A 57,671-nucleotide genomic window follows, 5' to 3' on the forward strand; every position below is an offset into this window, starting at 1 on the left:
GGCCTGCGCCACCCGACGGTGACGGCCGCCGCCGACCGGCGGACTTCTCAGGCGATGGTGGGGCTGCGCCGTTCCAACAGAATGACGTCGCGCCAGCGTCCGTGGTGGCGACCAACCCGCTCCCGGACGCCGATGACCCGGAATCCGGCCCGCTGGTGCAGCGCCAGGCTGGCGGTGTTCTCCGGAAAGACCCCGGACTGGATCGTCCAGACGCCGTCGGCCTCGGTGGAGGTGATCAACGCGTCCAGCAGCAGTCGCGCGATGCCACGGCCCTGGGCGGCCGGGTCGACGTACACGGAGTGCTCCACCACACCGGCGTACACCGCGCGGGTCGAGGTCGGCGAGACGGCGACCCAGCCAAGCACCGTTCCACCCGGGTCGACGGCCACGAACCGGTGCCCGCCCAGCCGGGCGGCGCTGAACGCCGCCCAGCCCGGCGCGGTGACCTCGAAACTGGCGTCACCGGTGTCCAGGCCGGCCTGGTAGATCGCCAGGACCCGGTCGGCGTCGGCGTCGGTCATGGACCGCACGGTGATGTCGGCCATCAGCACGTTCCTTCCCTGGCAGGCGATCACCCCCGAACGGGCCACTTCCTTGATCAGGTGTTCAAAAGCAGCTGTCGAGGTCGTCTCCAAGCTACTTCTCATCACCTGATCAACGGAAGCGCATGGACCGAGGTCGTTAGAAGTCGTCGTCGAAGGCGACGGTGCCGGTCACCCCGACCTGGTACGCCGACACCCGCCGCTCGAAGAAGTTGGACAGCTCCTGCACGTCCTGCAACTCCATGAAGCCGAACGGGTTGCTCGACCCGTAGTGCGGCGCGATGCCGAGCTGGGCGAGGCGGCGGTCGGCGACGTGCTGGAGGTACTCCCGCATGTCGGCCAATGTCAGACCGGGCACGCCGTGGCCCACCAGGTCCTCGGCGAACTGCACCTCACACTCGACCGCCTCGGTGAGCATCCGGCGAACCTGGTCGGCGAGGTCGTCGTCGAACAGGTCCGGCTCCTCGGCGCGAACGGTGTCGACGACGTCGAACGCGAACGCCATGTGCATGGACTCGTCGCGGAACACCCAGTTGGTGCCCGAGGCGAGGCCGTGCAGCAGGCCACGGGAACGCAGGAAGTAGACGTAGGCGAACGCGCCGTAGAAGAACAACCCCTCGATGCAGGCGGCGAAGCAGATGAGGTTGAGCAGGAACGTGCGCCGGTCCTCGCGGGACCGCAGCTCCCGCAGGTCGCTGAGAGAGTCGATCCACCGGAAGCAGAACTCGGCCTTACGCCGGATCGAGGGGATGTTCTCGATGGCCGCGAAGGCCTCGAAGCGCTCCGTCTCGTCGGGCACGTACGTGTCGAGCAGGTTGAGATAGAACTGGACGTGCACGGCCTCCTCGAACAGTTGGCGGGACAGGTAGAGGCGACCCTCCGGGCTGTTGACGTGCTGGTAGAGGTTGAGCACCAGGTTGTTGGCGACGATCGTGTCACCGGTGGCGAAGAACGCCACCAGGCGGCTGACCAGGTGCCGTTCGGCCGGAGACAACTTGTCCAGGTCGGCGAGGTCGGCATGCAGGTCGACCTCCTCGACGGTCCAGGTGTTGCGGATCGCGTCGCGGAACCGGTCGAAGAAGTGCGGGTAGCGCATCGGGCGGAGGGTGAGGTTCATCCCGGGGTCGAGCAGCATGTGCGTGGTCCTCGTGTCGGTGGTGCTGGCGTCGGTCGTGGCGGCTTCGGGAAGAGTCACTGGCAGGCCTCGCACGACTCGGGGTTCTCCAGCGAGCAGGCCAGCGCGTCGGCGTCGACGACGGGTGCGACGGCGCTGACGGTGGCCTGCTGGATCCGCGTCGCGGGGCGCGAGCGCAGGTAGTAGGTGGTCTTCAGCCCGGCCTTCCAGGCGTAGAGGTACATCGAGGAGAGCTTGCCGATGGTCGGCGCGGCCAGGAACAGGTTCAGCGACTGGGACTGGTCGATGAACGGGGCGCGGGCGGCGGCCAGGTCGATCAGCGCCCGCTGCGGCAGCTCCCACGCGGTGCGGAACAGTTCCCGTACGCCGGCCGGCAACTCGGCGATGTCCTGCACCGACCCCTCCGCCCGCTTGATCGCCGAACGGATCCGCTCGGTCCACAGACCGCGGGCCTTGAGCTCGCGCACCAGAGCGGTGTTGACCTGGAGGAACTCCCCCGACAGGGTCTCGCGCTTGAACAGGTTGGACACCTGCGGCTCGATGCACTCGTAGCACCCGGCGATCGAGGCGATGGTGGCGGTCGGCGCGACCGCCACCAGCAGCGAGTTGCGCAGCCCGTACGCCTCGACCCGCTCGCGCAGCGCGTCCCACCGCGCGGTCTGCGTACCCTCGACACCCCACAGGTCGGGCTGGAGCTGGCCCCGCGCGGCCCGGGTCTGCGGGTACGCCGGATGCTTGCCGAAGTCGCGCGCCAGGTCGGCGGAGGTTTCCAGCGCGGTCAGGTACAGCTCCTCGCTGATCCGGGTGGACAGCTCGCGGGCGGCCGGCGAGTCGAACGGCAGCCGCAGCGCGAAGAAGGCGTCCTGAAGGCCCATCAGCCCGAGCCCGACTGGCCGCCAGCGGGGGTTGCTCGCCGCCGCCTGCGCGGTCGGGTAGTAGTTGATGTCGATGACCCGGTCGAGGAAGGTCACCGCGGTCCGCACCGTGGCGCGCAGCCGCTCCCAGTCGATGCCGTCGGCGGTGAGGTGGGCGGCGAGGTTCACCGAGCCGAGGTTGCACACGGCGGTCTCGGCGTCACTGGACACCTCGACGATCTCGGTGCAGAGGTTGGACAGGTGCACCACGTTGCCCGGTTCGGCGGTCTGGTTGCAGAGCCGGTTCGACGCGTCCTTGAAGGTCATCCAGCCGTTGCCGGTCTGGGCGAGGGTCCGCATCATCTTCCCGTACAGCTCCCGGGCCGGGACCTGCCGCACGTAGCGGCCCTGCGCCTCGGCCTGCCGGTACGCGGCGTCGAACCGCTCCCCCCACAGGTCGGGCAGCTCGGGCACCTCGTGCGGGTCGAACAGCGACCACAGCTCGTCGGCCTCGACCCGACGCATGAACTCGTCCGGCACCCAGTTGGCCAGGTTCAGGTTGTGGGTGCGGCGGGCGTCCTCGCCGGTGTTGTCCCGCAGTTGCAGGAACTCCTCGATGTCCGGGTGCCACGGCTCCAGGTAGACGCAGGCAGCGCCCTTGCGTCGGCCACCCTGGTTGACCGCGGCGACGCTCGCGTCCAGCGTGCGCAGCCACGGCACGATCCCGTTGGACTGCCCGTTCGTGCCCCGGATCAGCGCGCCCCGGGAGCGGACCCGGGAGTACGCGATGCCGATGCCCCCGGCGAACTTGGACAGGTTGGCGACCTGGGCGTACCGGGCGTAGATCGAGTCCAGCTCGTCGAGCGGGGAGTCGACCAGGTAGCAGGAGGACATCTGGGTGTGCCGGGTGCCGGAGTTGAACAAGGTCGGCGAGCTGGGCAGGTAGGCCAGGCTGGACATCAGCCGGTAGAAGTCGACCGCCTCGTCCGGCGTCCGGGACAGGCCGCAGGCCACCCGCAGCAGCCAGTACTGCGGGGTCTCCAGCACCAGTCGGCTGGTGGGGTGGCGCAACAGGTAGCGGTCGTACACCGTGCGCAGGCCGAAATACTCGAACCGGCGGTCGCCGTCCGGGTCGACGGCGTGGTCGAGCGTCGCGGCGTGTGCGGCGACGAACGCGGCGGTGTCGTCACCGATCAGGCCCTCGGCGTGGCCGACCCGGATCGCCGCGCTGAACGAGGTGATGCCCTGTCGCCGCACCTCCTTGTCGACGTAGCCGGCCAGCAGCCGCGCGGCCAGACGCGAGTACTGCGGCTCCTCACCGATCATCTCGGCGGCGGTCTGGATGGACAGCCGGTCGAGTTCGGCAGTGGTCGCGCCGTCGTAGAGGCCGCTGATGGTGCGGGTAGCCACCCGCAACGGGTCGACGTCGGTCAGGTCGTCGGCCCACCGCTCGACCGCCCGGACGATCTTGTTCACGTCCACGGGTTCGGTGCCGCCGTCGCGCTTGCGGACCTGCATCGGCGTCCGCCGCACTGTCGCGTCGCCTCTGGCCGGGACTACCTCGGTGACTGTCACCACTCGCTCCTCGGAGTTCGAGACCTGGTGGCCCGGACGCGAGGAGACAGACACCGACGGACGCCACGCCGGCACCGGCGTGGGTCAGGTGGCGTCAGCCGTCCCACGCGGCCTCGGACCGCCGCCCACCCGGGTGCGGGTACGCGGCGCGCTGGCAGGTCTTCGGACTCGCGGGCACGACCGGGCTCGCCGGTCTCCTACTGGCCGTCGCTTCCCAGGCCGAATGGTGGCCCAGTGCTGATGACGGCTGTCGTTCCCACTCACCGCTGCGGGACAGTCCCGGATTTCCACCGGGTTCCCTGTTGCCTCGACCGCACTGGATGAGCGGCCGAACCAGCTGCGCTCGACACCATATATAGGGACGCAGTCGTTGTCACACCCCACATGTCGGTCTCGGGCGTGTCGACGGCGATGCGGTGACCACCGTCACCAACCCCCCGGGAGCACGCTGCGGCCGACCGACGCCGGGCACCGGAGACGAGGCTCTGCGCACGGGTGTCGACATTCGACAAAGATTTGACGTATCGAGGCCACAGCATTGGGGACCAAGCCCATACGTCGCCGTCGATACCTCGCGGCGAGCCGGAACATCCGATCTTCAGGGTCCGCCGCGCGCGGCACCTTCGCCCGCCAACCGGCATGATCGGAGTCAAGGCGGCTCGACCCGAGAGGGCAAACATCATATGTCTGCACGTCCGAGGTGATCGACAACGTTGACGCGCTGGAGCAGCCCTCCGTATACTCCCAGTGATCATCTGATCTTTAGCCTAGCCGGGCGAGGAGCGCATGCCGCAGATCACTGCCGTCACCGTCGAAGACGTCCGCTTCCCCACCTCCCTGACCGCTGACGGGTCAGACGCCATGAACAAGGACGGCGACTACTCGGCGGCCTACGTCGTCCTGCACACCGACGGCGTCGACGGCGTGGGCGCGCCACTCGCGGGGCACGGCCTGACCTTCACCATCGGCCGAGGCAACGACATCGTCGCGGCGGCGGCAGTCCACCAGGCACAGCTCCTCGTGGGCCAGGACGTGGCAACGATGGCAGCGGACATGGGCGCGGTCTACCGCCTGCTCACCTCCGACTCGCAACTGCGGTGGCTCGGCCCCGAGAAGGGCGTCGTCCACCTGTCCCTCGCCGCCGTGTTGAACGCGTCATGGGACCTGATCGCCCGGGTCGCCGACAAGCCGCTGTGGCGGCTGCTCGTCGACATGACCCCCGAGCAACTCGTCGACATCGCTGACCTGCGCTACCTGTCCGACGCGCTGACCCGCGACGAGGCACTGGCCATCCTGCGGGCCAAGGAGAGCACGAAGGCCGCCCGCCTCGCCGAGCTCGACCGGACCGGCTACCCCGCCTACACCACCTCGGCGGGCTGGCTCGGCTACGGCGACGACAAGCTGCGCCGACTGTGCCAGGAGGCGGTCGACACCGGCTACGGCTACGTCAAGCTCAAGGTGGGCGCCAACCTCGACGACGACATCCGCCGATGCGCGATCGCGCGGGAGATCCTCGGCCCGGATCGCAACCTGATGATCGACGCCAACCAGGTGTGGGACGTCGGTCAGGCCATCGAGTGGGTCACCGCCCTCGCCCGCTTCACGCCACTGTGGATCGAGGAGCCGACCAGCCCCGACGACATCCTGGGCCACGCGGCCGTCCGCCGCGCCGTCGCTCCGATCGGCGTCGCCACCGGCGAACACTGCCACAACCGGGTGATGTTCAAGCAGCTCTTCCAGGCCGAGGCCATCGACTTCTGCCAGCTCGACACCGGCAGGTTGGCCAGCATCAACGAGATCGTCGCCGTGCTGCTGCTCGCCGCGAAGTTCAACGTCCCGGTGTGCCCGCACGCCGGTGGTGTCGGGCTGTGCGAGATGGTCCAACACGTGTCGGTGCTCGACTACGTCGCGATCTCGGGAGACCTCACCAACCGGGTCACCGAGTTCGTCGACCACCTGCACGAGCACTTCACCGATCCCTGCATCATCCGCGACACCGGTTCCGGCAGCGGATACGTCCTGCCCAGCCAGCCCGGCTACTCCACCCGGATGCGTCAGGAGTCGGTGGCGCTCTACCGGTTCCCCGACGGCCACTACTGGGCGGCGACAGACCCGACTACCGTGTCATCTCCGGAGGCGGCGTACGTGATCGCGGGTGGGAAGGCCACCCCCGCCGGCCGTTAGGGGGGGTCATGTCTCGCACCGACGAAGTGGTCAACGGCATCAAACGGATGATCCTCGAAGGGCAGTTCCGGCCCGGGGACCGGTTGCCCATCGAGAAGGACCTCGCCGAGCAGCTCGGCGTCTCGCGAGGTTCCCTGCGCGAGGGGATGTCGGCCCTGTCGATCCTGGGGATCGTCAACATCCGTCAGGGCGACGGCACCTACGTCACCAACCTCGACGCGCCACAGCTGCTGGCCCCGATGAATTTCGTGGTCGACTTCCAGGGCCAGGGCGACCCCCGGCACATCCACACCGTCCGCCGGCTGCTGGAGTGCGAGGCCGCCTGCCTGGCGGCGACCAGGATCACCGACGAGGCCCTGGCCCAGGCGGGTGACCTGCTCGAAGAGGCGGCCCGGTTGGTCGGCCAGGCACCGCCGGACCACGAGCGGATCATGGAGATCGACATCGCCTTTCACCGGATCATCGCGGTGCACGCCGAGAATCCGGTGCTCGTCGGTCTGATCGAAGCCTTCGCCGGGCGCACCATCCGTGGCCGGCTCTGGCGGAGTCTGCACGAGGAGGGCGCGGACCTGCGCACCCATGACGAGCACGTGGCGATCCTGAAGGCCCTCGTGGCACGCGACCCGGAACGGGCACGCACCCGGATGGCCAACCACCTGATCGGTGTGGAGGAGTCGTTGCAGGGGTTACCCGACGACGCTGACGCCAGCATCGAGACGGCCCGGTCGTGACCGACCCTCACGGCTGTACGTCGAGCAGCCCCTCGTCGTACAACGCCGTCCAGAGTTGATCCGGGACGTCGACACCGGACCGACGGAGGGTCTCGGTCACCTGGACGTCGTCCCGCATGCCGACAACGGTCGAGACCACTGCCGGGTGACGACGGACGAACGCCAACGCCGCCTGGGGCAAGGTGACGCCGTACGTCTGACAGACCCGCGCTATCCGGCGGGCGTGGTCGATCACCTCTGCCTGCGCCTGCTGGTAGTCGTAGACGGCGTCGGTCGGCGGCATGTCCCGGGCCAGCAGCCCGGAGTTGTAGACACCGGCGACCACCACACCGACGTGGCGGGCCTGCGCGACGGGCAGCAGGTCGGTCAGCGCGCCCTGTTCCAACAGGGTGTACCGGCCGGCGCACATCACCACGTCCACGTCGGTCTCCGCCACGAAGCGGGCCAGCATCGCCGACTGGTTCATTCCCGCCCCGACGGCACCGATCACGCCCTGCTCCCGCAGCTCCACCAGGGCCGGGATCGCCTCGTTGGCGGCCTGCTGCCAGTGCTCGTCGGGGTCATGCAGATACACCACGTCGATCCGGTCCAGGCCGGTGCGCCGAAGGCTCGCCTCCAGCGAACGGCGGACGCCGTCGCGGCTGAAGTCCCAGACCCGGCGGTGATCGGCGGGAACGTCGAACCCCTCCGGATCCCGCTGGTGCGCCGTCTCCGGTGACGGCACGAGCAGCCGGCCGACCTTCGTCGACACCACGTACTCGCCGCGGGGGCGGGAGCGCAGGGCCGCGCCCAGGCGTCGTTCGGACAGGCCCAGCCCGTAGTGCGGTGCGGTGTCGAAGTATCGGATGCCGCCTGCCCACGCGGTGTCCACGGCGGCGGCGAACTGCTCGTCGGACGTCGCCCGGTAGAGATTGCCGCCCTGGGAGGCGCCGAAGCCCAGTGGGCTCAGCCGCAGCGGCGGTGCAGCGCCGCCGCGGCTCGTCGGACCCGCGGGACCGCGGGCGCCTCCCTGGACGGCGGCCCTCACCGCTCGTCCCGACCCACGCTGGTGCTGCCGGTCATCGCGGCGACCAGATCGTCGGTGGTGGCCTCGTCGGCGCGGAGCTGGGCCGCGCGCCGGCCGAGGCGCAGCACCTCGACGCGGTCGGCGATCTCGAGGACCTGCGGCATGTTGTGGCTCACCAGCACCACCGACATGCCGGCGTCGCGGGCCCGCCGGACGACGTCGAGCACCCGCCCGGTCTGGACCACACCCAGGGCCGCGGTGGGCTCGTCGAGGATGACCACGTTGGTCGCCCAGATGATGGCCCGGGCCACCGCCACGCACTGCCGCTGCCCACCGGACAGCATCGCGATGGGGGTGGTGACCCGGGGGATCCGTACGCCCAGTTCGTCCAGGGCGGCGGCGGCGCCGTGGCGCATGGCGCGCTTGTCCAGCAGCCCGAGCCGGCCGAGTGGTCCAGAGCGAAGGATCTCCCGGCCGAGATACAGGTTGGCGGCGACGCTGAGGTCGTCGGCGACGGCGAGGTCCTGGTAGACGGTCTCCACCCCTGCCCGCCGGGCGTCGACGGGGGTGGAGAACTGGACCGGACGGCCGCCGACCCGGATCTCGCCCTCGTCCGGCGGGTGCACACCGGACAGGGTCTTGATCAGGGTGCTCTTGCCGGCGCCGTTGTCGCCGATCAGCGCGACGACCTCACCGCGGCGGACCGTGAAGTCGGCGCCGCGCAACGCCTCGACGTGCCCGAACCGCTTGACGATGCCGCGGGCTTCGAGGACCGGCGGCTCCGCGTCGGTGGGTTGCTGGTCGCTGGTCGTGGTGGCCGTGGGGTTCACACCCATCACTGCACCGGCGGGTTGGCGCAGCTGGGCTCGAGCACCGCCTTGATCTCCGCCGAGTCGATGTTCTCCTTGGTGACGAAGGTGACGCCGGTGTCGGCCGACGCCAGCGGCGCCTTGTCCCGAAGGTGCTTGACCATCTTGTCGACGCCGAAGTAGCCCATCTTGAACGGGTTCTGCACGACCAGCGCCGAGATCTGGCCGTTGCGTACCCCGGCGATCTCGTCCGGGGCGGCGTCCCACCCGATGATGACCACCTTGCCGGACTTGCCGGCGGCCTGGATGGCCTGCGCGGCACCGAGCACGCTCGGCTCGTTGGCCGCGAAGACACCCTTCAGGTTGGGGTTGGCGGTGAGGATGTTCTCGGTGACCCGTCGGGCCTCGTTGACGTCGCTCTTGCTCGGCTGTTGGCCGACCAGCTTCAGGTTGGGGTACTGGGCGAGGCCGGCCTTGAAGCCGTCGACCCGCTCGGTGTTGGTCTGCGATCCGGGCTGGAACTCGACGAGCGCCACCTCGTGGTTGCCGGGGCCGAGTTCGGTGGCGAGCAGCTTGGCCGCCTCGGTCGCCGACGCACGGTTGTCGGTGGCGAAGAGGGGCACGTTCGACGGCTGCGGGCTGGTGCCAGAGTCGATCATGGCGACCGGGATGTTGGCGCTGAGCGCCTTGTCGGTCGCCGGTGCCAGCGCGCTGGAGTCGGTCGCTGCGTAGACGATGCCGTCGACCTTCTTGGTGACGAAGTTCTGGATCAGGTTGACCTGGCCCTCGACGTCGGTCTCGGCGGTCACCCCGTCCCACTGGACGGTGACGTCCCCCGCGCGCTGCGCGGCGCACTCGGCGCCCGCCTTGACGGTGTTCCAGTAGTCGGCGCCGACCGCCTTGGGTACGACGGCGAGCTTCAACGGGCCGCTCGCGTCCTTGGTCGCGCTGTCGCCGCCGCCGTCACGGACCTCGACGCCGCCGCAGGCGCTGATCAGGGCGGTCGCCGCGGCCGCGGCCAGGATCGCCTGCACGCGCAGGAGTCGTCCTCGCGTCCGCCGGCTGGTGGTGGTGTGTGCCATGGTGTGTGTCCTTCCTCGTTCGGACTCTCGGAATGGCATGTCAACCCCGTGATTCCAGCCGCCGGCGGCGGTACTGGTCGAAGTAGACGGCGGCCCAGATGATCACGCCGACGATCACCTGCTGGTAGTGGATGCTGATGTCGAGCAGGACGGCGCCGTTGCGGACCAGGGCGATGAGGAACGCGCCGATGATGGTCCCGACGATCCGGCCCTGCCCGCCGAACAGGCTGGCTCCGCCGATGACGGCGGCGGCGATGACGTCGAGTTCCAGTGAGATCCCGTAGTTGGGCTGGCCGGAGTTGACCCGGGAGGCGGCGATCATGCCGCCCAGCCCGACCAGCACGCCGGCCAGCACGTACACCCCGGTCAGGTGCCGCCCGACCCGGATACCGGAGCGGCGGGCCGCCTCCAAATTGGAGCCCATGGCGTAGGTGTACTGACCGAAGCGGGTCTGGGAGAGCAGGAAGGCGACCCCGACGGCGACCAGGACGGTGATCACCACGGCGAACGGAATGCCGAGGATCTGCCCGTTGCCGAGCAGTTGGAAGGACCGGGGAAGACCGTAGACGCCGACCGCGCCGGTGATGATGAAGACCAGGCCTCGGCCCACGGACATGGTCCCCAACGTCGCGATGAACGGCGGAATCCGGGCCACCGTCACCAGCAGCCCGTTCAACAGCCCGGCCAGCGCGCCCACGCCGATCGCGACCGCCGTCGCCGCCCAGAGCGAGAAGCCGAGGTCGCGCACGACCATCGCGCCCAACACGCCGGCGAGCGCGGCGACCGACCCCACGGACAGGTCGATGCCCTTCGTGATGATGACCATCGTCTGGGCGGTGGCGATGATGGCGATCACCGCCGTCTGGGCCCCGATGTTGAAGAGGTTGTCCGCAGTCAGGAAGTAGGGACTCGCGAAGGTCAAGGCGATGAACAGGACGACCAACGCGGTCGCGGCGGTGAACTCGGAGACGGCGTGGGAGATCCGTTCCCGGAACCAGTCGCTGAGTTCGCCGCGCTGTGTGCCGGCGGTTGCCTCGGCGCTACTCATCGTCGGACCTGACCTCCTCAAGCGTGGCGCCGGCGTCCGACGGGGACCCGCCGACGAGCCGAACGTCTGTGAGCGACCGACCCCGCTCGGCCGGCGGTGCGGCGAGGTGCCCGCACAACCTTGGAGATAGGTCGGATGTTTCCCGCGATCAGGCGTTACCTTGCCACGCATTCACGTATGTTGCCAAGGTCTTGCGGGCATGTTTTGCCATCGTTACCTGTGCCATCGAAGCCATACGTCCGACCAAATCGACACCGACTGCCACCGCCAGCATGTTATCGATAACATGCTATGTCCCCAGGCCGAAAGGCGCTGCAGTCTCAGGACGGGGCCAACTGGTAGACACGGCCGGCGGTCCGGCGCCAGATCGCGGCCCGCTCGTCGTCGGACAGCGGGTCCAGCAGGTCACCGAGGACGGCGACCCAGCGGGTGTACGAAGTGGCGAGCAGGCACACCGGCCAGTCCGAGCCGAACATCAGCCGATCCGGCCCGAACACGTCGAGGGCGTGCTCGACCGCGGGCCGCAGGTCGGCCGCGGTCCAGGACCCACCGTCCACTTCGGTCACCAGGCCGGAGAGCTTCGCCGTGGTGTTGGACTCGGCCGCGAGCGCCCGCAGGTCGCGCTGCCAGTCGCCGAGATCGGCGCGTCCGAGCGGGGGCTTGCCGAGGTGGTCCAGGACGAACCGCACCTGGGGCAGGTCGCGGACGAGCCGGACGGCCGCCGGCAGCTGACGGTGGCGCACCAGGAGGTCGAAGGCGAGACCCGCGGCACCGACCGCGGCGATGCCGCGCCGCACCTCGGGGCGATCGAGATAGGTCGGGTCGGGTTCGGACTGGACCAGGTGCCGGATCCCGACCAGCCGTTCGCCGCCGCGCGCCCCGCGTAGTCGGGCGAGGCGACGGTCGACATCGGCCGCGGTGAGGTCGACCCAGCCGACGACCCCGGCGACGAGCGGGTCGTCGGCCGCGATGCCGAGCAACTCGGGCGTCTCCGACCGAACGGCGACGGACTGGACGACCACGGTCTGGGTGACCCCGGCGGCCCGGGTCGCCGGGGCGAGCTCGACCGGTGTGAAGTCGTCGTCGATCGCGGCCATGGTGTGCGGATCGATCCAGGGCTGTGGGTGCCGCGCCCGGACCCAGAGGTGATGGTGCGCGTCGACGATGCCCGCTCGTCGCGCGACCTCGCCGGTCGTCACCGGACCCGTCCCTGGCGCGTTCTCGTCCACAGCACACCCCGCCCCGCCGCTGATCGAACCCTCCGGGTCAACCCGGAGCCACGGAGCCGATCTGGCAGATTGACCATGTTAGCGGTAACAGCCTGTTGTCGAGTCCCGAACGCGCACCACGACCGGCCTCCGGCAGTGTCGCCTTTTGGTCTGACGAATCCACCCGGCACCTGCGGCTGGTCCGCCTCGTCGACGCGCCGGTGCACTGACGCGTCCGGGGCACGGGTCCGGGTTGACCGCCTGAGGCGGCACCGATACCGTCGACGCACTATCTGCGGCGACGCGAGGGAAGCCGGTGTGAATCCGGCGCGGTCGCGCCACTGTGAGCGGTTCCCCAATCACCATCGGGGTCCGCGAGCCAGGACGCTCGGTCGTCCGCAGCCTTGCGATGGGGACGCGTCATCCCTGGGGAGGTTCGTGTATTCATGTCTAGCTCCGCTACCAGCCAGCCGGTGGTGCACCCCGCTGGCAGTGCCCGTCTCTTGTGGACTGCTCTGGCGACCGTTGCCGCGCTCGCCCTGCTGACGTATCTCGTCGCCTTCGACCAGGGGGCGGTGTCGCGCAGTGGGATGTACCTGCACGAGCTGATGCACGACGGCCGGCACCTGCTGGGCGTCCCGTGCCACTGACCACCACCAGCACTCCCCCGTTCCTCGCCGTCCTCGTCCGCGGGCTGCTGGCCGGCCTGCTCGCCGGCCTGCTCGCCGGGGCGTTCGCGTACGTCGCCGGCGAACCGCACGTCGAGGCGGCCATCGCCATCGAGGAGGCGGCGACGCACGCCGAGCCTGCCGTTGGTGCGCACGATCACGAGGACGCCCTGGTCAGCCGGACGGGTCAGCGGGGCGGCCTCTTCCTGGCCACCGCCCTGTTCGGGGCCGCGATGGGTGGCCTGCTGGCCACGGCGTACGTCCTGCTGGCCCGGCGGCGGCGCGGCGACGACGACGGGCGGTGGGGTCTGCTGCTGGCCGGCGCGGCGCTGGTCGGTGCGGTGATCGTGCCGTTCCTCAAGTACCCGGCGAACCCACCGGCGGTCGGCGACCCGGCCACCATCAACCAACGGACCGTCACCTACCTGTTGATGGTGGTGCTCGGGCTGGTGGCCGTGTGGGCCGGCTCGCTGGGCTACCGGTCGGTCGGTGCCCACGCGCCGACGTGGCTTCGCGCCGCCGCGGCCGTGGGCGGCTTTCTCCTGGTCACGGCAGTGTCGTACGTGGTGATGCCGTCCTTCCAGGAGGTTCCGGCGGACTTCCCGGCGACCCTGTTGTGGAGTTTCCGGTTGGCCTCGCTCGGCACCCAGGTCGTGCTCTGGACCGGCATCGGCCTGCTGTTCGCGGCCCTGATGCACCACGAGCGGCGTCGCCGGGCCGGCACCGCGCTGCCGAGCACGTGACCGGCACCAGCCTTCGGCTGGTCGCCCACGCTCACACCGCCGCGCTGCGCCGGGCCCGCTTCGGCGGTGCCGGCGACGGCCTGGACGAGGGTGGCCTGCGTGCCGCGCTCGCCCAGGCCCACGCGGGTGCGGACCGGCGTTGGCCCCTCGGGGAGAACGCCACCTGCCTGTCCAGCCCCGCGGTGGCCGCCCGACAGACCGCCAACGCCTTCGGCCTGCTGCCGACGGTCGAGACCGCGTTGGCCGACTGTGACTACGGGGACTGGTCCGGGCGGTCGCTTGAGGAGGTCGCTGAATCGCAGCCGCAGGCACTGCACGACTGGTTGTCCGCCCCGGACTGCGCGCCGCACGGCGGTGAGTCCGTCACGGCGGTGCGGGATCGGGTCGGCAGCTGGCTGGACGCGCAGCACCGGGCCGGTGGACGAGTCATCGCGGTCACCCACCCACTGGTGATCCGGGTCGCGGTGGTGCACGCCCTCGGCCTTCCGATGGCGACGTACCGGCAGGTGGACGTCGAGCCGTTGGCTGTCGTCCGGCTCACCAGCCAGGGTGCGCGCTGGCACCTTCGACTGGGCGGATAGCGAGCAGGTCGAGGTCACACCGAACGGCGTAGGCCGTGCCCACTCCTGGTGGGCACGGCCTGCGCCTGTGCGCCGCTTGCTCAGTGCTGCCGAATGGGCAGGTGCAGCTCGACCGGCTCGGGCGGGAGGTCGTCGACACCGGCGGCGACGGCCTGCTCGTGGCGGCGGCGCGCTGAGGGCAGGGCGAGTGCCGCGAAGACGGCCAGGACCGCGACGCCCGCGCACACCCAGAAGCCGGCGGTGAACGCCGTGTCGGTGGGCAGCCCCTGTGGAGTGCTGTTCGAGGTGATGACGGCCGCCACGACCGCCGCGCCGATGCTGCTGCCGATGGTGCGGGCGATGGTGTTGACGCCGCTCGCCTCGCCGGTCTGCCCGGCCGGGACGCTCTCGATGATGGCGTTGGACATCGCCGCGAACGCCAGGCCGATGCCGGCGCCGGTGAGCACCCCGGAGAGCAGCACCTGCCAGGTCGCGCCGTGCCCGAGCGCCGGCAGCGCGAACGCGACGACGACCGCGACCGTGCCGAGGAACATCGGCACCTTGGGGCCGAAGCGACGGTCCAGCAGACCCGCGAGGGGGCCGAAGACCACCATCATCAGGACGGTGGGCAGCAGGAAGAGGCCCGCCTGGGACACCGTCTTGCCGAACCCGTACCCGGTGGCCGCGGGGAGTTGCAGCAGGGTCGGTACCAGCACGAACGTCCCGAACATCGCGAAACCGAGGATCAGGGCGACGAGGTCGGTGGCCCAGACACCGCGGATGCGCATCAGGCGCATGTCGATGAGGGGCTCGCGTACCCGCAGCTCGACCCGGACGAACACCACCATCGCGACCACGCCGAGCAGGAACAGGCCGATGGTCTTCGACTCGGTCCAGCCCCAGCCCTGCCCCTTGCTCACGGCCAGCAGCAACGAGACCAGCGACACCGAGAGGATGGCCGCGCCGAGCATGTCGAGCCGTCCGGGCGTGCGGACCCGCGACTCGGGCATCCCGAAGATGGTTCCGAGCAGCGCGACGACGACGAGGACCAGTGGCAGCCAGAACAGCCAGTGCCACGACAGGTGCTCCACGATCGGGCCCGCGGCCACGATGCCGACACCGGCGCCGACCCCGAAGATCGCCGACAGCAGGCCGACGGTGACGCCGACCTTCTCCCGGGGCAGTTGGTCGCGGACGATGCCGATCGAGAGCGGCAGGATCGCTCCGGCGGCTCCCTGTAGCGCCCGCGCGACGATCAGCACGGTCAGGTTGGGGGCCAGAGCGGCGAGCAGTGTGCCCGCGGCGAGGGCCGCGAGGACGCCGATGAGGACCCGGCGCTTGCCGACCATGTCACCGAGACGTCCGAGGATGGGCGTCAACACCGAGGCGGCCAACAGGTACGCAGTGAGCACCCAGCTGATGTCTCCGGTCGAGACGCCCAGGTCCCTTCCGATGGTCGACAGCGCGGGCGCGACCAGCGACTGGAGCACCGCGAACGCCAGGCCGCCCAGCGACAGGTACAGCACCAGGAGGCTGCTGTTGGCGCGCGGGGCGGCGCCGGACGCGGAGTCGAGGTTCGTCGACTCCTCGATGGTGTGGGTCATGAGATCCCCGAACTAGATGTAAACGTTTGCTGACTTAGCCAGTATCCGCAGCCCGGGACTCATGTCAACAGTCGTTTACGTCACCTTCGGGTCGTACCGGACCTTGCAGTCGACAGAAAGTCAACATATGTTTACTTACCGGCCCGAATCGAGCAGCGGATTGGCGGACGGCAACACACCGACTCCGCGCCAGAGCGACAGGAAGGACGCGTCGTGACAGCAGAACCGCCTGTCCCCGCGACCAGCAACACCGCCGGCGAACCGGCCCAGCGTCGCCGTCGGGACGCGGCCGAGACCCGGCAGTTGCTGCTCGACGCCGCCCGCCAACGCTTCGCCCGGGACGGCTACGCGGCCACCACCGTCCGGGACATCGCCGACGACGCGGGCGTCAACGTAGCGCTCATCAGCCGCTACTTCACTTCCAAAGGAGGCCTGTTCGAGGCGTGCCTGCGTGCCGCTGGCGACGAACTGGGCCGAACCTACGGTCAGACGCCCGCCGACCGGGTGCCCGAAGCCATCGCCCGGCACATCGCTGGCCTCGGCGCGGCGGGCCTGTCGAGCCAGCTCGCACTGCTGTTGCGGTCGTCCGGGGACGCGGAGGCCGACGAGATCCGGCGTGGCGTGCTGGTCCGTTCCAGCGAACAACTGGCAGCGGCTCGCGGGTGGCGTCCCGGCGATCCGGACAGCCAACAGCTCCTGCTCCACGCCCAGATGGCCCTCGCCGCCGGCATCGGAGTCGCGGTGCTGCGGTCGTCGATCCGGCTGGAACCGCTGAGTTCAGCCACCGAGCATGACCTGGTCGGGCCGCTGCGCGACCTGGTCGACGCGCTGCTGCCACCGCACTGAGCGCTGGCCGAGAGGCCGATCACGGGACCCGGCGCGCGCCGTTCGGGCTGCCAGCGCACCTGCCAGCGCACGGACGATCAGCCGACGCGGGTATGGACCAGGGCGGCGGCGCGGCCCAGGGCGGACTTCTCGACCGCGGAGAGCGCGGGGTCGACCCGGCGCAGACCCACGGCATGTCGTAGTTGGCTGACCCGGGGTGCTTCGGCGCGTTGCTGAAAGGCGTCGAGGCCGTCCCGGGCAAGATCGGCGAGCTGCGGGTCCGGGCTGACCGCCACCTCGGCGAGAATGAGAGCGGTCATGGCCACGTCCAGGTCGGCTGGGCCCTCGGTCGCGTTACGCCAATCGATGAGCACCGGCCCGCGCGAGGTCACCATGACGTTCTGTGGATGCAGGTCGAGGTGCAGGACGCGGTCCGCCGGATCGGCACTGAAGCGGGCCGGCAGGCTGTGGAGGCGGTCATGCAGGCCCACCAGTAGGTCGGCGGCCGCGCCGATGCCGGTGCGCCCGGCGAGCATCGACGCCAGGAGAGTCTCGCCGTCGAGTCGTTCGAGCACCAGGTCGGGCCCCTGGGCGTCGTACACCACGGGCACCGGGTAGCCGGCGGCAGCGACGTACGCCATCAACGCCGCCTCAGGCTCGCTGTCCCCGCCCTGGCGGTAGCGGCGCAGCACCCGCGACTCGTCGAGCACGTAGACGTCGGCGTCGCGGCCCGAGGCGAGCAGCGCGTGATCGTCCATGGCAGACGACGCTAACAGTGTGTTGCGCGACAGGCGCGTGGGGCGGGCCGTGATCACGGCCCGCCCCACGCTGCGTTGTCCCCGGCTCGGTGCTAGCCGGTGACGGTGAACGGTCGGGACACCGTGGTGGCCGACGTGGCGCCGTTCAGCGTGACGCTGGTCGCGCCCGCCTTCGCCGCGCCAGGAACGCTGACCGTCGCGCCGGAGATGACGCCGTCACCGTTCGCGCGCACTGTGCTGACCGCCAGTCCGGTCCCGAAGGCGATCGTGACCACCTCGTTCGGCGCGTACCCGGAACCGTCGACCATGATCGACGTGCCGCGCGGGCCCGAAGTGGTCAACAGCGAAACCCGCGGCTGGTAGGTCCGCGCCTGCGGCTCCCCGGTCACCTGGACGGTGGCCGTGGCCGGCGTACGCGAGGACGCGCCCGTCGCGGTGACGGCGTACCGGCCGGGTTGCGCGTCACCGGAGGTCGGCACCGAGGCGCGGACCGTTCCCGTCGCGGAGGCCGCGACCTTCAACGTCCGGCCCGGGTCGGTGCCGACGTTGACGGTCACCTGCTCACCGGCGGCGAAACCGCTGCCGGTGACGGTGATCGCGCCGCCGGTGGTGACGGCGCCGGACGCGGACAGCGTGATCGCCGGCTGCGATCCGCCCCGAGCCACGGTCACGGTGAAGGATCCGGTGCTGCTCGACAGCGTGTCCCACGCGGTGACGCGCACCGTGTAGGTGCCCTCCCGTGCGTAGGTGTGCTGGCCGCTCATCGCACCCGACGCGCCGATCGTCACATCGTCCGGAACCGTGCCGTCACCCCACTGGACGCGGGCGCGGTATCCCGTCGTACCGGGAACGCCGCCGGTCACCGCACCGAGGTTCGCCGCGAGGGCCTGGCCGGCGGTGGCCGTCTGGCTCTTCGGGGCGGCGGTCGTCAGCGCCGGGGCGGGCGTGCCGTCGTTGGCCACGGCGAACACGTGGATCCGACCCGCCGAGCGAGGGTCACCGGTCTGCGTCGGCAGGGTCACCGACACCAGCGTCCTGCCCGCCGGAATCTGGTACGGCGCGGTGGCGAAGAGGAACGGCTGGGCGCCGTCGCGGTTCGTGCCCTGCAACCGGTACGCCGTCCGGGTGACGATGATGTTGCCGTAGGACGGGGTGCCGTTGGCGTTGCCGCCCAGCGTCCAGTCGCTCAACTGGATCGGAATGCTGGCCGTGCTGCCGTCGCTGAACGTCGCCGTGCCGGTGGTGCTCTGGTTGCCCTGCGTTCCGGCGCCGATGAACGAGATGCTCTTCGCGTCCTCCGGAAGGTCGAGGACGACGCTCGCCCCGTTGCCGGTGGCGTTGTCCGGCTGCCCGGCCGGGATCACCGGCAGGGTGAACCGCAGCGCGGTTCCGGGAACCTGCTGCGGCTGGCCCTGGGTGGCACCACCCGCCGCCAGGGCGGCCCGGGAGTAGGCCCAGGACTTGGCGTCACAGTCCGCGGCCAGTGCCCCTTCGTCGCCGACGCAGACGCTGTCGAAGGCGGCGGTGAGACCGGAGGCCGGGGCGTACGCCACCTCGACGCCGACCGTCGTGGAGCTCTGAGTCTCGCCGTCGGTCACCGTCACGTTCGCCTGGTGGTAGCCGGGCGTGGTGTAGGTGTGCGACCCACCGATGCGGTAGACGGCCCGCGAGTTCAACGTCACGGTGCCCTCGGTGGCCGGCGTGCCGTCACCCCAGTCGATGGTGGCCTGGTAGCCGCCGGCGTCGCCGCCGGTGACGGTGGCCAGCGGGACCGAGACGGGTACGCCGGTGGTCGCGTGAACGCCGTCCGCCGCGGTGACGGTGATGTCGCCGCCCCCGAGGTCGAGGTCACCGCCGGCGAGCAGCTCAACCTCGGCGAGGGTGGTCTGCGCGGCACCGACGGTCTTCGTGACGGCGAGGCGGAACTGCGCGAACCGTCCCGGCTTGTCGATCGAGTACGGGCGGGTCTGGTTGCGCCACGGGAACACCTGACCGTTGCGGGAGTCCACTGTGGTCCAGGTGAGGCCGTCGTTGGAGCCCTGCAGACGCCAGTCCGCCGGGTCGCCGGCAGCGGCCCCGGACGTGACCGTGTAGTACTTCGGCTTCTGCTTGCCACCACGGAAGGCCCAGGTGATCTGCGGGGTCGCCGAGGCGAAGGTCAGCTGCGTGGTCGACGAGTCGTCAAACAGCTTCGACGCGTCCTGACCGCCGGTCGCGGTCGCGGTGCCGAGACCGGGGCCGGTGACGTCCTGCAACGGCTTGGGCGCCTCGTCACCCTTGGTGAGCGACGGCGGGGCGTCGTTCTTGCCACTGCCCCACGACGACGGCTTGGATCCCATCTGGAAGTCGATGGTGCCGCCCTTGGCGAGCGTCGCGACATCCACCGACAGGCCGCGCTGCTTCCTGCCGTTGACCGAGACGCCCTGCACGTAGACGTTCGCCGCGCTGTTGTTCGGCGCGTTCACGACGATGTCGCCGCTGCTGCGGCGCACGGTCATCCTGGTGAACTGCGGCGAGCCGATCGCCCACTCGGACGACCCGGCCTGCAACGGGTAGATGCCCAGCGAGCTGAGGATGTACCACGACGACATCTCGCCGTTGTCCTCGTCGCCCAGGTAGCCCTGGCCGATCTCACTGCCGACGTAGAGTCGCCGCAGGATCTCCCGCACCGTCTCCTGGGTCCTGGCGGGTGCGCCGGCGACGTTGTACATGTACGGGATGTGGTGCGACGGCTGGTTGCTCATGCCGAGCTGACCCATCCGCACCGCGCGCGCTTCGAGCATCTCGTGGATGACGCCGCCGTACCCACCGGGGCGGTCGGCGTTCTCCGGAGTCGCGAAGAACGCGTCGAGCTTGTCCCGCAGCGCCTTCTGCCCGCCGTACAGGTTGATCAGGCCCTGGCCGTCCTGCTGGGCGGTGAACGCGAAGTTCCACCCGTTGGTCTCGGTGTAGACGCCACCCCAGTCCAGCGGGTCACCGGCGAGGAAGTTGCCGGCGGCGTCGCGGCCCTGGAAGAGCTTCGTCTTCGGGTCGAAGAGGTGGACGTAGTTGCGGGCCCGCTCCAGGAAGTACCGCGACTCCTCCTTGAGCCGGGCACGTTCCGACTTCGGCGTGGCCGGGTCCTTGGCGAGCGCCGCGCCCATGTTGCCGATGCCGAAGTCGTTGATGTAGCCCTCCAGCGCCCAGGACACCGACTCCCCGGTGGACGTCGGCGTGTAGCCGAGGAACAGGGAGCTCTCGATGCCCTTGCGTCCGACCGCGCTGCGCCCGGACGCGACGGTCGCGTCCTTGACGGCCGCGTCGTACGCGGCGAGCGGGTCGGGCAGCTTGACCCCGGTGAGGTACGCCTGAGCCAGTGCCACGTTCGCGCTGGTGCCGGTCATCAGGTCGGCGTAGCCGGGGGACGACCAGCGGGCGATCCAGCCGCCGTCGCGGTAGTGCTGGACGAACCCGTCGGAGATCCTGGCGGCGACGTCCGGGTACAGCAGCGCGTAGGCGGGCCACACGGTGCGGTAGGTGTCCCAGAAGCCGTTGTTGACGTAGATCTGCCCGTCGACGATCTTCGCGCCCGTCCGGGTGGGGGTCGACGCGCCGGTCGGCGCCGAGACCGGGCTCGCGTACTGCCAGCGCGGCGCGGCGGCGGTGCCGGTGTTCTCCGACTGGGAGTTCGGGTAGAGGTTCAGCCGGTACAGGTTCGAGTACATGGTGACGAGCTGCGCCTCTGTGGCGCCCCGCACCTCGACCCGGCCGAGCCGGTCCTTCCAGGTGGCCGTCGCGGCGGCGTGGATCTGGTCGAAGCTCTTGCCGGTGACCTCAAGGTCGAGGTTGCGGCGGGCCTGGTCGACGGAGAGGAACGACGTGGCGAGGCGCATCGTCACCTCCCGCGACCCGGAGATGTCGAAGGTGGCCGAGGTCGCGGCGGACGCCGTCGGCGCCCGGTCGAAGGTGCCGGAGACGAACATCCGGCTCCGACCGGCCGACAGGCCGCTGCCGTTGTCGACCCAACCGGTGAACGTGCCGTCCGCGCCGATGGTGAACGTGCCGTTGTGGAAGACGAGGCTTCCGGTCGGCTGCCCGGTGGGGAAGGTGAACCGCATGATCCCGGCGTGGTCGGTGGGCGACATCTCCGCGATCAGGCCGTTCTGGAGCGTGACCCGGTAAAGGTCCGGCTGTGCCGTCTCGTCGTCGTGGGTGAAGGCGAGCGCACGACTGGCCGGCTGACCGGTGAGCGACCCGCCACCGACGACCGGCATGACCGACATCTGGTTGCGGTCACCCATCCAGGGGCTGGGCTCGTGGGAGATCGCGAGGCCCTGGAGCATGGGCAGGTTGGCCTCGTTGTTCTTCCGGTGGTACTCGTACTCCCACGAGTCGGAGGTCGCGTCGGTCACCGGGGTGAAGAAGTTGAACCCGTTCGGTACGGCGGTGATCGGCAGGTTGTTGCCGCGCGAGAAACCACCCGTCGAGTTGGTGCCCCGTCGGGTGTCGACGTAGTTGGTGAGCTTCGAGCCGTCGATCGACGCCGGCGTGGCCGTCAGCTCGATGTCGTCGAGCCAACCCTGGAACCGGGTCTCGCCGGTGGCCTGCGGGTTGTCGTACGCGAGCAGGATGCGGTCGATCGTCTTGCCGCGTGCGACGGTGCTCAGGTCGGCCTGCACCAGGTTCCACTGGTCGGCGAAGAGCACCTTCGAGGCGCCCTGGCCAGCGCCCGTGAGCGGGTAGCCGTGCTGGTCTGCGGCAGAGCGGCCACTCAGGTAACTGCCGTCGGTGAAGTGCAGGTCGACGGCGGTGTAGGTGGACGGGTACCGGCCGTCCCCGCCGGTGAACTCGGGGAAGATCTTGTACGACAGTCGGGTCTTCGGCCCGACCGGGATGCTGACGTCGAAGAGCATGTTGGTCGCGTACGACCGGCCGTTGCCCTCGGCGCCGCCGGAGTAGCGCAGCGCGGCCAGTCCGGTGAACCCGACGTCCGGCTTCGTGGTGTAGCCGCCGTTCGGGCCGGCGGTCGCCTCACTGACCATGGGGGTGGCCGGCGGGCGGACGTCCGAGCCGTCGCTGATGTTCCAGTCGGCGAGCTGCACGAGCGAGTCACCGGAGTTCGCGGTGACGTTGAGCCGGTAGAAGCCGTAGGCGTCCGGGTTGGTGAAGCTGTACGTGTTGGTGGCGAAGCGTCCGCTGAACTTCTCGCCGGCGCGCTTGTCCAGGTCGGTCCAGGTGCTGCCGTCGTTCGACCCCTGGACGACGAAGTCCTTCGGGTCGCGGGTCGGCGCGTCGTTGGCAGCGGTCAGCGAGTAACGCCGCACTGTCGCCGGCTTGGCGAGCTGGTAGGTCACCCAGCCGCTGGACGCGAACACGAGCCACTTCGTCGACGGGTCGTCGTCGGCGAGGTTCGCGGCGACCTCGCGCGGCTTGTTCTCGTCGCTCGCGGTCACGGCGCTGACCTGGCCGAGCAGGCTGCCCGGCAGGGTGGCGACCTTGCCGCTGAGGTTGGCCTGCACGGGCCTTCCGTTGGGGCCGACCTCGACGGTGCTGGTGGCGGGCTGCGGGTCGGCGGACTCGAACGAGGAGGTGAAGTTGCCGGGGGTGGCGGGAGTGGGAGCGGCGTTCGCCGGGGGCGTGGCGACGAGCAGACCCAGGGGTAGCAGGGCTGTTGTCGTCGCCGCGATCAGGCGGCGCGAGAGTGGACGCGCAAGGGGGGTGTGCGACATGAGGGACGGAGCCTTTCGACTCGAACCGGGTCGAGTTCGTCGAACGTCTGGGCAGTGTGGAGCGGGTGGTGGGCCGAGCCCTGACATCGTTGTCATGAGAGTGCGTGAGCAACGGGAGTCGGGCCTGTGGGCTGCCGCTGATAGTTCCGGGCGCAACACGGCCGTGTCAACGGGTTGGCCGCGCCGAAACGGCAGCCGCCCGCACCGGGCCGGCCGCCGACGTGCCGGGCCTCGACGCCGTCGGATGACGTACGCCGAGGCCCGGGCACGGATCAGCAGTAGAGGTTGGCTCCGGCGGACACGCCGAGGATGCCGACGAACTGCTGGTACCTGGTGACGCGGCTCTGCACCTGGGCGGGGTTTCCGCCGTTGCACTCGATCGAGCCGTTGATGCTGCGGATGGTCTGACCGAACCCGGCGCCGTTGACCATCGCATTGTGGGCGGTCATGGTGCCCGGCCCGTTCTGGGTCATCCAGTACCAGATACCGGTCTTCCAGGCCACCGCGGCGTCGGTCTGCACCAGCCACGGGTTGGTCAGCAGCGGCAGGTTGAGCGCGTTGCCGGCGGCGTTGTAGTTGAAGTTCCAACTCAGCTGGATCGGCCCCCGCCCGTAGTAGGCGGCCTGCCCGGCGGGACACCCGTAGGGCTGGCCGGGGTCGCAGTAGTGCGGGTAGTTGGCGGTGTTCTGCTCGACGATGTGCACGAGCCCGCCGGTCTCGTGGTAGACGTTCGCCAGGAAGGCCGCTGCCTCCTGCCGCTGGACGGTGGCACTGCCGCTCTTCGCGAACGCCGGGTAGGCGCTGAGCGCGGCGATGAGACCGGAGTAGGTGTAGAAGGAGTTGCGACCCGGGAACATCTGGTTGAACTGGGCCTCGGTGACCACGAAGCCCCCCGGATTGGTGGGCGGCGGGGTGGTCGGTGGTTGACCACCACAGGTGTACGGCTCCCAGTACCAGGTGCTGACAACGGGGTCGTACCCGGGATTGTCGTGCTCGGCGATGTAGTAGAGGCCGTTGGTGTACCGCACTATCGCCCCGGTGGCGTACCACGTCCCGGCGGCCCAGTTCGGGTAGGCGCAGGTCCCCCCGGTGGGTGGCGTGGTGCCGCCTCCGCACGCGCCGAGGTCCTCCCAGACGCCGGTCGTGCCCGGCGGGGCCTCGTTCTGGGTCCACCACTTCGCCCGGTAGTTGCGGCCGTTGTGGGAGACCTGCGCGTCTCCCCAGTAGACGGCCGAGGCCTGCCACGACGCTGAGCAGGCCGCCGCTGACGCGGCGGTGGCCGGGATGATCGCGACCAGTCCGCCGGCGACGATCAGCGCCGCCAGCGCGACCAGCGCGCGGAGTCTTGTCATGTGGTTGCTCCTTCCTCGGGCCCCAGTGGCCGAGATCCGAGCCGGATATCGACGCAAGTGACTCTAACATCATCTGTTCACAGTCTTTACTAATTCATCGCCCTCGGACGACGGCAACTCCGTGGCCGGCCGCCGATACTTCCGATGAATTTCCGGATCATGCATCTCTCCACTGCTGCGGTTGACGTCGATCGACTCCCCAGCAGATCAACCTCAGCGCAGTCACCACTGGCCACGCCAGGTGCATGCCCCGCGAGCCGCCCTGGCCTGTTCCGGATTGATTCCGGAACTTGTTGACGTGTTCGAATTCTCGCTGTAATACTCCGATCCACTGAGGTCGATACGACAGCAGGCTGCGATCCACCCACCACCACACCTGTCCGGACTGCGCCGTCCGCCGTCCGGGTCTGCGAGAAGGGGCACCAGATGAGCAGACTCCTCCCCCGCACGGCCCTGTGGTCGAGGCGGTTGCGCGCGGCGCTCGCCGTCCTCGCCACCGCGGTCGCCATGTGCGGCGTCGTCCTCGCCGCCACCTCGACCCCGTCGAGCGCCGCCACCTGCAACGGCTACGTCGGCCTCACCTTCGACGACGGCCCGACCGGCAGCACCAGCGCGCTGCTCAACGTGCTGCGCAACAACGGCGTACGGGCCACGATGTTCAACGTCGGGCAGAACGTCCAGAACAACAGGTCGGCCGCACAGGCACAGGTGGCCGCCGGCATGTGGGTCGCCAACCACAGCTGGAACCACGCCCACATGACGTCGATGAGCCAGTCCCAGATGCAGTCGGACCTGTCCCAGACCAGCTCGGCGATCCAGTCGGCGACCGGCAGTCGGCCGGTGCTGTTCCGGCCGCCGTACGGCGAGACCAACTCCACCCTGCAGTCGGTGGCGTCGTCACTGGGCATGCGCCAGGTGATCTGGGACGTGGACTCGCAGGACTGGAACGGCGCCAGCGTCAGCCAGATCGTGTCCAACGCGAGTCGACTCCAGGCCGGTCAGGTCATCCTGATGCACGACGGGATCCAGAACACCCGCGACGCCATCCCCCAGATCATGGCCAACCTGACCAGCCGCAACCTGTGCCCCGGCATGATCTCGCCGTCCACCGGCCGCGCGGTCGCGCCCGACGGCACGACCCCGCCGACCACCCCGCCGCCGACCACCCCGCCGCCCTCCGGCGGCACCTGCACAGCGACCGCCACGACCCCCAACGTCTGGGGCGACAGGTACAACACGTCGGTGACGGTCAGCGGCGCCAGCACGTGGACCGTGGTCGTGGCCATCACCTCGCCGCAGCGGATCTCCACCGTCTGGAACGGCACGGCCACCTGGGACAGCAGCGGGACGGTCATGACCATGCGGTCCAACGGCAGTGGCAACACCTTCGGCTTCACCACGATGACCAACGGCAACAGCAGCGCCCGCCCACAGATCCGCTCCTGCACCTCGGGTTGACATCGCCCGGGTTGAGTCGTGCGCGGTGGGTGCGCCCGGCACCCACCGCGCACCTGCCTGCTCGCCGCACGTGGCCACTAGCCTGCACAGATGCGACACACCCTCACCCCGGGGAATGAGAGCCTGCACGGCCATTTCTCCCCCGATCTCCCGCCCGTGCTCACCATCGATCCCGGCGACACCGTCACCTGTCGCACCCTGGACTGCTGGTGGTCCGCCGGCCCGTACCCCGGCGGGCCGAACCGGGACCGGCCCCGGGTGCCCCAGCACCGCCCCGATTACGGACACGCGTTGATCGGTCCGGTCGCGGTCCGCGGTGCGCGCGCTGGTCAGACCCTCGCGGTACGCATCGACGCGGTCGTCCCGGGCAGCTGGGGAACCACAGTGGCCGGCGGCTGGCCGAGCGAGTTCAACAGGCACTACGGCGTGCAGGATCACCAGGTGGTGCACGCCTGGACGCTGGACCCGGTGACGATGACCGGTCGCAACCAGCACGGGCACACGGTTCCGCTGCGACCCTTCATGGGAGTGCTCGGCATGCCGCCCGCTGAGCCGGGGCTGCACTCGACGACCCCACCGCGCCCGTGGGGCGGCAATCTGGACTGCCGGGACCTCACTGCCGGCACCACCCTGCTGCTGCCGATCCCGGTGGACGACGCGCTCTTCTCCGTCGGGGACGGGCACGCCGTACAGGGTGACGGCGAGGTCGGCGGCACCGCGATCGAGTGTCCGATGGACGAGGTGACGGTGACCATCGACGTACGCGACGACTTCCCGGTCACCGGCCCGGTGGCCCGTACCCCCGACGCGTGGCTGACCATGGGCGTCGGCGCCACCCTCGACGACGCCACGTTCACCGCCCTGGACTCGATGCTGACCCTGATGCAGCGACTGCACGGCCTCAGCCGCCCGGACGCGGTGGCGCTGGCCAGCATCGCCGTCGACGTGCGGGTGACGCAGATCGTCAACCAGAGCGTCGGCGCGCACGCGGTGCTCCGCGACGACGCGCTGCGCTGGCCGGACGCCGGTTCTGTCGGGGGGCGAAGTTAGCGTGTGGTCACTGTCGCCGCGCCGGCCGGATCGCGCCGCTCGCTGACCCTCGGAGGCCCCCATGTCCCAGGAGACGACCTACCTCGAACTGTCCGAAGTGGACGGTGCACACAAGTTCTACGAGGTCATCGTCGACAACGCCACGCTGACGGTGCGCTACGGCCGGATCGGCGACCAGGGGCAGGTCAAGGCGAGCGCCTATCCGGACAACGCCCGGGCCCGGGCCGCCGCGGCGAAGAAGATCGGGGAGAAGGTCCGCAAGGGCTACGCGCCGGCGGTCCCCGGCGTGCGCCAGAAGCGCACCGTGTCGCGGCGGCAGATCGTCAGCACCCGCTCCACCGCCCACACCGCCCCGGTGCTCTGGCGCTACGACTCCGGCGCCCCCGCCTTCGGCATCTTCGTCGACGGGCAGCACTGCATGGTCGGCAACGAGCACGGAGTCATCACCACGCTCGACCACAACGCCCAGGTGCGCGGCCAGGTCCGCCTTCCCGACGGGGTCAAGTGCATCGTCGCCGACGACGCCTGGATCTACGCCGGCTGCGACGACGGCAACGTCTACGACCTGTCCGGCAAGGTGCCCCGCGTGGCGTACGCGATCGCCCCGGAGATCGACATCTACTGGTTGGACATCCACGACGGCGTCCTCGGCGTCTCCGACGCCGACGGCGGGATCACCGCCGTCGACCACGAGGACGAGTTCCTGTGGCGTCGCCCCGGTCGCGGGCGTTCGGCGTGGATGGTGCGGTGCGACGACGATGCCATCTACCACGGCCACTCGCGGGGCGTGACCGGCTACGAGTGGCGTACCGGCAGCGAACTGTGGCACACCACCACCGGTTCGGTGCTCTTCGGCTGGCAGGAGCACGGCAGCGTGTTCGCCGGGACGGGCACCCGCGAGGTGGTGCGGCTGTCCAAGTCGGGGAAGCTCGAACGCACCTACCGCTGCGACGCCCCGGTCTTCTCCTGCGCCACCGCCGAGGGCGGCGAGTACGTCTTCGCCGGTGACAGCCAGTCCTCGATCTACTGCTTCGACGCGGCGGGCACCCGACTGTGGAAGCTCGGCACCGGCTGCGGCTCGGCGTACTCCATGCAGTACCACGACGACCGGCTCTACGTCGTCACCACCGGCGGCCATCTGGCCTGCATCGACGCGAGCGAGCCGGCGATCCGCGCCGCGCAGGCCGGAAACGTGCCCGAGGTACGCGACATCAAGGCCCCCCGCCAGGCGCCCCAGCCGGTGCAACCGACGATCGTCGAGGTGACCAGCGACTCGGGCGCGGGCGTGGTCGTGCAGTGCCGTGACGATCGGGGGCGGCTGCGGGTTCAGGTGCTCTCCGACGGCTACCGGCGCGACTGGTCGGTGCAGTTCCCCAAGGGGATTCGTGAGCCGGGCGCCCGCTATCTGGTGACCGAGGTGCGCGAGTCCAGCCGCGGTGGCTACTACCGCGCGTACGGCGACATCCGCCGGCTGCGCTGAGCGGCGGGCGCGGCCGGGGCCCCTCGCCACCGAGGGGTCCCCGGCCGCACCCGTCGCTGTCGTAGGGTGCCGCCATGGCACACCCCGTCCCGGCCGACGGCGACGCCAGCAGGGCCTGGTGGGCTGCCCCGCCGACGGGGCGGGTCAGTCACCTGCCGGGCATCGACCCGGAACTGCTGCGGGTGGCACTCGACCCGTTACCCCCGGCAGCCCCCGCGATGGTGCACTACCGGCCCACTGTGACGGGTTCTCTCGGTGACCTCGTGGACACTCTGCTCGACCAACTGGACACCGCAGCCCTCGCGATGTTCCCCCGCTGGCTGACGGGGGCCGACCATCTCGACAGCGAGGGCACGCTCGGTGTGGCGGCGGTGCGGGCACTCGCGGCCCGTACCGCCGCCCGCTCCCGGCACTTCGGCCCGTTCCTGGCCGACCTCGCCGAGCGAGGGCTGCGCGGGCCGCGCCGCCCCGCCGGCCGGTCCCGCTTCGCCCCGGGGGTACGCGCCGCCGGGCTCGCCCGGGTGATCTCCGACGCGTACGACCGGGAGAGCTGCGTGCTGGTCGTGGCCCTGCCCGACCTCGACGCCGACGCCGAGCGGACGCTGGTGGCCGCCGCCGAGTGGCTCGTGCGGCACGGTGGCTTCACCGTGTGGTTGGCCGGCGGGCCGCTGCGTCACGCCGACCGGGTGCGCGCGGTGCCGATGCCGGTGCCGGCGCGGTTCACCGGTCTCGCCGGCACTACCGAACGGCTCCCGGCCACCGCCGCCGAGCCGGCGTCGACGGTGCTGGCCTGGCCCCCGATCGCCGGCGTACCCCGCGGTGACAGCCCCGCCGAACAGGCGTTGGAACGCGCGCTCGCGCCGCACGACTGGGCGCGGGGCCGGCGGTGGAACCAGACCTACGAGTGGCACGTCCTGGCCGCGGCGTACCGTCTGGATCTGTTTTGGCCCACGGAGGGTCTTGCGGTCGAGGTGGACGGCCCGGAGCATCGTGGGCGAATCGCTTTCGCCAACGACCGGCGGAGAGACGTGCAGCTGCAACTCCTCGGGCTGGACGTGCTCCGCTTCACCAACGAGCAGGTGCTCACCGACGCGCCGGCGGTGGTCGACGGGATCCGTCGGCTGCTGGCCCGGCGACGCGCGGGCGGCACGCACCCCCACGGAGATGAGACATCATGACGAGCCCGGCGGACGTCCCGCACCTGACGCCGAACCAGATCAACGCCCTCGTGGTGCTGATGGTCGAGGCACGCCGACTCACCAACGTCGAGCTGAAAGAGCTGGCCGGTTTCACACTGACCGGCAAGGACAACACGAAGCTCGTCGACCTGGGCCTGGTCGACACCGATCGGACGCACCGGCCGTTCGCCCACGAGCTGACCGAGCAGGGCTGGCGGGTGGCACGTCAGCTGCACACCGCCGCGCCGCCGAAGGCGGGTGGCTCGACGACCCGGTCCCTGTTCGTAGTCCTGTCCAACCTGCACCGTTCGCTGGACCGGCTCCGGGTCAGCCACGGCGACTTCTTCAAGCAGACCGGGGCAACGGCCGCCCTCAGCGAGCCGCGGCCCGAAGCACCGGCACCCACCGTGACAGCGGCGACCGCACCGGCGGCACCGGTGTCCGCGGCGGAGGTGGAGGCACTGGTCCGCGCGGCGTACCGGGATCTGGCCACCGCGCCGGGCGCGTGGGTCGGCCTCGCCGACGTCCGCGACCGACTCGCCGACACCGACCGGGCCGCCCTCGACGCGGCGTTGCGGGCGATGGTCGGCCGAGAGGACGTCCGCATCATCCCGGTGGCGAACACCAAGTCACTGACCGCACGGGACCGGGCTGCGGCCGTGCGCATCGGGAACGAGGACAACCACGCCCTGGCGATCGGCCCGGCATGATCTCGGAGGACCATCGGGCCGCGCTGGACGCGGTCAGTCTCAACCCGGCGGTCACCCCGGACGACGTCTGGCGACCCAGCCCACACAACGTGCCGGAGCTGCACGAGAAGGTGGCCGCGGAGATCCTGCGCGGGGTGGCGCGGGCCCGCACCGACGACACGAGCATGCCGCTCGGCGTGGCCATGCAGGGCCGCGCGGGTGCCGGCAAGACGCACCTGCTCGGGGCGGTCCGCGAGCGGATCCAGGGCGACGGCGGCTACTTCTTCCTGGTCGACATGGTCAGTGGCAAGACGTTCTGGGAGAGCGTGGCCCTGGCGCTGGTGGAGGGGATGGGCCGCCCCCACGTCGGCTGGGGCACCCAGTTGAAGACCTTCCTACGTCGACTCACCCCCCAGCTCGGCCTGCCGGTGGAGGTGCGGGACGCGGTCGCCGGCACCCGACCGGTGACCCGTGCGCACCTCGACACCTTCATCTGGGCGCTGCGCGAGCGCGATCGGGAGGTCGGGCGGGACGCTCAGGACACCGCTCGGGCGCTCGTCCTGCACGGCGCCATCGACTTCGAGGCACAGGACGTCGGTTACGCCCACCTGATCTCCGAACCGGGTGACCCGGCCGCACGCACGGCGTGGGGACTGAGCGCCGCGATCCGCACCCCCCAGCAGGTCGTGCAGGACATCTCCCGGCTGATGGCCCTGACCCTGGACCCCACTGTCATCGCCGTCGACCAGCTCGACACGCTGTTCGCCCAGACCAGCACCTCACTGCTCAACCAGCATCAGGGTCTGGAGGACGGCCAGGCCAAGGTGCTCGGCCCGATCGCCGACGGCCTGCTCAAGCTCCGCGACATCACCCGCCGCACGCTGGTCGTCGTCTCGTGCCTGCCGGACACCTGGGTGCTGATGACCCGCACCGCACCCACCCCGGTCGCTGACCGCTTCCGTACGGCGCACCTGCCGGACCGGATCCCCACCCCGGAGATCGGGCAGGCCATCGTGGCGAAGCGCCTCGCCGCCGCCTACGCGGGAATGTACTTCGGGCCACCGCACCCCACCTGGCCGATCGCCCCCGCCGCCTTCGCCGACGCACCCACCCTGACGCCACGCGCCCTGCTCCGCCGGGTGGACCGCCACATCGCCTGGTGCCGTGATCGCGACGACGTGGTCGAGCTGGATCGGCTCATCGACGGCGCCGACTCGACGCCGACCGTCAGCACCGCCCGTGGCGTCTCCGCCGATCCGACGACGGACGAGCGCCGCCTGCACGAGTTGGACGCGCGGTTCGCCGAACTGGTCGAGGCCGCGGACGTGTCGGCCGCGGTCGACCCGACGGGCGAGGACGAACACATGCCGCCCCTGCTCGCCGCCGGCCTCGCCGCCTGGATCGCCGAGCAGGCGCCGACCGGGGCCACCTACAAGTACGATCCGCCGCCCGGCCGTAAGCCCGCGCTGCACGGGCGGCTCATCGAGGTGCTCGACGAGGCCACCGAGAACGAGGCGCACTGGTGCTTCCGGGCCATCGCGCACCCCAATGCCATCGCCGTCACCGCCCGGGTCAAGGCCGCCTGCACCCTCGCCGGGCTGGACCGGGACCTGCCACAACGGCGGCTGATCCTGCTGCGCAACGGTCCGTGGCCGACCGGGAAGCGTACGACCGAGGTGTTGAACGGCTTCGACGCGGCCGGCGGCCTGCGGTGCGCCGTGTCGGAGGCGGACCTGCGGGTCTTCGCGGCCCTGCGGGTGATGGCGGCCGAACCGTCCACGGCCCTGCAGGAGTGGCTGGTGGCCCGCCGTCCGGCCAGCGGCACCGAACTGTTCCGCGCGGTCCTGCCCGGGCCCGACGGGACGCGCGGCAGTGCCCAGCCGCCGGCGCCCGACGACGAGCCACCGTCCGGTGGCCCCGAATCCGACCCGTCGCAGGTGTCGGAAGCTGACGCTCCCGCCGATGTGTCGACCGGTGCGGCGGCCGATCCCGTGCCCGCTGACCAGGCCGACCTCGTCGTCGGCGAGGGCGGTCGGGCGGTCGGGCTGGGCCGGACCGTCGACGGCGCTCACCCCTTCACGGTTCCCCTGGAGTCGCTGCGTCGCCACGCCGTCGTGTTCGCCGGGTCCGGCTCGGGCAAGACGGTGCTGATCCGCCGGCTGGTCGAGGAGTGCGCCCGCGAGGGGGTCTCCGCGATCGTGCTCGACCCCAACAACGACCTGGCCCGGCTCGGCGACCCGTGGCCCGACCCGCCGGCCGGCTGGGGCCCCGGCGACGCCGAACGCGCCGCCGACTACCTCGCACACACCGAGGTGGTGGTGTGGACGCCCCGGGTCACCGCCGGTCGGCCGCTGAGCTTCCAGCCGCTGCCCGACTTCACCTCCCTGCGGGACTGGCCCGACGAGTTCGACCAGGCCGTCCGCTCCGCCGTGGAGGCGCTCGCGCCACGGGCGGGCGTGGACCGCTCCGGCCGGCTCGCCCAGCAGGGCAAGGCCGTGCTCACCGAGGCACTCCAGGCGTACGCGCGGAGCGGGATGGTCGGCCTGCCCGGCTTCACCGAGTTCCTCACCGATCTGCCCGAGGGGGTCAGTCGGCTGGCCCGTGCCGGGAAGCTCGCCGAGGAGTTGGCCGAGGCGCTCAAGGCGGCGATGGTCACCGATCCGCTCTTCGGCGGGGTCGGCGCGCCGGCCGACCCGGGGCTGTTGCTGACGCCGTCGGCGGGGCGGCGGGCCCGGGTTTCGGTGATCAGCTTCGTCGGCCTCACCTCCGACCAGGAGCGGCAGAGCTTCGTCAACCAGTTGCAGATGGCGCTCTTCGCGTGGATCAAGCGGCACCCCGCCGGTGACCGGCCGCTGGGCGGGCTGTTCGTGATGGACGAGGCGCAGACGCTCGCGCCCTCGACCGGCACCACCGCCTGCACCGCCAGCTCGATCGCGCTGGCCTCGCAGGCCCGCAAGTACGGCCTCGGGCTGGTCTTCGCCACCCAGGCGCCCAAGGGTCTGCACAACCAGATCTCCGGCAACGCGACGACGCAGTTCTTCGGGCTGCTCAACGCGCCAGCGCAGATCGACGCGGCCCGCCAGCTCGCCGAGGCCAAGGGCGGGCGGCTGCCGGACATCGGCCTGCTCAACAGCGGCGAGTTCTACGCCGCCGGGGAGGGGTTCTCGTTCGTGAAGGTCCGTACCCCGCTGTGCCTGACGCACCACCCGAAGGCGCCGTTGACACCCGAGGAGGTCGTCGCCCGTGCCCGCCCGGCCGGCGTCGACGGTTGACCCACCCCGTCTGGTCAACCTGACGCCATGATCTTCTGCCGGGCGTTCGGCGACATCCGCCGCCTGCGGTGAGCGGCGATGCACGGCAGCGGGGGCAGGCGGCAAACGACGATGCTGCCGCGTTGGGTGTGCCGGGGGGGGACGGCTGCTGCGCTGCCCCCGGCCACTGCCGATCCGTCGACCATCCGCAAGGCGGGCGTCAGGACAGGTCGTAGTCGAACCAGATGCTGTGGGTGCCGTCTTCGTCGACTGTCAGGCCTCCCGTTCCACGGATGCCGGTCAGGCCGCCGGTGCCGCTCGTGGGGACGATCGTCAGGAACTCGGCCTGCCGGTCCTGACCCGTGGTGGTGGCGGAGTGCACGAAGTTGAAGGTGCCCGCGTGGCCGGCGACACTGCCCTCGAACGACTCCATGGCGACGTACGTGCCGGTGCCGGTCGCGGGATCGAAGGCGGCCGTGAAGAGTGTTTCGGATCGGCCGTCGACCTCTCCGGTGAACGTCTTGCGCATGGTGGCGACGCCGACCGGCAGGCCGGTCTTGACCTCGGGGCTCGGCACGGGGACCGCGGTGAACTCAGCCACGTCAAAGGTTCCGATTGCTCGCATGTCCCGCACGGTAGTCCGCTCGCCTGACATTTCCGCCAGGATTACGAGCGCTTCCAGCCGGCTGTCCGGCTGACGTCGACGGGTGACCCGTCCGGCTAGGTAACCTGACGCCATGATCTTCATTACCGCCAAGTTCCGGGTCCTTGCCGAGCACGCCGACCGGTGGCCGCAGATCGCCGCCGAGTTCACCGAGGCGACCCGGGCGGAGCCGGGCTGCCTGTGGTTCGACTGGTCCCGCAGCGTGGACGATCCCACCGAGTACGTGCTGGTCGAGGCGTTCCGCGACGACCAGGCCGGCGGGGCCCACGTGCAGTCCGCGCATTTCCGCGCGGCCCAGGAGACCCTGCCGCCGTACCTGGCCGAGACCCCGCGGATCGTGAACGCCACAGTGCCGCAGGACGACTGGTCGCTGCTCGGCGAGATGGCCGTTCCCGAGGGTCGCTGACCGCCACCGGTCAGCGGTCGGCGGTCGGCGACCGTCGGCGACGCAGCCGGTCCGGGACCCCCCGTCAGCGCAGGCGGCGGGCGGTGAACCGGGCCGGCGGGTCGGCGATCACGTCCTGCGCCGCGATCAGCTGGATCTCCCGGGTGCCCGCCGCGAGAGTGGCCTCGAGCACGGCGTAGACGGAGGCGATGGTGCGTTCCAGCGCGGTCGCGGGTGAGCCGGTCGTCCACAGGTGGGCGAGGTACAGCGCCGCGGTGACGTCGCCCCCACCGTTCGGGTTTATCGGCAGCAGCGGCGTGGTCACCGCCCAGGCGCCCTCGTCGGAGACCGCCACCACCTCCAGCGAGTCCGGGGGCAGGTCGGCGTGGAGCACGCTGGTCACCAGGACGTGCCGTGGCCCGGTCGCCCGCACCACGTCGACCGCGTCCAGCACCTCGGCGAGCGAGTTCGTGGTGCGACCGGCGAGGAAGTCCAGCTCGAAGTGGTTCGGCGTGATGATGTCCGCACGGGGCACGACGGTGTCCCGTAGGTACTCCGGAATCCCCGGCCGGACGAACATGCCCCGGCCGGCGTCGCCCATCACCGGGTCACAGCAGTACACCGCGGCCGGGTTGGTCGCCTTGACCGTCGCCACCGCGTCGAGGATCACCGCGCCCATGGCCGGGTCGCCCTGGTAGCCGGAGAGCACCGCGTCGGCGCTGCCGAGGACTCCGCGGTCCTCGATGCCCGCGATCACCTCGGCCACGTCCGCCGCCGGGAGCATCGGGCCCCGCCACGCGCCGTAGCCGGTGTGGTTGGAGAAGTGCACGGTCAGGACCGGCCAGACCTCGTGCCCGAGGCGTTGCAGCGGAAAGGCCGCCGCCGAGTTGCCGACGTGACCGTAGGCGACAGACGACTGGATGGACAGGATCTTCACCGGCCCATCATCGCCGCTGCGGACGACGGCGCACCGACGGCCCGCCGTTTCTGTCGGGTGGCCCACTCGCCGCCTGAGCGTCGGAACGGCACGAACGGGCGACCCGGACCGTGTCGTCCGGGCCGCCCGAGCGGTGGAGGGCCGACCAACGCGCTGGGTGGCCGTCCCGTCGTACGGTCAGCCGCCGAGGCTCGCCGCGGCCGAGGCGATGGACGAGGCGAAGTAGCTCACCTGGGTGTAGACACCCGGGTAGTTGGGCCGGGCGCAGCCGTTGCCCCAGCTGACGATGCCGACCTGGATCCAGGCGTTGGAGGCGTCGCGGCGGAACATCGGGCCACCCGAGTCACCCTGGCAGGTGTCAGTGCCGCCGCTGGCATAGCCGGCGCAGATCTCCTGGGCGGGGATGAGATCCCCGCCGTAGTTGGCGTTGCAGGTGGAGTCGCTGACGAAGGGCACTGTCGCCTTGAGCAGGTACCGCTGCTGGCCGCCGCCCTCGCGTGCGGCGCCCCAGCCGGCCACGGTGAAGGTGCCGCTGTCGTACGCGGTGGTGCTGGCGATCGGCAGCGTGCTCAGTCCGGTGACGGGGCTGGCCAGCCGGATCAGCGCCCAGTCGCGACCGGCGCCGTTGTAGCCGGGGGCGCGGTAGACGTAGTTGGACCGGACGGTGATCCGGCTGGACGACTGGAGGTCGACCGTCCCGAGCGTCGCGGTGATGCTGGTGTTGGTGCCGGTCGCGCCCACGCAGTGCGCTGCGGTGAGCACCAGCCGGGGGCTGTACAGCGCCCCGCCGCAGCCCATCGAGAGACGGACCATGAACGGGAACTCGCCCTGCGCGGCGCGGGTGCCACCGACGACGTTCGGCGTCATGGGGCTGTCGGCCGCGGCGGCCGGCGCGGTGAGGGTGAGGCTGGCCGCGGTCACCGCGGCCAACGCGGTGGCCAGCAGGCCAGTGAGGGTACGCCAGCGAACCATGCATTCCTCCGCATCAGGATGGCACGCCTCGTGAGCGCACCGCAGTCGAGATAGCGGTCATCATATTGAGGTCTATGGATCTAGTGGGTCATCCTCTCTGGGTCGTACCACCGGCGGTATGGATCTCGCACGGCGCGTGGGCGACCGGTGGTCAGGCGTCTGGCGTGCCCGTGCTCTCTCGGCGGAGAAGCCGGAACGGTGTCTGCACGGTCAGCGGGCCCGCGACCTCCGCGCCCTCGATGCGGGCGACGAGGCGGCGCACCGCGAGACGGCCGATCTCCCTCTTGTCCGGGGCGATCGTGGTGAGGGTCGGGGCAGTGAACCGCCCCTCCTCGATGTCGTCGATCCCGACCACCGCGACGTCCTCGGGCACCCGGTGACCGGCCTCGGCCAGCGCCCGCAGCGCGCCGATGGCGACCAGGTCGTTGTAACCGAACACCGCGTCCGGCGGATCACCGAGGGCGAGCAGGTCACGCATGGCGCGCATGCCGTCGAGCCGACCGAACGCGTCGGTGCGGGCCACCAGCCGTTGTCGGTACGGCAGGCCGGCGGCCGCCAGGGCCTCCCGGTAACCCCGGACCCGCAGGTGGGCCGACTGCCGGTCACCTCCTGGCGTGGCGCCGATGAACGCGATCCGGCGGCGGCCGATCGCCACGAGGTGCCGGATCGCCGCGTGGCTGGCGGCGACGTTGTCGATGGCGATGTGGTCGTGTGGCACGTCGTAGACGCCCTCGCCGATCAGCACGAGTGGGCTGCCGGCCGACCGGGCCAGCACCTCCTCCCGGCCGATGCGCACCGGGCTGAGGATCAGGCCGTCGATGATGCGCTGTCGCGAGCCGTCGAGGAGCGCCAACTCCGCCTCCCGGTCCGCTGCGGTGTTCTCCATGACGAGCGTGTAGCCGAGCACGGCGGCCTCGGAGATGGCGATCTCGGCGAGCTCGGCGAAGTACGGGTTGGTCAGTTCCGGGACGGCCAGGGCGATCAGGCCGGTACGGCCCCGACGGAGGTGCCGGGCGCCGAGGTTGGGGCTGTAGCCGAGTTCATCGATCGCCTGCTGCACCCGTTGTCGGGTCCGCTCCCCCACCGGCCGGTACCCGTTCACCACGTTGGAGACCGTGGCCAGCGAGACACCGGCGCGCTGGGCGATGTCCTTCAGGTTGACGCCCATCCCCAACCTTTCGCGCAGTCGACAGGCGGGCCGACCGGACATTGATGAACAGGCATTGACGGGAGGGTCGGCGCGGCTCTATAACGTTATACAGGTGATGATGGATGTCAATATTTTGCCGCCGCTGGCGCGTGGAGATCCCACCGACATCCGTCGCTGACGCCCGTCCCCCGTCAATGACCACCCGATGCCCACCACCCACGCGCTTCGGGCCTGGCTGCACCGCCCGCGGCGACTCGCCCCCCGGAGACGGCATGACACGTCACGTCCCCATCCGCCCCGCCCTGCCACTGCTGCTCATCCTCACCCTGGTCGCCGGCGTCCTCACCGCGCCCACCTCGCCGGCGTACGCCGCACCGGCCAAGACGCCACCACTGACCACCCCCTGGACCAGCCAGGCCCTGACCGGCACCCCACTGCCCGAGTACCCGCGACCCCAGATGACGCGGCCGGACTGGCTCAACCTCAACGGCGAGTGGCAGCTACGCCAGTCGACGACCGACGACGCGCCGCAGTTCGGCACCAACCTGCCCGAGCGGGTCAACGTGCCGTTCCCGGTGGAGAGCGCCCTGTCGGGCATCCAGCGGGCCGCCAACGACAACCGCAACTACCTGTTCTATCGACGCACCGTCACCATCCCGGCGAACTGGTCGGGTCGGCGCACCCTGCTGCACTTCGGCGCCGTCGACTGGCAGAGCACCGTCTGGGTCAACGGTGTCCGCGTCGGCGCGCACACCGGCGGCTACGACGCCTTCACCTTCGACGTGACGCCCCAGCTCACCGCCGGAACGAACGAGATCGTCGTCAAGGTCTGGGACCCCACCGACACCCGGCAGAACGGGAGCCTGCCCGCCATCGGCAAGCAGACCAAGACACCCAGCGGGATCTTTTACACCCCCAGCTCCGGCATCTGGCAGACGGTGTGGATGGAGCCGGTGCCCGCCGCCTCGATCAGCAGCGTGGACGTCTACCCGAACCTGAGCAACAACACAGTGCGCGTTCGGGTCTTCACCCGGGGCGACGTGAGCGGCCACACCGTGCTCGCCGAGGCGCTGAACGGCACCACAGTGGTTGGCTCGGCCACCGGCGGCTTCACCGACTTCAGCGTGCCGGTGCCCAACGCCCGCCGCTGGTCACCCGACGACCCGTTCCTCTACAACCTCCGGGTGACAGTGCGCGGCACCACCGGCGCCACAGTGGACCGGACGACGCACTACTTCGGCATGCGGGAGATCACCACCGGCCTGGTCAACGGGGTGCTGCGTCCCAAGCTCAACGGCCAGTTCGTGTTCCAGGTCGGCACCCTCGACCAGGGCTTCTGGCCGGACGGGCTCTACACCGCGCCCACCGACGCCGCCCTCGCCTTCGACCTGCAGAAACACAAGGACCTGGGCTTCAACATGGTGCGCAAGCACATCAAGGTCGAGCCGCAGCGCTGGTTCTACCACGCCGACCGGCTCGGACTGTTGGTCTGGCAGGACATCCCGTCGCTGACGGCACAGGACGTCAACCCCACCGACGCCCAGCAGGCGCAGTTCGAGGCCGAGGCACGCGAGATCGTCGACGAGCACCGCAGCTCACCCGCCGTGATCGCGTACACGCCCTACAACGAGGGCTGGGGCGAGCGGTCCCTCGCCGACACCCGACGGGTCGCACAGAACATCAAGAACCAGGACCCGACCCGTCTGGTCAACCCGCACAGCGGCCACAACTGCTGCCAGTCCCTCGGCAACCCCGGCAACGGCGACATCGACGACTGGCACGTCTACCTCGGCCCGGACTCGCCCGTACCGTCGAGCAGCCGGATCGCGGTGCTCGGCGAGTTCGGCGGCCTGGGACTGCACACGCCGGGCCACGAGTACAGCCCGAGCGGCAGCTTCTTCGCCTACGAGTGGCAGTCCAGCTCGACCGCCCTGACCGACCGGTACGTGGGGCTGGTGCAGGGCACCCAGAACCTGATGCTCGGCAAGGGGCTCAGCGCCTCGATCTACACCGAGATCACCGACCTGGAGGGTGAGCTGAACGGGTTCATCACCTACGACCGCCAGGTGATCAAAATGGACCAGGCGCGGGTACGCGCCGCCAACACCGCCCTGATCAACGCCTCGAAGACCATCGGCAGTTCGGCACCCGTCGCCCTGCCCGTCAACACCCGCCGGTCGTTGCAGGTGACCACGCCCGGCTTCACCAACCGCTACCTACGCCACCAGGACAGCCTGGCCTACACAGAGGTGGTCGACGCCGCAAGCTCCGGCCTGCTCAAGGCCGACGCCACGTACACCATCAGGCCCGGTCTGGCCGGTTCCGGTTGCTTCTCGTTCGAGTCGGTCAACTTTCCCGGGCAGTACCTGCGCCACCAGAACTCCCGGGTCCGCAACTCGCCGGACGACGGCTCCGCGCTGCTGCGCGCCGACGCCACCTGGTGCGCCCGCACCGGGCTGACCGGCACCGGCGTGTCGCTGGAGTCGTACAACTTCCGGGGTAGGTACCTGCGGCACTACAACGCGGAGGTCTGGCTGAGCAACGGCGCCGGCGGCGACGCGTACAACACGCCGACGTCGTGGACCGCCGACAGCACATGGAACATCGCCACCCCGTGGGCGCCCTGACCGCTGGGCGCTGACCGGGCCGTCACGATGAAAGAAGGGCGGGGGTTCCGGCGTGGACCGGAACCCCCGCGAGGCGTGGGCGGTGTCGCGGGCCGACTCCGCCGACCGATTTCATCAGCGTCAGGGTCTTCGGCAGCGGTCGGTGACCGGACCCCGGCGTCACTCCTCGCCTCGGGTGTCGTTTCCCCGATCATGAGCGAAAGCGGCGAGTTGATTGCACCCCCGGCCGGGTCGACTTCAGGGCAAAGACCGAGCCGCAACTTGCATCCGGCCAGATTCACTCGGCTGTTGCAACACGCAATTATGCCGACCAATAAATAGACGATAACCAATCTTGACTTGTACGGTCACCCAGCGCACCGTAAAGAGTCAGAGGCAGATGCACGCCATTATCGGCCCGGCTGAAGTGGATCGCCAATGGGGCGCTGCCGGTTTCGCGCCGCGTGCAACCAGGAGGCTTTCCATGCGGTTGAATCCGTTTACCGGGGTCTATCTCGCCGATCCGGCAAGCACGTGGCGGCGCATTCTCGACGATCCCGCCGGGGTGCACTACGCCGAGGATCTGGGCCTGTGGCTGATCAGCCGGCACGCGGACGTCCGACGGGCCCTCGCCGACGCCACGACATTCGCCAACGCCCTCACCCTCGCCCCGGTCTACGAGGTGTGTCCACCGGCGCTGAACGTCATCACGCAGATCGACGCGCCACCCACGACGGCCGCGGCGGACCCACCGACACACCCGCGTACCCGGCGGGCCCTACGGGCGACCTTCGCGAACACCGCCGAGCGGGTCGAGGCAGAGTACGGCGGGATCATCCGACGCCGGGTCGACCAGCTGGTGTCCCGTCTCGCCGCCCGCCAGGGCGACCAGGTCGACCTGATCCCGGAGTTCGCGACCGAGCTCCCCCTGCTGGTGGTCCTGGACATCCTCGGGGTGCCCGACGCCGACATCGGACGGATCCGGAGTTGGGCGGACGGGCAGATCGCCCTCATCTGGGGGCAGCCGGACCCGGCCGAGCAGGTACGCCTGGCCCAGGGCCTGCTGGAGTTCTGGCACTACTGCGAGGACCTGGTCCGCCAGCGGGTGGACAGTGGACACCGGGGCGAGGACTTCATCAGCCGCGCGCTGGACTACCGGGACGACGACGACAGTGTGCTGACGGTGCCCGAGGTGGCGAGCCTCGCCTTCAACCTCCTGGTCGCGGGCCACGAGACCACCGCCGGCTTGCTCGCGCATGCCCTCGACCAGGCCCTCTCCGCTCCCCAGCGCTGGTCGGCGATCACCGCGGACCCGGGGCTCGTCCCCGCCTTCGTGGGTGAGACGCTCCGGTTCGCGCCCGCCATCGACGGCTGGCTGCGGGTGACCACCCGCGATGTCACGGTGGGGACGGTGACGATCCCCGCCGGGGAGCGTTGCCTGCTGTTGATCGGCGCGGCGAACCGGGACCCGGCGGCGTTCCATGATCCGGATCGGTTCGACCCACACCGGGCCGATGTGGGTAATCACCTGTCGTTCGGCCACGGTCCACATTTCTGCATCGGCGCGGGACTGGCGCGACTTGAAGCCGTAATCGCCCTCAGTCGGCTCGCCGAAGCCATTCCCGAGCTGAGGTTGTCACCGGAGCAACATCGGTCGTACAAACCCAATGTCGCGTTTCGTGCGCACCGCACGCTGCTCGCGATAATCGACGTCCCGGCGCCCACCGACGTGCCGGCGGCACGGAACGGCGCGACGGCCGAAGTGCGCGCGGGCTGAGCGGGCACCGGCTCCAGCGGTGCTGACCTGCGGACGGGTCGAGGGTGGGGTGGGTCGGCGTCGGCCCGTTTCACCCGGCGCGCCTCAGCGCCGGCACCGGGTCCGGCGAGAATCTTTCCGGCTTTTCCCGACGATCCATGCCGGTGAACGTCTTCACACCCATCGCTTCCTGGGTTAAGAATTGCCCTCTGTGAATGTTCGGCTCATCGGCCAATCTCGATCTGGCGTCCGCCGCTGAATGTCCGTTCCACGAAGGTGAGCGCATGGAGCACACGTCCCCGTCGAGCTCGGCCCACTCTGCGGCCAGTCAGCGGTTCCGACGGGAGTTGCGCGACTGCCGCGTCCAACGGGGTCTGACCCAACGAGCCCTGGCGGACCTGGTGCGGTTCAGCCGGGAGACGGTCGCGGCGGTCGAGTCAGGTCGCCGGTTCGGCAGTCACGAGTTCGCCCTGCGCTGCGACGACGTGCTCGGCACCGGCGGCCAGTTGGCCGCGCTGTGGCCGCAGGTCGCGGCCGAGCAGTTGGCGGCCGACGGTCGCCGAGGCCCCCGCGCCCCGGAGCCGGCTCGACTGGATCAGCAGGTGCCGCGCCAGCGCGGCCGGCGCGACGCGCGCGACCCGGGCGCCGTGGTGGACGCCATCGACGAGCTGCGTGAGCTGATCGGCCAGGTGCTCAACGGTCAACCCGAACCGGATGAACCGGAGCGGCGGCACCCGTCGGCCGAACCCCTCGACAACCAGCGCTGACCCGACGAGCCAACTCGACCTCGCGGCGTCACCGGCCGCTGACGTTGGGTACAGATGCTGGTACGGGCAGTTTGTACCACGGCCAGGTCTGGTCTATGAGCGCGGCTTCCGGCCGAATGAGACTTGCATTCGGCAACGTGCGGATAGACCGTCATCGAAGTCGTGGGAGTCAATCTTGGCGTCGAGCACCCGGTCCCACGCGGCCAGACCCTACCCGACCCGCCGACGCGGTTGGAAGATAGCCGGCCGGATGCGGCTCATCGTCGCGGCCCCGCTCGTCGCCGTGATCGGCTTCGCCGGTCTCGCACTGACCGAGAGCGCACGCCAGACGGCCCGCGCCAGCGACCTGCAGATCCTGGCCCAGGTCGGTGCCGAGGCCGGCGACCTGGCCTACCGTCTGCAACGCGAACGCATCGCCGCCGCCGACCTGCTCACCTACGCCCGGCCGGAGCAGCAGGACACCTTCGGCGTGGAGATGGCCGCCACCGATGATGCCGTCGCCCGCTACCGCGGGCAGCGTGACCGACTGGCCACCGACAACGGCACCAGCTCGGCTCTCCTGCGGCGCATCGACGCCGCCCTGGACGGCCTCGCCCCGCTGCGCACCCAGGTGCGCACCGCCACGCACGCGTCGGTGTCGGCGATGACCTTCAGCTACCGCATCGCGATCGCCGACCTCATCAGCTTTCGGGAGAACGTCTCACACGGCGTGGTGGACGCCCCACTCGCCGACGGGATCCGGGCCTCGGCGGCGCTGTCGAAGACGGCCGAGGCCATCGGTCAGCAACAGGTGGCCGTGCTGCGCGCCGTCGCGGGCGGCGAACTGACCCCGGCCATGCAGCAGGACATCACCGCCGCCCGCACCAGCTACACCGAGTCGAGCCTGTCGTTCCTGGCCCTGGCACCACCCGACTGGAGCATCTGGTGGGAGCAGGCCGGCACCGGCAAGGAGGCGCTGGCCCTGCAACGGATGCAGGACGAGGTGGCCCGGGCCCAGCCGGGGTCGCAACTGAAACTGGAAACCGACGACTGGGTGTCCACCACCCAGACGCGCGCCGCCCGGCTGGCCGACCTGCGCGCCCGGGTCGACAACGCGGTCCGCGACGACGTTCGGGCCGCGCACGCCGACCAGCGCCGCCGCGCCGTCGCCGAGGCGGCCAGCGTTCTCCTGGCCCTGATCCTGACCGCGTTGGTGACCTGGGCCGTCGCTCGGCAGATCACCCGACGGCTGCGCCGGCTGCGGGACGCCGCCAACGCCGTTGCCTTCGAACAGCTCCCCGCCGTGGTGGCCCAGCTCCAACAGCCTGGCAGCGCCGCCGTCGACCCACACAAGCTGGCCCACCAGCAGTCCAGTGCCGCCCTCGAACCGTCCAGCGACGACGAGATCGGCGAACTGGGGCAGGCGTTCAGCGCCGTGCACCAGGCCGCCGTGCGGACCGCCGCCGAACAGGCCGTCATGCGCGCCAACACCGCCGACATCTTCATCCACCTGAGCCGCCGCGAACAGCGACTGGTCGACGCCGTCCTGGCCCAGGTCGACCTGGTCGAGCGGGACGAAACCGACCCCGACCGGCTCGACCAGCTGTACACACTGGACAACCTGGCGACCCGGATGGGCCGGATCAACGCCAGCCTGCTGGTGCTCGGCGGTGTCGGCGTGGGGCGCGTACGCCAGCGCGACGTTCCGCTTCAGCAGGTGCTCCAGGCAGCGCTGTCCCAGATCGAGCACTACGCACGGGTCCGACTCGGCATGATCGACGGGGACGTCGCGGTGGCCGCCAAGACCGTCGACGAGGTCGTGCACCTGCTCGCCGAACTCATGGACAACGCCACGACGTACTCGCCGCCGGGCAGCGAGACCTGGGTGAGCGGCCGAAGCCTGGGAGACCGCGTCATCGTCCAGATCAGCGACGAGGGCGTGGGGCTGTCCACGCAGCGGATGCAGCAACTCAACGAACTTCTGGCGCACCCGCCGGCCATCGACGTGGCCGCCGTACGGGCGATGGGGCTGGTCGTCGTGGGCCAGCTCGCGGCGCGGCTGGGCGTCACCGTCCAACTGCGACGCGGCCCCCGACGCGGGATCCTCGCCGAGGCGACACTGCCCGCGGCGATCATCCGGTCGCTGCCACCGGAGGAGTATCTGCTCGCACCCGGCCGGCTGTCGCGGCGGGCAGCTCGCACACCCAGCCCGCCGCCGCCGTACCAGCCGCGCCCCGAGCCCACCGCCGGCCGCCCTCCGACCGAACGGACCCTGCCGGCCGCGCCGGTCTTCCGACCGGCTCCCCCACCGCCGGACCGGGGTGACGCGCCCACCGAGGAGCTGCTCATCTTCGAACAGGTCAACCACTGGTTCCAGAACGACGTTGTCGACGGCCAGAACGGTCAGAACGGCCAGCAGTGGTCCAGCCCCGCCGACGACGCCTGGCGTACCGCCGCCCAGGCCCACACCCCCGAGGTCGCCACGACCACCAACTCCGGCCTGCCCAAACGCCAGCCGCAACGGCACCTCGTGCCCGGCGGTGTGACAGTGCCCCAGCAGCAGCAACGGTCCGAGTACCGCGACCCGGCGCAGGTGGCCACGGCGATGGCCGCGTACGCGCGGGGCGTGGCCAACCGACGGCGCACCCCGATCAACCTCGGTAACAAATGACGCGACAGGAGAGCACGTGACCGACCAACAGGATCTCGGCTGGCTGCTGGACAATTTCGCGGCGCGCGCGACCGAGGTCAGCCACGCGATCGCCATTTCCAGCGACGGCCTGATGGTGGCCGCCACCCGCGACCTGCCACCGGACCGGGCCGACCAGTTGGCCGCCACGGGTAGCGGGCTGGTGAGCCTGCTGCGGGGGGCGGCGGCCTTCTTCGACGCCGGCGCGGTGATCTCGAACGTCACCCAGCTCGAGGGCGGGTTCATGTTCTCCATGGCCTTCAACGACGGCGCCTCGCTGCTGGTGCTCGCCGCGCCCGAGTGTGACGTGGGCAAGGTCTCCTACGAGATGACCGAACTGGCCAACCGCATCGGGGACGCGCTGACCCCCGCTGCCCGGGCGGCGCTCGCCCGCAGCCGCTGACCACCCCGGCGCCCCCACGCCGGAGACCACTTCCCCTTCCTCTGGAGTTAGACATGCCTCTCACCACGCCTTGGCGCAGCCGTGCCCTCACCGCCGCGCTGCTCGCCGCCGTGCTGACCACCAGCACCGCCTGCGGCGACGACGCTCCGGGCACGAGCGCCGGCGGCTCGATAAAGATCGGCCTGCTCGCGTCGCTGTCCGGGACGTACCAGGCTGTTGGCACGGAGATCCGCGACGGCTTCCAGCTCTACCTGGACACCCACGACGGCAAGTTGGGCGGCCGGCAGGTCGACCTCGTCGTCGCGGACGAGGGCAACGGCGCGCAGACCGCCGTCCCGGCGGCGACCAAGCTGCTCAAGCAGGACCGGGTGTCCGCGCTCACCGGCATCGTCGGTGGCGGCTCGGTCGCCGGCGTCACCCCTCTGCTCAACGAGACGAAGGTGCCACTGGTCGGCTCCAACGGCCGGCCGGAGCTCAAGGACGTCTCCCGGGTCTGGCACACCTCGTACCTCTCCGACGAGCCCGGGGCGGCGATCGCCCAGCACGTCCGCGACAACGTCAAGGGCTCCGTGTACGCGATCGGCCCGGACTACCAGGGCGGTTGGGACGAGCTGCGCGGCTTCACCGACGCCTTCGGCAAGATCGGCGGGAAGCTCGCGAACGCCGACGGCAAGACGACCTTCACTCCCTTCCCGGCCACCACCAACTTCCTGCCGTACTTCGCCCGCATCAAGGCCTCCGGCGCGGCGGCCGTCTACACCTTCTACGCCGGCAGCGCCGCCGTCGACTTCGTGAAGCAGTACGCCCAGTCCGAGATCAAGGACATCCCGTTGTACGCGGCCGGGTTCCTCACCGAGGGCGGCGTGCTCAACGCGCAGGGCGAGGCCGCCCGGGACATCTACTCGGTGCTCAACTACTCGCCCGACCTCGACAACGCGGAGAACCGCGCCTTCGTGGCCGCGTGGAAGGCGAAGCACGACGGTTCGCCGACGACCTACGCGCTGGCCTCGTACGACGCGGCGGCGGTGCTCGACCGGGCGATCGGCGCGGCCGGAAACGACCCGACCCCCGAGGCCATCAACGCGGCTATCGGCCAACTCGGCCAGATCGCCAGCCCGCGTGGCACCTGGCAGTTCTCCACCGCCACGCACTCTCCCGTGCAGAAGTGGTACCTGCGGCAGGTCCGCCAGGACGGCCGGGCGCTGTCCAACACCGTCGTGGGCGACCTCGCGACCGTCGGCCGGTGATAGTGGTGGCGGCCGGCACGAACCGGATCGACCCGTACCTGATCCCGGCGTTGGACGGAGTCGCCTACGGGCTGCTCGTGTTCGTCGCCGCCTCGGGCCTGGTCTTCTGTTTCGGCGTCGCCAACATCCTCAACCTGGCGCACGGCCTGCTCTACGCGATCGGCGGGTACACCGCCGCGGCGCTGCTCGACGGCGGCTGGGCGAGCCTGGCGTTGGCGCTGACCGTCGGTCTGCTGGCCGCCGCCGCGGCGGGGGTGCTCCTGGCCGGCCTGCTCACACCGGTCGCCACCGGCAATCACCTGAGTCAGGCGCTGCTGACGTTCGGAGTGGCGCTGGCCGGCGGCAGCCTGCTCGTCGCCGGCTTCGGGCCGGACAACCCGCAGGTCCAGGTGCCCGCAGCCCTGGAGGGGTCGGTGATGGTCGCCGGTCACCGCTACGCCGCGTACCGGTTGGTCTTCATCGTCGTCGCGGCGGTGCTCGCCGCCGCCCTCTACCTGGTGGTGCGACGCACCAGGGCCGGAATGCTGGTCCGGGCGGCGGTCGACGACCCGGAGATGGTCGCCTGTCTGGGCGTGAGTCCGGCACGGATCCGGGCCGGTGTGCTCGCCGCCGCCGGCGCGCTGGCCGGCGCGGCCGGAGTCCTGGGCGCGCCCATCATCGGCCCCGGCACCGGCACCGCCGACACGGTGCTGCTGCTCTCCCTGGTGGTGGTCGTCCTCGGTGGTCTCGGGTCGATGGCGGGCACCCTGCTGGCCGCGCTCGCGATCGGCGAGATCCAGACGTTGGGAGTGGCGCTGCTGCCGTCCGCCGCACCGTTTCTGCTGTTCGCCGCCATGGCGGCCGTGCTGGCCGTACGGGCGCGTGGCCTGGCCGGCAGGTGGAGGGCGGCATGAGGGGCGAGGTGATCCGGCGAGTTCGAGGTGGCATCGCGGCGCTCGTCCTGGTGGGGCTGGTCGTGGCGCCCTGGGTGGTCGACGACTACACCACGGCGATCCTCGCCCGGACGCTGGCGCTGGCAGTGGTCGGGGTGAGCGTGGCCCTGCTCACCGGCGTCGCCGGCATGCCCACCCTCGGCCAGACCGCGCCGTACGCGGCCGGCGCATACGCCTGCGCCGTGGTCGGCAGCCGGGTCTCCGACGTCGGCGTCGTGCAGCTCGTCGTCGCGGCGGCCGCCGGGGCGCTGCTGGCCGCGCTCACCGTGCCGCTCGTCGTGCACGCCCGCGGGGTGATCGTCCTGATGATCACCCTGGCCATCGGTGAACTCGTCGTCATCGTCCTGGGGCGGTGGCGGTCGGTGACCGGTGGCACGGACGGGCTGGCCGGCATCCCCGCGGTCCGCCCGTTCTGGGGGCTCCCGCCCCTGGCCAACGACCAGGCCCGTTACCTGTACGCCCTGGTCGTCGTGGCCACGCTGGTCGGCGCGGTGCTGGTGCTGCTGCGTACCCGGTCGGGGTTGGTGCTGCGTGCCGGCCGCGACGACGAGACGCGGTTGCGGGCCAGCGGTCACCGGGTGGCGTTGCACCTGTCCGGCGCGCACATCGCCGCCGGGGCGATCGCCGGCGCCGCCGGCTCGCTCCTGGTCGTCGCCCAGCAGTACATCTCCCCCGCCGACTTCGGCTTCGACACGTCAGCGCTGCTGCTGCTCGGTGTCGTCATCGGTGGCACCGCCTCGGTGGGTGGCGCTCTGGTGGGTGCGGCGTTGGTCATCGCCGTCCGGGACTGGCTGTTCGGGGTGCTGCCCGGCCATGCGCCACTGGTGCTCGGCGCGCTGTTCGTGGCGACTGTCTACCTGCTGCCCACCGGTGTCAACCGGGCCCGGGGTCGGCTGCGCCCACCGGGCGCCGCGACGCCACAGCCGGACCAGCCAGCCGCCCATGACCAGGCCGACGTTGCGGAGCTGCACCGATGACCGGCCTGCTGGAAGCCCAGAAAATCAGCGTGCGGTACGGCTCTCTCGCCGCACTCGACGGCGTGGACCTGTGCATCCACGACGGCCAGCGGCACGCGTTGATCGGCCCGAACGGGGCCGGCAAGACGACCCTGCTCAACGTCCTCGGCGGGTCCACCCGGCCGCAACGCGGCACGGTGCGGTTCGACGGACGGGACGTCGGCCGACTCGGCCCGGCGGCCCGGGCCCGGCGGGGCATCAACCGCATCCACCAACGACCCGCGGTCTTCCCGACGCTCACCGCGACGGAGAACGTCGTGGTGGCCGCGCTGCCACGGATCATCCCGGGCGGCCGGTGGTGGCGGGGCGGCCGCCGACGCGCGGCACAGCGCCTGGCCGGCCCGCTGCTGGACCAGATGGGGCTCAGCGCCGTCGCGGCGGTGCCCGCCGGGCACCTCGCCCACGGGCAACGACGCCAGTTGGAGATCGCGATGGCGATGGCCGGCCGCCCCCGCCTGCTGCTCCTCGACGAACCAGCGGCCGGGCTGTCCGCCGTCGAGGTCGGCCGGCTGGTCGAGGTCCTCCAGGCACTGCCCAGGGCGGTCGCCGTGTTACTGGTCGAACACCGACTGGACCTGGTGTACGCCCTCTCCGACACGGTCACGGTGCTGCGCGACGGTCAGACGTTGGCCGCCGGCACACCGGACGAGATCCGTACCTCGCCGCTGGTGCGGCAGGCCTACGCCGACGGGGTGGCCTGATGCTCACTGTGGATCGTCTCTGCGCCGGCTACGGCGGGGGAATCGTCCTGCACGAGGTCAGCCTGCGGGTACGCCCCGGCAGCATCCAGGCCGTGGTGGGCCGCAACGGGGCGGGCAAGAGCACGCTCGTGCACACCATCGCCGGGCTGGTGAGGGCGTCCAGCGGTCGCATCGAGATCGGCGGCGTGCACGTCGCCGGCCGACAACCGCATCGCATCGCCCAGTCCGGCGTCGGTCTCGTCCCGCAGGGCCGACGGGTCTTCTCCCGGCTGACAGTGGCCGAGCACCTGCACCTGGCGGCCGCGCCGTGGCGGGCCCCCACCTCCGGCGGCGAAGGCTGGACGGTCGCCCGCACCCTGGAGTTGCTGCCGAGGCTGGCGGTGCGGCTGCGGCACCGCGGCTGCGAACTCTCCGGTGGCGAGCAGCAGATGCTGGCAATTGCCCGTGCGCTGCTCGGCCAACCCCGGGTGCTGCTGCTCGACGAACCATGTGAGGGGCTCTCGCCCGATCTGGCGGCGCGGGTCCGCGACCTCGTCAACGGTCTCGCCGCCGACGGCCTGACAGTGCTGCTCGTGGAGCAGCAACTCCAGTACGCCATCGAGCTCGCGGACCGGGTGGCGGTGCTGGAGTACGGCCGGGTGGTCTACGACCGGCCGACCGCGGAGGCCCGCCGCGATCCGGCCCCACTGGCGGCGATGTTGAGCGTCGCCGCCGTTGCGCCGCCCCCGGCCAACCGGGCGACCCCTCGGCTCTGGGCCGACACCCCGTAGTCACCCGACCCTTCTCGAGTCACCCGACCCTTCACGGAGAGGTAGACACCGATGACAACCGCTGCACGCGATGACACGTACACATTCGACAACGGCGCGCCGGACGCCGTTCCCCAGATGCACGCGCTGGAGTCCTTCCTGGACCCGATCACGACGCGTCGGCTGGCCCGCCCGGTGCTGGAGCCCGGCGCGACCTGCTGGGAGGTCGGGGCCGGTGGCGGCTCGATGGCCCGGCGGATGGCCCGCGCGGTCGGCGACGACGGGCACGTGCTGGCCACCGACATCGACCCGACACACCTGGTGGCCGAGGGCAACCTGCACGTACGCCAGCACGACGTGCGCACCGAACCGCCACCCGGGGACGCGTTCGACCTGATTCACGCCCGGCTGGTGCTGCTGCACCTTCCCGATCGACGACGGGTCCTGCGTACCCTCACCGGCGCGCTGGCGCCCGGCGGGTGGCTGGTGGTCGAGGAGTTCGACTGCACCGCGCCGCAGCGGGTGTTGACCGCGCCCAGCGACGACGCCGCGAAGCTCTTCGCGCAGGTCATGGACGCCATGATGGGTGTCCTGGAGGACCACGGCGCCGACCTGGGATGGGCGCAGGACGTCCACACCGAGATGGCCCTCGCCGGTCTGACCGACCTGGACACCATCACCCACTCGCAGAGCTGGGCCGGCGGCTCGACCGGAACATCGCTCTACGAGACCAACTCCCGCCAGTTGGAACCGGACCTGCTGGCTGCCGGGCTGTCGCCCCAGCAACTCAACGCCTTCCGACGGCTGCTCCGTGACCCCGGGTTCGCCGTCATGTCGTACCACTTCGTCTCCACGCGGGGCCGCCTGCCGAGCTGAGCACGCGGACCACCGCGCGGAGCGCGGTCACGCCGTCCGTACCTCTCCCGTGCGCAGCACCTCCCCCCGCTTCGCCCCGGACAGCTCTACGACGGCGCCGACCGCACCGGCCGGGCTCCCCCACCAGGGAGCCCGGCCGCCCCCCGCCCTCACGCCCCCCCGCCCTCACGCCCCGCACCCCGCACCCCGCACCCCGCGCCCCACGCCCCACGCCCCACGCCCCGCGCCCCGCGCCCCGCGCCCCGCGCCCCGCGCCGATCTTGCAGTTTCGGTTGCCGAAACGCGTGGAACGACCCCTATGTCACGACAGAAAGTGCAAGATCGCGGCATGGGGGCGGTCCCGGCCCGTCGATCATGGAGTTGTGGTGCCTGAGTTGTTGCTGTTCACGGCTTTTGTTGACCACCACAAGTCCATGATCGACGACGGCGGGGCGGCTTATCGGACCGCGACGCGATGCGACGGTGGTCCAGACCGCCCCGGCTCAGCGCGGAACGGTCTCCTGGTCGGCCAGCACAATAAGGTCGTCGGGGCGGGCCGACAGCGGCGCCGTCGCTCCGTCGAGCCACACCAGATAGCCCACCGGCGGACCGGACGAACCCCAGCGAGCACCGATGATCGTGGCTGACCGCCCGTCGTGCGGTGTCGTGAGCAGGCGTACGCGGGTGCCCGGCGCGTGTCCGTCGTCGGCGACTATCAGCAGCGCGTCGAGGATCTGCCGGACCCCGGCGACGGGCAACCCCGGAACGTACGGCTCGCCCGCGTGTCCCAGACGCGGGGTCATCATCGTGCCCAACAGCGCGCTCTGCCGGATCGCCTCCTGGCGGACCTGCCCGTCCACGCTGCGTCCGGCCACGGTCAGCGCATTCTGGATGCGCGACCAGAGGGCCAGTGGCTCCTGGTCGAGCAGGCGGCGGGCCTCCCTGTCGACTTCGGCGCAAGCCGTGTCGAGTGCGGTGTCCTCGCCGAGTTCGGCGATCCAGGCCAGGTCGCCCACCTCCGGCAGCAACCCCGGCGACTCGGCCACGATCACGATGTACAGCATCGCGAGCAGTTCCTCGCGGCCCTCGCCGTGATAGAGCGAGCCGACCCCGCTGCCGGTACGCCCGCGGCTGGGCGGGAACCGCTCGACGAGGTGCCGCGCACGCCCATGAGGCAGGGCCGCGGCCCGCCTGGTGTCCGACACCCGCTCCTCGAACGACCGCCGCTCACGGCGTTCGACGAGCAGCTGGCGATGCGGGTCGAACCCGATCGGATAGATCGTCCGCCCGTACCTGGAAAGGGTTTCGCCGGGCCGAAGGCCGACCGACTCAAGCTGCCGGGCCGCCTCCGAGTAGGCAACGCCAGCCCGCGCTGCGTGCTCCCGGATGGCGCGTTTGCGGGCGCGTCCCGGGGCCGGGGTCCGTCGGGGGGTGGGATCAGACATGACGCCTCCGGTGCAGCCCCACGCACTCCACCGAACGGACGGCGTGACCGGCACGCCGAGAGTCGACACATCGGCGCGGAGTCGGAGACTCTTGGCCCCAAGCATGTGGTCGGGCGTGGGCCACCACATCGGGCGCTGGCAGGCGCTCTGCCGTGGCCAGCATATCGTGACGCCGGCCGTCGGTGTGGACGCGCACACCCTGGCCGCCCTCCCCCTCGACGACTGCGGTGTCAGCCCGTGTCAGCCGATGTCGGTGGCGTGTCGGGGCGGTGTCGGCGGGCCCGCGCATGCTGTACGCATGACAGCTGACCTGGTGATCGAGGCCGAGGGCCTCGTGAAGACGTTCGGGAAGACGAGGGCGCTGCAGGGCGTGGACCTCGCCGTGCCCCGGGGGACGGTGCTCGGGGTGCTCGGCCCCAACGGCGCCGGTAAGACGACCGCCGTTCGCATCCTCTCCACCCTGCTGACCCCGGACGGCGGAACCGCCCGGATCGGTGGTTTCGACGTGGTGCGGGACGCCGAACGCGTTCGGCAGAGCATCGGACTGACCGGCCAGTACGCCTCGGTCGACGAGGACCTGACCGGTCGGCAGAACCTGGAGCTGTTCGGCACCCTGCTGGAGCTGGGGCGCAGCGGCGCCCGGCGGCGGGCCGCCGAGCTGCTCGACTGGTTCGACCTGACCGATGCCGCGAACCGTCAGGCCAAGACCTACTCCGGTGGCATGCGGCGACGGCTGGACCTGGCCGCCAGCCTCGTCGGCTCGCCCGACGTGATCTTCCTGGACGAGCCGACGACCGGGCTCGACCCGGCCAAACGCGAGGACATGTGGGGCGTGGTCCGAACGCTTGTCAGCAACGGCTCGACGGTGCTGCTCACCACGCAGTACCTGGAGGAGGCCGACGCGCTCGCCGACGCGATCACGGTGATCGACCACGGCCGGGTGATCGCACACGACACACCCGACGGGCTCAAGCGGGTGGTCGGCGGGCAGACCCTGGAGGTCCGGCCGTCCGACCCGGCGCACCTGCCGCGTACCGCGGAGATCCTGACCCAGGTCGGCTCCGGCGCGCAGGCCGACGAGATCCGCAAGGGCGTCCTCGCGGTGCCGGTCACCGACGACGCGGCCCTGACCGAGAGCGTCGCGCGCTTCGCCACGGCCGGCATCGCGGTCACCGAACTCTCCCTGCACCTGCCGAGCCTCGACGAGGTGTTCTTCACCCTCACCGGGCGTACGGCATCGGAAGACGACACCACCCGCCCCACGGAGGTCGCGGCATGAGCACTCTGACCGACGCACCACCCACCCGGAACCGGGCGCTGTCGACGATCACCGCGCACCCGCGACCGTTTCGACTGGTCCGGCACTCGTTGGCACTCGCCAAACGCAGCCTCATCAAGACCTGGCGTACGCCCGAGGCGCTCATCGACGTCACCCTGCAACCGGTGCTGTTCCTCATCATCTTCGTGTACGTCTTCGGCGGCGCGGTCGCCGGCTCGACCCACGACTACCTGCAGTTCCTGCTGCCCGGCATCCTGGCGCAGACGATCGCGACCGGCGCCATCGCGATCGGCGTCAACCTCAACACCGACATCGCCAAGGGCATCTTCGACCGGTTCCGGTCGTTGCCGATCCCCCGCTCCGCCCCACTGGTCGGCGCGGTCCTCGGCGACGTCGTCCGGTACGTGATCGTCACCGTGTCGACCCTCGCGATCGGCTACGTGATGGGTTTCCGGATCGAGACCGACGTGTTCCGGGCCATCGCAGGGTGTCTGCTCGCGGTACTGTTCGCGCTCTGCCTGAGCTGGCTGCCGGTGCTGGTGTCGATGAAGGTGCGGACCGCGGGTGCCGTGCAGGGTGTGATGTTCGCGTTGATCATGCCGCTGAGCTTCGCGTCCAATGTGTTCGTCGGTGCCGACACGCTGCCGGGCTGGATGCAGGCGTTCGTGGACGTCAACCCGATGACCCACCTGGTGGCGTCGGTGCGCGGGCTGTTCCTCGGCACCCCACTGGACAACCACGTGTGGTGGACGCTCGCCTGGTGCGCCGGCTTCGTCGCGGTGTTCATGCCGCTGGCGCTGCGCGCGTACCGCAAGAAGATCTGACCTACGCGAGCAGGTCGTCCATCAGCTCGCGGATCCGGCTGACGGCCGCGGCCGCCGGCCGCCCGCGCCACACGGCCAGCAACGGCTCGCGCTGCTCCTCGTCGCCGAGGATGGCGTTGAGCCGTTCGCCGTTCTCAAAGGGAAAGAACATTTCGATCTGGGTGCCGATCCGCTTCGCGAGTACGGCCAGTTCGCGGGCGGTGTCGACCTCACCCCGGTACACCGCGAACTCCGCGCCGCCCGACGCCCACGCCCCGATCACCGGCAGGTCCCGTGAGGTCAGCGCATCCTCGCGGGCGAGCGACAGCAGGGCGGCCGCCTGGATGGTGGCGTGAGTGCCCGACACCCGCCCCACCTGGGCCACCCGCAGGTAGATGATCGCCGCCGTGGCCCGGAGCATCACGCGCGGCTGTGGCGGCGGTCCGACCCAGCCGGCGAGGACACGGGTCACCTCGTCGGCGCGGGCGAGCGCCTCGTCGTACCGCTCACGCTGCCAGGCGAGGTGCGCCAGGCCGAGCAGCGCCTGCGCGGCGTCGGTCTGCTCGGCCTGGCCCAGCGCGGCCGTCTCGCCCAGTCGCCGCTCCGCCTCCGCGTCGCCGGTCAGGGCGAGCTGCACGTCCAGCCGCACGCGGATCGACCGCGCGTCCTGCGTGGCGCCGACCAACTCCATGAGCCGGACGCTTCGGGTCAGCCACTCGGACGACCGGGCATCCCCGCCCGGGACCAGGAACTGCCCGACCGCACCCGCCGCCATCGCCATGCCCCAGTGGTCGCCGGCGGCCTCGAAGCGGTGGTAAGCCTGCTCGGCGTCGCTGATCGACGCCTCCGGTAGGCCGCCGTTCTCCCGTACCGCCGCGCGCGCGAACAGCCCCAGCCCCTGCACGTACGGGTCCGGGTGCACGACCATCTCGGTAGCGCTCTTCAGGCTCCGCTCCAGATCGGACGCGTCGAAGCCGGGCAGTGCCGACGCGAGAGCGGTCATCCGGGACGACACCTCGCCGGGGCGTTCGGTCTGGAGTGTCCGCAGCGCCCGCCGGGCGAGCACGGCGGGCCGCAGATCGGCGCTCACTCCGGCGTTCACGCTTATCACCACGCACGTCCAGGCCAGCCGGTCGGCGTTGGGCAGTGGCCGGCCGCTGGCGGCACCCCGCAGGATCGCCGATCGCAGCCGCCGCTGCGGGTCGTCGACGTGCAGGAGCCCGCGCGCCCAGGCGACGACCTCCAGGTGCAGGCCCCGCACCGACCAGAGGTGGAACAGCGCGGTGGCGACGTCGACGGCGGCGGGCTCGTCGCCCGCTCCCATCGCCCACCGCAGGCCCGTGACCAGGTTGTCCTGCTCGGCGGCGCAACGGTGCAGCGCCTCTACCTGGCCCGGGCCGATGAAACGGCTGGCGAGGGTGACGGCCTGCTCCCGGGCCCACCTGACCAGGCCGGTCATGGCCTGATCCCGGTCACCCGCCGCGTCCAGCCGGGCCTCGCCGTACTCACGGACCGTTTCGAGCATGCGGTAGCGCGGCGGACCGTCCCCCTCGACCAGGGTCAACAGGGACTGCTCGACGAGGGTCGCCAGGCCACGACGGACGTCCGGGGCCTGCGCGACGGCGGCGGCGAGGTCCGCGGTGAACGGCGCGGGGATGACAGCGACCCGCTGGAGCAGGTCGCGGTCGGCCTCGGCAAGCAGTTCCCTGCTCCAGTCGACAAGCGCCCACAGACTCGCGTGCCGCTCGGGCAGGCCGCGCAGGGCGTCGTCGAGCAGCGCGAACCGGTCGGTCAGCCCGGCGAGCACGTCGTCGATCGGCATGTGCCGCAGTCGTGCGGCGGCCAGTTCGAGGGCCAACGGCAGGTTGTCGAGCCGGTGACACAGGGCGAGCGCCCGCTCGGTGTCCCACGTCGGTACGGCGCCACCGGCCCGTGCCCGGGACTCGACCAGCGCGAGCGCGTCGGCGTCCGGCAACGCGGTCAGCCGGTGCACCAGCTCGCCGACCAGGCCCAGTGGGGCGCGGCTCGTCGCGAGCACCGCGACCTCCGGCGAGGCCGCCGCGACCAGGTCCGCGACGACGACGGCCACCGCGTCGAGCACGTGCTCGCAGTTGTCCAGCACCACCAGCCCGTCGAGGTCCGGCGCCACGGCGCGCAGCCGCTCCTCGGGGCTGAGGACCCGCCGCTCCAGACCCAGGTTGCCGCCGGTCGCCGAGGTGTCCGCACCGCCGAGAGCGGCGAGCACAGTGGGCAGCACCTCGTCGGGCGAGCGCAGACCAGCGAGTTCGATCACGCGGACCGCCCGCCCACCCGCTGCCGTACGCCTGGCCACCTCGGCGGCGAGGCGGGTCTTGCCCGCCCCGCCGGTTGCCACGACCGTCACGACGGGTGCCTCGGCGAGCGCGTCGGTGACGGCCTTGACGTCGCGCTCCCGCCCGACGAGGGCCGCCATGGGTCGGCGCCACGCGGCGGGCAGCGTGATCCGCGCCTGTTGCCGAGGCGGTGCCGCGACGGGCGGTGCGGTCAGTTCACCGCGCAACAACGCCAGGTGGACGCTCGTGATCACGGGTGATGGGTCGGTGCCGTAGCGGTCGGCCAGGTCGACGCGTAGCCGCTCGATAACCTCCAGCGCCTCCGCCTCCCGTCCCTGGGCGGCGAGGACCCGGACCAGCAGGGCGGCGGACGGCTCGTCCGGCGGTGTCCGCGCGACGAGCCGACCCAGGTCGACCTCGTCGAACGGGCCCGCCCCGGCGAGCGCCGCCTGTGCGCGCAGCGCGGCGACGTCCGCGAACAGGCGGGTGTCCTCTGTGGTGTCGAGTTCGGGAACCTCGGGGAACA

General features: G+C 71.0%; 45 protein-coding genes and 2 riboswitches (2 of these 47 cut by a window edge). Of the genes, 27 read left to right on the top strand and 18 right to left on the bottom strand.

Annotated features, from left to right (window positions below):
* Window positions 1-22: the 3' portion of a TraR/DksA family transcriptional regulator gene (locus ACFYPG_RS22625; protein ID WP_387353766.1), read on the top strand. It extends 332 nt beyond the left edge of the window; only the last 22 of its 354 coding nucleotides appear in the window; its start codon lies beyond the left edge, outside the window; the stop codon is at window positions 20-22.
* Between the two features lie 25 nt (window positions 23-47).
* Here ACFYPG_RS22625 and ACFYPG_RS22630 read toward each other — a convergent pair whose 3' ends face one another.
* From ACFYPG_RS22630 to ACFYPG_RS22640, 3 genes are all read right to left on the bottom strand, one after another.
* Window positions 48-545 carry a GNAT family N-acetyltransferase gene (locus ACFYPG_RS22630; protein ID WP_387353767.1) on the bottom strand — a complete coding sequence of 166 codons (498 nt, stop codon included), beginning with the start codon at window positions 543-545 and terminating at the stop codon, window positions 48-50.
* 136 nt (window positions 546-681) lie between these two features.
* Entirely contained in the window at window positions 682-1,677 is a 996-nt protein-coding gene (locus ACFYPG_RS22635; protein WP_387353941.1) for a ribonucleotide-diphosphate reductase subunit beta, read from the bottom strand.
* A 56-nt stretch (window positions 1,678-1,733) separates the two neighbouring features.
* A complete protein-coding gene (locus ACFYPG_RS22640; RefSeq protein WP_387353942.1) occupies window positions 1,734-4,049 on the bottom strand; it encodes a ribonucleoside-diphosphate reductase subunit alpha in 2,316 nt (771 codons plus the stop codon).
* A gap of 192 nt (window positions 4,050-4,241) precedes the next feature.
* A riboswitch (cobalamin riboswitch) is annotated at window positions 4,242-4,459 on the bottom strand.
* Window positions 4,460-4,892: 433 nt separating this feature from the next.
* Between ACFYPG_RS22640 and ACFYPG_RS22645 the strand changes: the two genes are divergently transcribed.
* Together ACFYPG_RS22645 and ACFYPG_RS22650 are read left to right on the top strand one after the other, a co-directional pair.
* Window positions 4,893-6,290 carry an enolase C-terminal domain-like protein gene (locus ACFYPG_RS22645; RefSeq protein WP_387353768.1) on the top strand — a complete coding sequence of 466 codons (1,398 nt, stop codon included), beginning with the start codon at window positions 4,893-4,895 and terminating at the stop codon, window positions 6,288-6,290.
* Between the two features lie 8 nt (window positions 6,291-6,298).
* A complete protein-coding gene (locus ACFYPG_RS22650; protein ID WP_355010110.1) occupies window positions 6,299-7,021 on the top strand; it encodes a FadR/GntR family transcriptional regulator in 723 nt (240 codons plus the stop codon).
* Between the two features lie 7 nt (window positions 7,022-7,028).
* Here the strand turns inward: ACFYPG_RS22650 and ACFYPG_RS22655 are convergent, their stop codons facing one another.
* The 5 genes from ACFYPG_RS22655 to ACFYPG_RS22675 form a co-directional block, all read right to left on the bottom strand.
* Window positions 7,029-8,048 (bottom strand): aldo/keto reductase, encoded by a 1,020-nt coding sequence (locus ACFYPG_RS22655; RefSeq protein WP_387353769.1) that lies wholly within the window; start codon window positions 8,046-8,048, stop codon window positions 7,029-7,031.
* On the bottom strand, window positions 8,045-8,863 hold the full coding sequence (locus ACFYPG_RS22660) for an ATP-binding cassette domain-containing protein (protein WP_387353770.1): 819 nt from the start codon (window positions 8,861-8,863) through the stop codon (window positions 8,045-8,047). The genes ACFYPG_RS22655 and ACFYPG_RS22660 overlap by 4 nt, the downstream gene beginning before the upstream one ends.
* A complete protein-coding gene (locus tag ACFYPG_RS22665; RefSeq protein WP_387353771.1) occupies window positions 8,863-9,918 on the bottom strand; it encodes an ABC transporter substrate-binding protein in 1,056 nt (351 codons plus the stop codon). The genes ACFYPG_RS22660 and ACFYPG_RS22665 overlap by 1 nt, the downstream gene beginning before the upstream one ends.
* 40 nt (window positions 9,919-9,958) lie before the next feature.
* Window positions 9,959-10,966: an ABC transporter permease gene (locus ACFYPG_RS22670; RefSeq protein ID WP_091406814.1), complete on the bottom strand. Its 1,008-nt coding sequence runs from the start codon at window positions 10,964-10,966 to the stop codon at window positions 9,959-9,961.
* 320 nt (window positions 10,967-11,286) lie between these two features.
* Window positions 11,287-12,165: an amidohydrolase family protein gene (locus ACFYPG_RS22675; RefSeq protein WP_387353772.1), complete on the bottom strand. Its 879-nt coding sequence runs from the start codon at window positions 12,163-12,165 to the stop codon at window positions 11,287-11,289.
* 265 nt (window positions 12,166-12,430) lie between these two features.
* Window positions 12,431-12,586: riboswitch (cobalamin riboswitch) on the top strand.
* Between the two features lie 34 nt (window positions 12,587-12,620).
* On the opposite strand from ACFYPG_RS22675, the gene ACFYPG_RS22680 reads away from it, so the two are divergent.
* Genes ACFYPG_RS22680 through ACFYPG_RS22690 form a run of 3 tightly spaced genes read left to right on the top strand, consistent with a single transcriptional unit; the run spans window position 12,621 to window position 14,166 of the window.
* Window positions 12,621-12,824 (top strand): CbtB-domain containing protein, encoded by a 204-nt coding sequence (locus ACFYPG_RS22680; RefSeq protein ID WP_355010105.1) that lies wholly within the window; start codon window positions 12,621-12,623, stop codon window positions 12,822-12,824.
* Window positions 12,815-13,585, top strand: a complete 771-nt coding sequence (locus ACFYPG_RS22685; RefSeq protein ID WP_387353773.1) for a CbtA family protein — start codon at window positions 12,815-12,817, stop codon at window positions 13,583-13,585. Before ACFYPG_RS22680 ends, ACFYPG_RS22685 begins: the two co-directional genes overlap by 10 nt.
* Window positions 13,582-14,166 (top strand): histidine phosphatase family protein, encoded by a 585-nt coding sequence (locus ACFYPG_RS22690; protein WP_387353774.1) that lies wholly within the window; start codon window positions 13,582-13,584, stop codon window positions 14,164-14,166. The genes ACFYPG_RS22685 and ACFYPG_RS22690 overlap by 4 nt, the downstream gene beginning before the upstream one ends.
* Window positions 14,167-14,246: 80 nt before the next feature.
* Here ACFYPG_RS22690 and ACFYPG_RS22695 read toward each other — a convergent pair whose 3' ends face one another.
* Window positions 14,247-15,749, bottom strand: a complete 1,503-nt coding sequence (locus ACFYPG_RS22695; RefSeq protein WP_387353775.1) for an MFS transporter — start codon at window positions 15,747-15,749, stop codon at window positions 14,247-14,249.
* A gap of 213 nt (window positions 15,750-15,962) precedes the next feature.
* Between ACFYPG_RS22695 and ACFYPG_RS22700 the strand changes: the two genes are divergently transcribed.
* Window positions 15,963-16,595, top strand: a complete 633-nt coding sequence (locus ACFYPG_RS22700) for a TetR family transcriptional regulator (protein ID WP_387353776.1) — start codon at window positions 15,963-15,965, stop codon at window positions 16,593-16,595.
* Between the two features lie 77 nt (window positions 16,596-16,672).
* Here ACFYPG_RS22700 and ACFYPG_RS22705 read toward each other — a convergent pair whose 3' ends face one another.
* From ACFYPG_RS22705 to ACFYPG_RS22715, 3 genes are all read right to left on the bottom strand, one after another.
* The gene (locus tag ACFYPG_RS22705) at window positions 16,673-17,332 is read right to left on the bottom strand and encodes a phosphotransferase (protein WP_355010100.1); all 660 of its coding nucleotides are present in this window, start codon (window positions 17,330-17,332) and stop codon (window positions 16,673-16,675) included.
* A gap of 92 nt (window positions 17,333-17,424) precedes the next feature.
* On the bottom strand, window positions 17,425-23,040 hold the full coding sequence (locus tag ACFYPG_RS22710; protein WP_387353777.1) for a GH92 family glycosyl hydrolase: 5,616 nt from the start codon (window positions 23,038-23,040) through the stop codon (window positions 17,425-17,427).
* Between the two features lie 272 nt (window positions 23,041-23,312).
* Window positions 23,313-24,392 carry a glycoside hydrolase family 19 protein gene (locus tag ACFYPG_RS22715; protein WP_387353778.1) on the bottom strand — a complete coding sequence of 360 codons (1,080 nt, stop codon included), beginning with the start codon at window positions 24,390-24,392 and terminating at the stop codon, window positions 23,313-23,315.
* 426 nt (window positions 24,393-24,818) lie between these two features.
* Between ACFYPG_RS22715 and ACFYPG_RS22720 the strand changes: the two genes are divergently transcribed.
* The 6 genes from ACFYPG_RS22720 (at window position 24,819) to ACFYPG_RS22745 (ending at window position 33,519) form a co-directional block, all read left to right on the top strand.
* Window positions 24,819-25,850: a polysaccharide deacetylase family protein gene (locus ACFYPG_RS22720; RefSeq protein WP_355010097.1), complete on the top strand. Its 1,032-nt coding sequence runs from the start codon at window positions 24,819-24,821 to the stop codon at window positions 25,848-25,850.
* A gap of 90 nt (window positions 25,851-25,940) precedes the next feature.
* Window positions 25,941-26,900, top strand: a complete 960-nt coding sequence (locus ACFYPG_RS22725; protein ID WP_387353779.1) for an acetamidase/formamidase family protein — start codon at window positions 25,941-25,943, stop codon at window positions 26,898-26,900.
* Window positions 26,901-26,961: 61 nt separating this feature from the next.
* Window positions 26,962-28,380, top strand: coding sequence for a PQQ-binding-like beta-propeller repeat protein (locus tag ACFYPG_RS22730; RefSeq protein ID WP_387353780.1), 1,419 nt, complete (start codon window positions 26,962-26,964; stop codon window positions 28,378-28,380).
* 74 nt (window positions 28,381-28,454) lie between these two features.
* Complete coding sequence (locus ACFYPG_RS22735; RefSeq protein WP_387353781.1) at window positions 28,455-29,558, top strand: endonuclease domain-containing protein; 1,104 nt, start codon at window positions 28,455-28,457, stop codon at window positions 29,556-29,558.
* On the top strand, window positions 29,555-30,268 hold the full coding sequence (locus tag ACFYPG_RS22740) for a hypothetical protein (protein WP_387353782.1): 714 nt from the start codon (window positions 29,555-29,557) through the stop codon (window positions 30,266-30,268). The genes ACFYPG_RS22735 and ACFYPG_RS22740 overlap by 4 nt, the downstream gene beginning before the upstream one ends.
* On the top strand, window positions 30,265-33,519 hold the full coding sequence (locus tag ACFYPG_RS22745) for an ATP-binding protein (protein ID WP_387353783.1): 3,255 nt from the start codon (window positions 30,265-30,267) through the stop codon (window positions 33,517-33,519). Before ACFYPG_RS22740 ends, ACFYPG_RS22745 begins: the two co-directional genes overlap by 4 nt.
* A gap of 199 nt (window positions 33,520-33,718) precedes the next feature.
* Here ACFYPG_RS22745 and ACFYPG_RS22750 read toward each other — a convergent pair whose 3' ends face one another.
* Complete coding sequence (locus ACFYPG_RS22750) at window positions 33,719-34,123, bottom strand: DUF3224 domain-containing protein (RefSeq protein WP_387353784.1); 405 nt, start codon at window positions 34,121-34,123, stop codon at window positions 33,719-33,721.
* Between the two features lie 112 nt (window positions 34,124-34,235).
* Here ACFYPG_RS22750 and ACFYPG_RS22755 point away from each other — a divergent pair, with 112 nt between their 5' ends.
* Window positions 34,236-34,568, top strand: a complete 333-nt coding sequence (locus ACFYPG_RS22755) for a putative quinol monooxygenase (protein ID WP_387353785.1) — start codon at window positions 34,236-34,238, stop codon at window positions 34,566-34,568.
* Window positions 34,569-34,632: 64 nt separating this feature from the next.
* On the opposite strand, the gene pdxY is transcribed toward ACFYPG_RS22755, so the two are convergent.
* From pdxY to ACFYPG_RS22770, 3 genes are all read right to left on the bottom strand, one after another.
* Window positions 34,633-35,484 (bottom strand): pyridoxal kinase PdxY, encoded by an 852-nt coding sequence (gene pdxY, locus ACFYPG_RS22760; protein WP_387353786.1) that lies wholly within the window; start codon window positions 35,482-35,484, stop codon window positions 34,633-34,635.
* A gap of 177 nt (window positions 35,485-35,661) precedes the next feature.
* Window positions 35,662-36,456: a serine protease gene (locus ACFYPG_RS22765; protein WP_355010089.1), complete on the bottom strand. Its 795-nt coding sequence runs from the start codon at window positions 36,454-36,456 to the stop codon at window positions 35,662-35,664.
* Between the two features lie 151 nt (window positions 36,457-36,607).
* Window positions 36,608-37,624 carry a LacI family DNA-binding transcriptional regulator gene (locus tag ACFYPG_RS22770; RefSeq protein WP_355010088.1) on the bottom strand — a complete coding sequence of 339 codons (1,017 nt, stop codon included), beginning with the start codon at window positions 37,622-37,624 and terminating at the stop codon, window positions 36,608-36,610.
* A gap of 254 nt (window positions 37,625-37,878) precedes the next feature.
* Here ACFYPG_RS22770 and ACFYPG_RS22775 point away from each other — a divergent pair, with 254 nt between their 5' ends.
* From ACFYPG_RS22775 to ACFYPG_RS22825, 11 genes are all read left to right on the top strand, one after another.
* Complete coding sequence (locus tag ACFYPG_RS22775; protein ID WP_387353787.1) at window positions 37,879-40,233, top strand: AbfB domain-containing protein; 2,355 nt, start codon at window positions 37,879-37,881, stop codon at window positions 40,231-40,233.
* Window positions 40,234-40,696: 463 nt separating this feature from the next.
* Entirely contained in the window at window positions 40,697-41,989 is a 1,293-nt protein-coding gene (locus tag ACFYPG_RS22780; RefSeq protein WP_387353788.1) for a cytochrome P450, read from the top strand.
* A 263-nt stretch (window positions 41,990-42,252) separates the two neighbouring features.
* A complete protein-coding gene (locus ACFYPG_RS22785; RefSeq protein ID WP_355010085.1) occupies window positions 42,253-42,735 on the top strand; it encodes a helix-turn-helix transcriptional regulator in 483 nt (160 codons plus the stop codon).
* Between the two features lie 250 nt (window positions 42,736-42,985).
* The gene (locus ACFYPG_RS22790) at window positions 42,986-45,385 is read left to right on the top strand and encodes a nitrate- and nitrite sensing domain-containing protein (RefSeq protein ID WP_387353789.1); all 2,400 of its coding nucleotides are present in this window, start codon (window positions 42,986-42,988) and stop codon (window positions 45,383-45,385) included.
* 16 nt (window positions 45,386-45,401) lie between these two features.
* Window positions 45,402-45,806, top strand: a complete 405-nt coding sequence (locus ACFYPG_RS22795; protein WP_030490280.1) for a roadblock/LC7 domain-containing protein — start codon at window positions 45,402-45,404, stop codon at window positions 45,804-45,806.
* Window positions 45,807-45,859: 53 nt separating this feature from the next.
* Window positions 45,860-47,053 (top strand): ABC transporter substrate-binding protein, encoded by a 1,194-nt coding sequence (locus ACFYPG_RS22800; RefSeq protein ID WP_355010083.1) that lies wholly within the window; start codon window positions 45,860-45,862, stop codon window positions 47,051-47,053.
* Window positions 47,050-47,946 carry a branched-chain amino acid ABC transporter permease gene (locus ACFYPG_RS22805; protein WP_387353790.1) on the top strand — a complete coding sequence of 299 codons (897 nt, stop codon included), beginning with the start codon at window positions 47,050-47,052 and terminating at the stop codon, window positions 47,944-47,946. The genes ACFYPG_RS22800 and ACFYPG_RS22805 overlap by 4 nt, the downstream gene beginning before the upstream one ends.
* Window positions 47,943-48,962: a branched-chain amino acid ABC transporter permease gene (locus ACFYPG_RS22810; protein ID WP_355010081.1), complete on the top strand. Its 1,020-nt coding sequence runs from the start codon at window positions 47,943-47,945 to the stop codon at window positions 48,960-48,962. Before ACFYPG_RS22805 ends, ACFYPG_RS22810 begins: the two co-directional genes overlap by 4 nt.
* The gene (locus tag ACFYPG_RS22815; protein ID WP_387353791.1) at window positions 48,959-49,702 is read left to right on the top strand and encodes an ABC transporter ATP-binding protein; all 744 of its coding nucleotides are present in this window, start codon (window positions 48,959-48,961) and stop codon (window positions 49,700-49,702) included. Before ACFYPG_RS22810 ends, ACFYPG_RS22815 begins: the two co-directional genes overlap by 4 nt.
* Window positions 49,702-50,472 carry an ABC transporter ATP-binding protein gene (locus ACFYPG_RS22820; protein ID WP_387353792.1) on the top strand — a complete coding sequence of 257 codons (771 nt, stop codon included), beginning with the start codon at window positions 49,702-49,704 and terminating at the stop codon, window positions 50,470-50,472. Before ACFYPG_RS22815 ends, ACFYPG_RS22820 begins: the two co-directional genes overlap by 1 nt.
* Window positions 50,473-50,523: 51 nt before the next feature.
* Window positions 50,524-51,327: a class I SAM-dependent methyltransferase gene (locus ACFYPG_RS22825; protein ID WP_387353793.1), complete on the top strand. Its 804-nt coding sequence runs from the start codon at window positions 50,524-50,526 to the stop codon at window positions 51,325-51,327.
* 482 nt (window positions 51,328-51,809) lie between these two features.
* Here the strand turns inward: ACFYPG_RS22825 and ACFYPG_RS22830 are convergent, their stop codons facing one another.
* The gene (locus tag ACFYPG_RS22830; RefSeq protein WP_355010272.1) at window positions 51,810-52,751 is read right to left on the bottom strand and encodes a hypothetical protein; all 942 of its coding nucleotides are present in this window, start codon (window positions 52,749-52,751) and stop codon (window positions 51,810-51,812) included.
* A gap of 298 nt (window positions 52,752-53,049) precedes the next feature.
* Between ACFYPG_RS22830 and ACFYPG_RS22835 the strand changes: the two genes are divergently transcribed.
* Both ACFYPG_RS22835 and ACFYPG_RS22840 read left to right on the top strand, forming a co-directional pair.
* Window positions 53,050-54,030: an ATP-binding cassette domain-containing protein gene (locus ACFYPG_RS22835; RefSeq protein WP_355010271.1), complete on the top strand. Its 981-nt coding sequence runs from the start codon at window positions 53,050-53,052 to the stop codon at window positions 54,028-54,030.
* Window positions 54,027-54,854: an ABC transporter permease gene (locus ACFYPG_RS22840; RefSeq protein ID WP_355010270.1), complete on the top strand. Its 828-nt coding sequence runs from the start codon at window positions 54,027-54,029 to the stop codon at window positions 54,852-54,854. Before ACFYPG_RS22835 ends, ACFYPG_RS22840 begins: the two co-directional genes overlap by 4 nt.
* A 1-nt stretch (window position 54,855) precedes the next feature.
* Here the strand turns inward: ACFYPG_RS22840 and ACFYPG_RS22845 are convergent, their stop codons facing one another.
* Window positions 54,856-57,671, bottom strand: partial view of a BTAD domain-containing putative transcriptional regulator gene (locus tag ACFYPG_RS22845; protein ID WP_355010269.1) — the 3' portion only. It continues 364 nt past the right edge of the window; only the last 2,816 of its 3,180 coding nucleotides appear in the window; the start codon falls outside the window, past its right edge — the gene reads right to left on this strand; the stop codon is at window positions 54,856-54,858.

Source organism: Micromonospora sp. NPDC005553 (assembly GCF_042871765.1).
Lineage (GTDB): Bacteria > Actinomycetota > Actinomycetes > Mycobacteriales > Micromonosporaceae > Micromonospora.

Excerpts from the sequence above, each read along its gene's own strand:
- ACFYPG_RS22635 (WP_387353941.1), bottom strand. The coding sequence starts at position 1,677 with ATGCTGCTCGACCCCGGGATGAACCTCACCCTCCGCCCGATGCGCTAC.
- ACFYPG_RS22740 (WP_387353782.1), top strand. The coding sequence starts at position 29,555 with ATGACGAGCCCGGCGGACGTCCCGCACCTGACGCCGAACCAGATCAAC.
- ACFYPG_RS22835 (WP_355010271.1), top strand. The coding sequence starts at position 53,050 with ATGACAGCTGACCTGGTGATCGAGGCCGAGGGCCTCGTGAAGACGTTC.
- ACFYPG_RS22725 (WP_387353779.1), top strand. The coding sequence starts at position 25,941 with ATGCGACACACCCTCACCCCGGGGAATGAGAGCCTGCACGGCCATTTC.
- ACFYPG_RS22785 (WP_355010085.1), top strand. The coding sequence starts at position 42,253 with ATGGAGCACACGTCCCCGTCGAGCTCGGCCCACTCTGCGGCCAGTCAG.
- ACFYPG_RS22680 (WP_355010105.1), top strand. The coding sequence starts at position 12,621 with ATGTCTAGCTCCGCTACCAGCCAGCCGGTGGTGCACCCCGCTGGCAGT.
- ACFYPG_RS22840 (WP_355010270.1), top strand. The coding sequence starts at position 54,027 with ATGAGCACTCTGACCGACGCACCACCCACCCGGAACCGGGCGCTGTCG.
- ACFYPG_RS22660 (WP_387353770.1), bottom strand. The coding sequence starts at position 8,863 with ATGGGTGTGAACCCCACGGCCACCACGACCAGCGACCAGCAACCCACC.
- ACFYPG_RS22665 (WP_387353771.1), bottom strand. The coding sequence starts at position 9,918 with ATGGCACACACCACCACCAGCCGGCGGACGCGAGGACGACTCCTGCGC.
- ACFYPG_RS22815 (WP_387353791.1), top strand. The coding sequence starts at position 48,959 with ATGACCGGCCTGCTGGAAGCCCAGAAAATCAGCGTGCGGTACGGCTCT.
- ACFYPG_RS22825 (WP_387353793.1), top strand. The coding sequence starts at position 50,524 with ATGACAACCGCTGCACGCGATGACACGTACACATTCGACAACGGCGCG.
- ACFYPG_RS22640 (WP_387353942.1), bottom strand. The coding sequence starts at position 4,049 with ATGCAGGTCCGCAAGCGCGACGGCGGCACCGAACCCGTGGACGTGAAC.
- ACFYPG_RS22695 (WP_387353775.1), bottom strand. The coding sequence starts at position 15,749 with ATGACCCACACCATCGAGGAGTCGACGAACCTCGACTCCGCGTCCGGC.
- ACFYPG_RS22820 (WP_387353792.1), top strand. The coding sequence starts at position 49,702 with ATGCTCACTGTGGATCGTCTCTGCGCCGGCTACGGCGGGGGAATCGTC.
- ACFYPG_RS22765 (WP_355010089.1), bottom strand. The coding sequence starts at position 36,456 with ATGGTTCGCTGGCGTACCCTCACTGGCCTGCTGGCCACCGCGTTGGCC.
- ACFYPG_RS22735 (WP_387353781.1), top strand. The coding sequence starts at position 28,455 with ATGGCACACCCCGTCCCGGCCGACGGCGACGCCAGCAGGGCCTGGTGG.
- ACFYPG_RS22670 (WP_091406814.1), bottom strand. The coding sequence starts at position 10,966 with ATGAGTAGCGCCGAGGCAACCGCCGGCACACAGCGCGGCGAACTCAGC.
- ACFYPG_RS22645 (WP_387353768.1), top strand. The coding sequence starts at position 4,893 with ATGCCGCAGATCACTGCCGTCACCGTCGAAGACGTCCGCTTCCCCACC.
- ACFYPG_RS22720 (WP_355010097.1), top strand. The coding sequence starts at position 24,819 with ATGAGCAGACTCCTCCCCCGCACGGCCCTGTGGTCGAGGCGGTTGCGC.
- ACFYPG_RS22800 (WP_355010083.1), top strand. The coding sequence starts at position 45,860 with ATGCCTCTCACCACGCCTTGGCGCAGCCGTGCCCTCACCGCCGCGCTG.
- ACFYPG_RS22790 (WP_387353789.1), top strand. The coding sequence starts at position 42,986 with ATGCGGCTCATCGTCGCGGCCCCGCTCGTCGCCGTGATCGGCTTCGCC.
- ACFYPG_RS22830 (WP_355010272.1), bottom strand. The coding sequence starts at position 52,751 with ATGTCTGATCCCACCCCCCGACGGACCCCGGCCCCGGGACGCGCCCGC.
- ACFYPG_RS22810 (WP_355010081.1), top strand. The coding sequence starts at position 47,943 with ATGAGGGGCGAGGTGATCCGGCGAGTTCGAGGTGGCATCGCGGCGCTC.
- ACFYPG_RS22710 (WP_387353777.1), bottom strand. The coding sequence starts at position 23,040 with ATGTCGCACACCCCCCTTGCGCGTCCACTCTCGCGCCGCCTGATCGCG.
- ACFYPG_RS22755 (WP_387353785.1), top strand. The coding sequence starts at position 34,236 with ATGATCTTCATTACCGCCAAGTTCCGGGTCCTTGCCGAGCACGCCGAC.
- ACFYPG_RS22775 (WP_387353787.1), top strand. The coding sequence starts at position 37,879 with ATGACACGTCACGTCCCCATCCGCCCCGCCCTGCCACTGCTGCTCATC.
- ACFYPG_RS22750 (WP_387353784.1), bottom strand. The coding sequence starts at position 34,123 with ATGCGAGCAATCGGAACCTTTGACGTGGCTGAGTTCACCGCGGTCCCC.
- ACFYPG_RS22730 (WP_387353780.1), top strand. The coding sequence starts at position 26,962 with ATGTCCCAGGAGACGACCTACCTCGAACTGTCCGAAGTGGACGGTGCA.
- ACFYPG_RS22705 (WP_355010100.1), bottom strand. The coding sequence starts at position 17,332 with ATGGACGATCACGCGCTGCTCGCCTCGGGCCGCGACGCCGACGTCTAC.
- ACFYPG_RS22650 (WP_355010110.1), top strand. The coding sequence starts at position 6,299 with ATGTCTCGCACCGACGAAGTGGTCAACGGCATCAAACGGATGATCCTC.
- ACFYPG_RS22780 (WP_387353788.1), top strand. The coding sequence starts at position 40,697 with ATGCGGTTGAATCCGTTTACCGGGGTCTATCTCGCCGATCCGGCAAGC.
- ACFYPG_RS22715 (WP_387353778.1), bottom strand. The coding sequence starts at position 24,392 with ATGACAAGACTCCGCGCGCTGGTCGCGCTGGCGGCGCTGATCGTCGCC.
- ACFYPG_RS22630 (WP_387353767.1), bottom strand. The coding sequence starts at position 545 with ATGGCCGACATCACCGTGCGGTCCATGACCGACGCCGACGCCGACCGG.
- ACFYPG_RS22745 (WP_387353783.1), top strand. The coding sequence starts at position 30,265 with ATGATCTCGGAGGACCATCGGGCCGCGCTGGACGCGGTCAGTCTCAAC.
- ACFYPG_RS22770 (WP_355010088.1), bottom strand. The coding sequence starts at position 37,624 with ATGGGCGTCAACCTGAAGGACATCGCCCAGCGCGCCGGTGTCTCGCTG.